The 56,553-nt window shown below is 37.0% G+C and carries 66 protein-coding genes (2 of these 66 running past the window's edge); 25 read left to right on the top strand and 41 right to left on the bottom strand.

Annotated features, from left to right (window positions below; all coding sequences use genetic code 11):
* The 19 genes from LC418_RS11475 to tpx (LC418_RS11385) all read right to left on the bottom strand — a co-directional run.
* Nucleotides 1-639: the beginning of a S9 family peptidase gene (locus LC418_RS11475; protein WP_111954993.1), read on the bottom strand. Its footprint begins 1,368 nt before the window's first position; only the first 639 of its 2,007 coding nucleotides appear in the window; the start codon lies at nt 637-639; its stop codon lies beyond the left edge, outside the window.
* Between the two features lie 144 nt (nt 640-783).
* Nucleotides 784-1,242, bottom strand: a complete 459-nt coding sequence (locus LC418_RS11470; protein WP_223559222.1) for a DoxX family protein — start codon at nt 1,240-1,242, stop codon at nt 784-786.
* 122 nt (nt 1,243-1,364) lie between these two features.
* Nucleotides 1,365-1,808, bottom strand: coding sequence for an SRPBCC family protein (locus tag LC418_RS11465; protein WP_223559221.1), 444 nt, complete (start codon nt 1,806-1,808; stop codon nt 1,365-1,367).
* A gap of 23 nt (nt 1,809-1,831) precedes the next feature.
* Nucleotides 1,832-2,260 (bottom strand): SRPBCC family protein, encoded by a 429-nt coding sequence (locus tag LC418_RS11460; protein WP_223559220.1) that lies wholly within the window; start codon nt 2,258-2,260, stop codon nt 1,832-1,834.
* A gap of 123 nt (nt 2,261-2,383) precedes the next feature.
* Nucleotides 2,384-3,217, bottom strand: a complete 834-nt coding sequence (locus LC418_RS11455) for an SDR family oxidoreductase (RefSeq protein WP_223559219.1) — start codon at nt 3,215-3,217, stop codon at nt 2,384-2,386.
* 85 nt (nt 3,218-3,302) lie between these two features.
* Complete coding sequence (locus tag LC418_RS11450) at nt 3,303-4,169, bottom strand: VOC family protein (protein ID WP_223559218.1); 867 nt, start codon at nt 4,167-4,169, stop codon at nt 3,303-3,305.
* Between the two features lie 84 nt (nt 4,170-4,253).
* The gene (locus LC418_RS11445) at nt 4,254-4,493 is read right to left on the bottom strand and encodes a helix-hairpin-helix domain-containing protein (protein WP_223559217.1); all 240 of its coding nucleotides are present in this window, start codon (nt 4,491-4,493) and stop codon (nt 4,254-4,256) included.
* Between the two features lie 35 nt (nt 4,494-4,528).
* Entirely contained in the window at nt 4,529-4,942 is a 414-nt protein-coding gene (locus LC418_RS11440) for an SRPBCC family protein (protein WP_223559216.1), read from the bottom strand.
* Nucleotides 4,943-5,018: 76 nt separating this feature from the next.
* The gene (locus LC418_RS11435) at nt 5,019-5,450 is read right to left on the bottom strand and encodes a VOC family protein (protein WP_111954979.1); all 432 of its coding nucleotides are present in this window, start codon (nt 5,448-5,450) and stop codon (nt 5,019-5,021) included.
* A gap of 104 nt (nt 5,451-5,554) precedes the next feature.
* On the bottom strand, nt 5,555-6,331 hold the full coding sequence (locus tag LC418_RS11430; protein WP_223559215.1) for an alpha/beta fold hydrolase: 777 nt from the start codon (nt 6,329-6,331) through the stop codon (nt 5,555-5,557).
* A 3-nt stretch (nt 6,332-6,334) separates the two neighbouring features.
* Nucleotides 6,335-6,859 (bottom strand): DinB family protein, encoded by a 525-nt coding sequence (locus LC418_RS11425; RefSeq protein WP_223559214.1) that lies wholly within the window; start codon nt 6,857-6,859, stop codon nt 6,335-6,337.
* Nucleotides 6,860-6,937: 78 nt separating this feature from the next.
* On the bottom strand, nt 6,938-7,399 hold the full coding sequence (locus LC418_RS11420; RefSeq protein ID WP_111954973.1) for a DinB family protein: 462 nt from the start codon (nt 7,397-7,399) through the stop codon (nt 6,938-6,940).
* Between the two features lie 35 nt (nt 7,400-7,434).
* Nucleotides 7,435-7,845 carry a VOC family protein gene (locus LC418_RS11415; RefSeq protein WP_111954971.1) on the bottom strand — a complete coding sequence of 137 codons (411 nt, stop codon included), beginning with the start codon at nt 7,843-7,845 and terminating at the stop codon, nt 7,435-7,437.
* Between the two features lie 77 nt (nt 7,846-7,922).
* Nucleotides 7,923-8,513 (bottom strand): Crp/Fnr family transcriptional regulator, encoded by a 591-nt coding sequence (locus LC418_RS11410; protein ID WP_111954969.1) that lies wholly within the window; start codon nt 8,511-8,513, stop codon nt 7,923-7,925.
* Between the two features lie 180 nt (nt 8,514-8,693).
* Entirely contained in the window at nt 8,694-9,905 is a 1,212-nt protein-coding gene (locus LC418_RS11405) for a DUF763 domain-containing protein (protein ID WP_223559213.1), read from the bottom strand.
* Nucleotides 9,906-10,036: 131 nt separating this feature from the next.
* A complete protein-coding gene (locus LC418_RS11400; protein ID WP_223559212.1) occupies nt 10,037-10,441 on the bottom strand; it encodes a glyoxalase superfamily protein in 405 nt (134 codons plus the stop codon).
* A gap of 46 nt (nt 10,442-10,487) precedes the next feature.
* Nucleotides 10,488-10,835: a VOC family protein gene (locus LC418_RS11395; protein WP_223559211.1), complete on the bottom strand. Its 348-nt coding sequence runs from the start codon at nt 10,833-10,835 to the stop codon at nt 10,488-10,490.
* Nucleotides 10,836-10,871: 36 nt separating this feature from the next.
* Entirely contained in the window at nt 10,872-11,579 is a 708-nt protein-coding gene (locus LC418_RS11390; RefSeq protein ID WP_223559210.1) for a hypothetical protein, read from the bottom strand.
* Between the two features lie 156 nt (nt 11,580-11,735).
* Nucleotides 11,736-12,233: a thiol peroxidase gene (tpx, locus tag LC418_RS11385; protein ID WP_111954959.1), complete on the bottom strand. Its 498-nt coding sequence runs from the start codon at nt 12,231-12,233 to the stop codon at nt 11,736-11,738.
* A 161-nt stretch (nt 12,234-12,394) separates the two neighbouring features.
* Here tpx (LC418_RS11385) and LC418_RS11380 point away from each other — a divergent pair, with 161 nt between their 5' ends.
* The 3 genes from LC418_RS11380 to LC418_RS11370 all read left to right on the top strand — a co-directional run bounded on the left by LC418_RS11380 (nt 12,395) and on the right by LC418_RS11370 (nt 16,376).
* Nucleotides 12,395-12,847: a T9SS type A sorting domain-containing protein gene (locus LC418_RS11380; RefSeq protein ID WP_223559209.1), complete on the top strand. Its 453-nt coding sequence runs from the start codon at nt 12,395-12,397 to the stop codon at nt 12,845-12,847.
* Between the two features lie 12 nt (nt 12,848-12,859).
* Nucleotides 12,860-13,951 (top strand): hypothetical protein, encoded by a 1,092-nt coding sequence (locus LC418_RS11375; protein ID WP_223559208.1) that lies wholly within the window; start codon nt 12,860-12,862, stop codon nt 13,949-13,951.
* A 205-nt stretch (nt 13,952-14,156) separates the two neighbouring features.
* Nucleotides 14,157-16,376, top strand: coding sequence for an NADP-dependent isocitrate dehydrogenase (locus LC418_RS11370; RefSeq protein WP_223559207.1), 2,220 nt, complete (start codon nt 14,157-14,159; stop codon nt 16,374-16,376).
* Between the two features lie 107 nt (nt 16,377-16,483).
* On the opposite strand, the gene LC418_RS11365 is transcribed toward LC418_RS11370, so the two are convergent.
* Complete coding sequence (locus tag LC418_RS11365; RefSeq protein WP_040994435.1) at nt 16,484-16,822, bottom strand: winged helix-turn-helix transcriptional regulator; 339 nt, start codon at nt 16,820-16,822, stop codon at nt 16,484-16,486.
* Between the two features lie 102 nt (nt 16,823-16,924).
* Here LC418_RS11365 and LC418_RS11360 point away from each other — a divergent pair, with 102 nt between their 5' ends.
* The 7 genes from LC418_RS11360 to LC418_RS11330 all read left to right on the top strand — a co-directional run bounded on the left by LC418_RS11360 (nt 16,925) and on the right by LC418_RS11330 (nt 22,570).
* Nucleotides 16,925-17,671: an SDR family oxidoreductase gene (locus tag LC418_RS11360; RefSeq protein ID WP_223559206.1), complete on the top strand. Its 747-nt coding sequence runs from the start codon at nt 16,925-16,927 to the stop codon at nt 17,669-17,671.
* Nucleotides 17,672-17,843: 172 nt separating this feature from the next.
* Nucleotides 17,844-18,824, top strand: coding sequence for a heme-binding domain-containing protein (locus LC418_RS11355; protein ID WP_223559205.1), 981 nt, complete (start codon nt 17,844-17,846; stop codon nt 18,822-18,824).
* A complete protein-coding gene (locus tag LC418_RS11350) occupies nt 18,824-19,270 on the top strand; it encodes a hypothetical protein (RefSeq protein ID WP_223559204.1) in 447 nt (148 codons plus the stop codon). Before LC418_RS11355 ends, LC418_RS11350 begins: the two co-directional genes overlap by 1 nt.
* A gap of 204 nt (nt 19,271-19,474) precedes the next feature.
* Nucleotides 19,475-20,491, top strand: coding sequence for a sensor histidine kinase (locus LC418_RS11345; protein WP_223559203.1), 1,017 nt, complete (start codon nt 19,475-19,477; stop codon nt 20,489-20,491).
* Nucleotides 20,472-21,233, top strand: coding sequence for a LytR/AlgR family response regulator transcription factor (locus LC418_RS11340; protein ID WP_223559202.1), 762 nt, complete (start codon nt 20,472-20,474; stop codon nt 21,231-21,233). Before LC418_RS11345 ends, LC418_RS11340 begins: the two co-directional genes overlap by 20 nt.
* A 116-nt stretch (nt 21,234-21,349) precedes the next feature.
* Nucleotides 21,350-22,123: a DUF1223 domain-containing protein gene (locus tag LC418_RS11335; protein WP_223559201.1), complete on the top strand. Its 774-nt coding sequence runs from the start codon at nt 21,350-21,352 to the stop codon at nt 22,121-22,123.
* Between the two features lie 54 nt (nt 22,124-22,177).
* On the top strand, nt 22,178-22,570 hold the full coding sequence (locus LC418_RS11330; protein WP_223559200.1) for a DoxX family protein: 393 nt from the start codon (nt 22,178-22,180) through the stop codon (nt 22,568-22,570).
* Between the two features lie 302 nt (nt 22,571-22,872).
* Here the strand turns inward: LC418_RS11330 and LC418_RS11325 are convergent, their stop codons facing one another.
* The 4 genes from LC418_RS11325 to LC418_RS11310 all read right to left on the bottom strand — a co-directional run bounded on the left by LC418_RS11325 (nt 22,873) and on the right by LC418_RS11310 (nt 26,465).
* Entirely contained in the window at nt 22,873-23,865 is a 993-nt protein-coding gene (locus LC418_RS11325; protein WP_223559199.1) for an MBL fold metallo-hydrolase, read from the bottom strand.
* A gap of 64 nt (nt 23,866-23,929) precedes the next feature.
* Complete coding sequence (locus LC418_RS11320; RefSeq protein WP_223559198.1) at nt 23,930-24,931, bottom strand: aldo/keto reductase; 1,002 nt, start codon at nt 24,929-24,931, stop codon at nt 23,930-23,932.
* 87 nt (nt 24,932-25,018) lie between these two features.
* Nucleotides 25,019-25,924, bottom strand: a complete 906-nt coding sequence (locus tag LC418_RS11315) for a helix-turn-helix domain-containing protein (protein ID WP_223559197.1) — start codon at nt 25,922-25,924, stop codon at nt 25,019-25,021.
* A 112-nt stretch (nt 25,925-26,036) separates the two neighbouring features.
* Complete coding sequence (locus tag LC418_RS11310) at nt 26,037-26,465, bottom strand: hypothetical protein (RefSeq protein ID WP_223559196.1); 429 nt, start codon at nt 26,463-26,465, stop codon at nt 26,037-26,039.
* Nucleotides 26,466-26,888: 423 nt separating this feature from the next.
* On the opposite strand from LC418_RS11310, the gene LC418_RS11305 reads away from it, so the two are divergent.
* Nucleotides 26,889-27,176 carry a GNAT family N-acetyltransferase gene (locus LC418_RS11305; protein WP_111955085.1) on the top strand — a complete coding sequence of 96 codons (288 nt, stop codon included), beginning with the start codon at nt 26,889-26,891 and terminating at the stop codon, nt 27,174-27,176.
* Here LC418_RS11305 and LC418_RS11300 read toward each other — a convergent pair whose 3' ends face one another.
* Nucleotides 27,177-28,271 carry an MBL fold metallo-hydrolase gene (locus tag LC418_RS11300; RefSeq protein WP_111954935.1) on the bottom strand — a complete coding sequence of 365 codons (1,095 nt, stop codon included), beginning with the start codon at nt 28,269-28,271 and terminating at the stop codon, nt 27,177-27,179.
* A 167-nt stretch (nt 28,272-28,438) separates the two neighbouring features.
* On the opposite strand from LC418_RS11300, the gene LC418_RS11295 reads away from it, so the two are divergent.
* Entirely contained in the window at nt 28,439-29,971 is a 1,533-nt protein-coding gene (locus LC418_RS11295) for a S41 family peptidase (RefSeq protein ID WP_223559195.1), read from the top strand.
* A gap of 36 nt (nt 29,972-30,007) precedes the next feature.
* On the opposite strand, the gene LC418_RS11290 is transcribed toward LC418_RS11295, so the two are convergent.
* The 3 genes from LC418_RS11290 to LC418_RS11280 form a co-directional block, all read right to left on the bottom strand.
* Nucleotides 30,008-30,604 (bottom strand): hypothetical protein, encoded by a 597-nt coding sequence (locus LC418_RS11290; RefSeq protein ID WP_111954931.1) that lies wholly within the window; start codon nt 30,602-30,604, stop codon nt 30,008-30,010.
* 17 nt (nt 30,605-30,621) lie between these two features.
* The gene (locus LC418_RS11285; RefSeq protein WP_111954929.1) at nt 30,622-31,122 is read right to left on the bottom strand and encodes an RNA polymerase sigma factor; all 501 of its coding nucleotides are present in this window, start codon (nt 31,120-31,122) and stop codon (nt 30,622-30,624) included.
* A gap of 174 nt (nt 31,123-31,296) precedes the next feature.
* Nucleotides 31,297-32,925 (bottom strand): NADP-dependent glyceraldehyde-3-phosphate dehydrogenase, encoded by a 1,629-nt coding sequence (locus LC418_RS11280; protein WP_223559194.1) that lies wholly within the window; start codon nt 32,923-32,925, stop codon nt 31,297-31,299.
* A 176-nt stretch (nt 32,926-33,101) separates the two neighbouring features.
* On the opposite strand from LC418_RS11280, the gene tpx (LC418_RS11275) reads away from it, so the two are divergent.
* Nucleotides 33,102-33,659 carry a thiol peroxidase gene (tpx, locus tag LC418_RS11275; RefSeq protein WP_223559193.1) on the top strand — a complete coding sequence of 186 codons (558 nt, stop codon included), beginning with the start codon at nt 33,102-33,104 and terminating at the stop codon, nt 33,657-33,659.
* A 111-nt stretch (nt 33,660-33,770) separates the two neighbouring features.
* Here tpx (LC418_RS11275) and LC418_RS11270 read toward each other — a convergent pair whose 3' ends face one another.
* Complete coding sequence (locus tag LC418_RS11270; protein WP_223559192.1) at nt 33,771-34,337, bottom strand: HMG-box domain-containing protein; 567 nt, start codon at nt 34,335-34,337, stop codon at nt 33,771-33,773.
* A 128-nt stretch (nt 34,338-34,465) separates the two neighbouring features.
* On the opposite strand from LC418_RS11270, the gene LC418_RS11265 reads away from it, so the two are divergent.
* The 4 genes from LC418_RS11265 (at nt 34,466) to LC418_RS11250 (ending at nt 37,312) form a co-directional block, all read left to right on the top strand.
* Nucleotides 34,466-34,990 (top strand): hypothetical protein, encoded by a 525-nt coding sequence (locus tag LC418_RS11265; protein ID WP_223559191.1) that lies wholly within the window; start codon nt 34,466-34,468, stop codon nt 34,988-34,990.
* 272 nt (nt 34,991-35,262) lie between these two features.
* Entirely contained in the window at nt 35,263-35,439 is a 177-nt protein-coding gene (locus LC418_RS11260; RefSeq protein ID WP_223559190.1) for a bacteriocin-like protein, read from the top strand.
* Between the two features lie 485 nt (nt 35,440-35,924).
* On the top strand, nt 35,925-36,497 hold the full coding sequence (locus LC418_RS11255) for a hypothetical protein (RefSeq protein ID WP_223559189.1): 573 nt from the start codon (nt 35,925-35,927) through the stop codon (nt 36,495-36,497).
* The gene (locus LC418_RS11250) at nt 36,497-37,312 is read left to right on the top strand and encodes a hypothetical protein (protein WP_223559188.1); all 816 of its coding nucleotides are present in this window, start codon (nt 36,497-36,499) and stop codon (nt 37,310-37,312) included. The genes LC418_RS11255 and LC418_RS11250 overlap by 1 nt, the downstream gene beginning before the upstream one ends.
* A 91-nt stretch (nt 37,313-37,403) precedes the next feature.
* Here the strand turns inward: LC418_RS11250 and LC418_RS11245 are convergent, their stop codons facing one another.
* From LC418_RS11245 to LC418_RS11225, 5 genes are all read right to left on the bottom strand, one after another.
* Complete coding sequence (locus tag LC418_RS11245; protein ID WP_223559187.1) at nt 37,404-39,389, bottom strand: urocanate hydratase; 1,986 nt, start codon at nt 39,387-39,389, stop codon at nt 37,404-37,406.
* Nucleotides 39,390-39,687: 298 nt separating this feature from the next.
* On the bottom strand, nt 39,688-39,978 hold the full coding sequence (locus tag LC418_RS11240; protein WP_111954827.1) for a hypothetical protein: 291 nt from the start codon (nt 39,976-39,978) through the stop codon (nt 39,688-39,690).
* A 52-nt stretch (nt 39,979-40,030) separates the two neighbouring features.
* Nucleotides 40,031-41,014 (bottom strand): 2-hydroxyacid dehydrogenase, encoded by a 984-nt coding sequence (locus LC418_RS11235; protein WP_223559186.1) that lies wholly within the window; start codon nt 41,012-41,014, stop codon nt 40,031-40,033.
* 91 nt (nt 41,015-41,105) lie between these two features.
* On the bottom strand, nt 41,106-41,369 hold the full coding sequence (locus LC418_RS11230) for a prevent-host-death protein (protein WP_111954823.1): 264 nt from the start codon (nt 41,367-41,369) through the stop codon (nt 41,106-41,108).
* Nucleotides 41,370-41,667: 298 nt separating this feature from the next.
* The gene (locus LC418_RS11225) at nt 41,668-42,318 is read right to left on the bottom strand and encodes a protein-L-isoaspartate(D-aspartate) O-methyltransferase (protein WP_111954821.1); all 651 of its coding nucleotides are present in this window, start codon (nt 42,316-42,318) and stop codon (nt 41,668-41,670) included.
* 140 nt (nt 42,319-42,458) lie between these two features.
* Here LC418_RS11225 and LC418_RS11220 point away from each other — a divergent pair, with 140 nt between their 5' ends.
* The 7 genes from LC418_RS11220 to LC418_RS11190 all read left to right on the top strand — a co-directional run bounded on the left by LC418_RS11220 (nt 42,459) and on the right by LC418_RS11190 (nt 49,298).
* Complete coding sequence (locus LC418_RS11220) at nt 42,459-43,424, top strand: Gfo/Idh/MocA family protein (protein WP_223559185.1); 966 nt, start codon at nt 42,459-42,461, stop codon at nt 43,422-43,424.
* 214 nt (nt 43,425-43,638) lie between these two features.
* Nucleotides 43,639-45,369 (top strand): cellulase family glycosylhydrolase, encoded by a 1,731-nt coding sequence (locus LC418_RS11215; RefSeq protein WP_223559184.1) that lies wholly within the window; start codon nt 43,639-43,641, stop codon nt 45,367-45,369.
* Between the two features lie 65 nt (nt 45,370-45,434).
* The gene (gene bla-A, locus LC418_RS11210; protein ID WP_223559183.1) at nt 45,435-46,316 is read left to right on the top strand and encodes a CGA/CIA family class A beta-lactamase; all 882 of its coding nucleotides are present in this window, start codon (nt 45,435-45,437) and stop codon (nt 46,314-46,316) included.
* Nucleotides 46,317-46,387: 71 nt separating this feature from the next.
* A complete protein-coding gene (locus LC418_RS11205) occupies nt 46,388-46,798 on the top strand; it encodes a hypothetical protein (protein WP_223559182.1) in 411 nt (136 codons plus the stop codon).
* A 12-nt stretch (nt 46,799-46,810) separates the two neighbouring features.
* Nucleotides 46,811-47,701: a 3-hydroxybutyryl-CoA dehydrogenase gene (locus LC418_RS11200; RefSeq protein WP_223559409.1), complete on the top strand. Its 891-nt coding sequence runs from the start codon at nt 46,811-46,813 to the stop codon at nt 47,699-47,701.
* 4 nt (nt 47,702-47,705) lie between these two features.
* A complete protein-coding gene (locus tag LC418_RS11195; protein WP_223559181.1) occupies nt 47,706-49,022 on the top strand; it encodes a hypothetical protein in 1,317 nt (438 codons plus the stop codon).
* A 36-nt stretch (nt 49,023-49,058) separates the two neighbouring features.
* Nucleotides 49,059-49,298 (top strand): hypothetical protein, encoded by a 240-nt coding sequence (locus LC418_RS11190; RefSeq protein WP_007845674.1) that lies wholly within the window; start codon nt 49,059-49,061, stop codon nt 49,296-49,298.
* A 49-nt stretch (nt 49,299-49,347) separates the two neighbouring features.
* Here the strand turns inward: LC418_RS11190 and LC418_RS11185 are convergent, their stop codons facing one another.
* The 3 genes from LC418_RS11185 to dnaN all read right to left on the bottom strand — a co-directional run bounded on the left by LC418_RS11185 (nt 49,348) and on the right by dnaN (nt 53,837).
* Nucleotides 49,348-49,758, bottom strand: a complete 411-nt coding sequence (locus tag LC418_RS11185) for an META domain-containing protein (protein ID WP_073335269.1) — start codon at nt 49,756-49,758, stop codon at nt 49,348-49,350.
* 240 nt (nt 49,759-49,998) lie between these two features.
* Nucleotides 49,999-52,401 (bottom strand): phenylalanine--tRNA ligase subunit beta, encoded by a 2,403-nt coding sequence (pheT, locus tag LC418_RS11180; RefSeq protein ID WP_223559180.1) that lies wholly within the window; start codon nt 52,399-52,401, stop codon nt 49,999-50,001.
* A gap of 305 nt (nt 52,402-52,706) precedes the next feature.
* Nucleotides 52,707-53,837 carry a DNA polymerase III subunit beta gene (gene dnaN / locus LC418_RS11175; RefSeq protein ID WP_111954807.1) on the bottom strand — a complete coding sequence of 377 codons (1,131 nt, stop codon included), beginning with the start codon at nt 53,835-53,837 and terminating at the stop codon, nt 52,707-52,709.
* 254 nt (nt 53,838-54,091) lie between these two features.
* Between dnaN and LC418_RS11170 the strand changes: the two genes are divergently transcribed.
* A complete protein-coding gene (locus tag LC418_RS11170; RefSeq protein WP_223559179.1) occupies nt 54,092-54,448 on the top strand; it encodes a diacylglycerol kinase family protein in 357 nt (118 codons plus the stop codon).
* Nucleotides 54,449-54,481: 33 nt separating this feature from the next.
* On the opposite strand, the gene LC418_RS11165 is transcribed toward LC418_RS11170, so the two are convergent.
* The 4 genes from LC418_RS11165 to LC418_RS11150 all read right to left on the bottom strand — a co-directional run.
* The gene (locus LC418_RS11165; protein WP_111954803.1) at nt 54,482-54,664 is read right to left on the bottom strand and encodes a bacteriocin-like protein; all 183 of its coding nucleotides are present in this window, start codon (nt 54,662-54,664) and stop codon (nt 54,482-54,484) included.
* Between the two features lie 68 nt (nt 54,665-54,732).
* Nucleotides 54,733-55,359, bottom strand: a complete 627-nt coding sequence (locus LC418_RS11160) for an SGNH/GDSL hydrolase family protein (RefSeq protein ID WP_223559178.1) — start codon at nt 55,357-55,359, stop codon at nt 54,733-54,735.
* Between the two features lie 95 nt (nt 55,360-55,454).
* Nucleotides 55,455-55,856: a ribonuclease inhibitor gene (locus LC418_RS11155; protein ID WP_223559177.1), complete on the bottom strand. Its 402-nt coding sequence runs from the start codon at nt 55,854-55,856 to the stop codon at nt 55,455-55,457.
* 76 nt (nt 55,857-55,932) lie between these two features.
* Nucleotides 55,933-56,553, bottom strand: partial view of a phosphoribosylformylglycinamidine synthase gene (locus tag LC418_RS11150; RefSeq protein WP_223559176.1) — the end only. Its footprint extends 3,075 nt past the window's final position; only the last 621 of its 3,696 coding nucleotides appear in the window; its start codon lies off the right edge, out of view; its stop codon occupies nt 55,933-55,935.

Raw genomic sequence — 56,553 nt, 5'->3', positions numbered from 1 at the left:
GTCAAAAATATAATCATCGATAGGACTGTTTACATCTTTATTTTCATACAGCTGGGTCATTTCTCCCGTGTTGAAATTGATCTTATAGGGTTCAAAGATCTGTTTGTTGTTTTTATTCATAGTCACTACAACAAATTCCGTATCCTTTATCAGCTTAACAGTTCCCAGCGTAATCCCATCGAAAGGAGTCAGGTCTTTAAGGTTTTTTCCGTCAATATCTGCTGCGTAAAGATGGATATTTTCATTCCCTCCTTTATCCTGGGTAAAGAAAAGGCGTTTTTTATCCAGCCAGCCATAGCTCTTGATAAGGTCATCTTTTTCAACAATCGCTTTAGTGATTTTGCCTGTTTTCAATTCTTTTACATAGACATGGTTCTTCTTGTCTTTATCTTTTTCTTTATAAGAGAGATACTGTCCATCCGGAGATATTTTAAACTGTGAAGCACTGGGTCTTGCAAAGTAATCTTCTACTTTATATTTGAAGTTTCCCTTATCATAAGAAATCAGTTTCTCAAGATTTGCTTTAGTGGATGGAAGCGTAGGATCGCCCGGCAGTTTTGCCGTTGAGGTCTGTGCATTAATCATAATTGCTGACAGTACGACTTGAGCCGCACCAAAAATTTTAGTATTAATATTCATAATTCATATTTTGGATGTTAAATTGCCTAGCCAGATCTTAAATTAATAAAAATCTTATATATAATATGACAGTATTACCCGCAAAATGTTACATACATTACGAAATTTTATGAAAAAAGATTTAAAAACAATAATAGTTCGCTTCTAATGTAGGTAAATTCCAAAATACCAGGTCCAAGCAATCAGGATAAGCTGCATTGGGATTCTTTGGGTGTAAAGGTATTTCATGCCCGGCCCGGTATAGTCCGCTTTGAAAATATTGATTTTTTTTCTTGAAGAATTGATATTAGCGATAAAAACCAAAATATAAAAGATAATCAGCAGTATAGCCGTTATTTCTCTTATTGAAGGAATCATCAGACCAATTCCCGCAGCAATTTCAAGGACTCCTGTAAAATACACCCAAAACATTTTACCGGGAACAAAATCGGGAATCATCATAGCCATTCCTTTCTGGAATTTAAAATGCGAAAATCCTGTGAAGAGAATAAATACAGCCATACCCAGATTCCCGGAGAATAAAAAATCCGGCTTTCCCTGAAATATATAAGTTCCTACCAAAGCAAGAATAAATGTTGCGAAAAGGATCGTTAATAATTTCATGTTTTTTTATTTTATTTACTGTACTAAAAGATAGAAGAAATTTTACAATACTGTACCGTCATGCATGAATAAAACCACATAGATGAAAACTATGTGGTTTTTCTTTTTATACCAGGAACAAATTATTTGTTTTCAGCAAGATTTTTTACAACTTCCAGCCCCTGCGTGAATCCTTTGTCCATATCGTCTTTCCATTCTTTTTCAACCTGTACTTCAACATGAAGCTTTGTTTTCCCTTCCAGATCAATAAGAATGTATTTTTCAAAACAGCCGCTCCACTCCATTACTTCTTTGCTTTGGGTGTCTTCATTTCCTTCTTTATCTACCATTCCCAGATGTTTAAAAACAATCTGGTTAGGCTCATCCAGGCTATCAATGGTTGATACCATTCCTGCACCTTCTGCATTCACGAAGTAGGTTTTTCCGCCTACTTTCCAGTCAGATTTCATTTTGGATCCGGAACCGAAAAATTTTGTCCATTCGGTATAAGTATCCGGATTCCAAAGAACGTCCCAGACTTTCTGTGATGGAGCGTCGATTATAATTTCGTAGGATAAGGTTTCCATATTTTATATTTTTGTGGTTGATATTACAATTGATTTTCTGAAAGATTTTTCACAATTCCCAAAGCATTTGGAAATTTTTCTTCAAAAAAACTTTTAAATTCCCCGGGTGTCTGAATTTCAATTTTCAGTATTGTCCCTGTTGGGGTTTCTTCTAAAATATAGCCTTCTGTGGCTTCACCCCAATCCTGTTCAGTTTCCACACCGCCATAAATTTCTCCAAGGTGCAGAAATTTCATTTCTTTATTGGGTATATTTTTTTCAACCCGGCTGAACATTCCGTTATTATCCGGATCAAAAAATTTAATAATACTTCCTTCTTCAAAGGTTCCCATATAGAAAGAACCTTCTGTAAATGCTGTTGTCCATTGCCTGTATGTCATATCACTCCAAAGCACGTCCCAAACTTTTTCAGGGGGCGCATCGATTTGAATCTCAAAAAATAATTTCTGCATTGTTTTTTTATTAGATGTTAGATGGTTAGAAATTAGAAGTTAGTTTTTTAAACATTAGATTTTAGATCGTAGATGTCGCGTTTTTCTAACTTCTAACTTCTAACTTCTTGTTTCTATTTTCAATCAGCCTCCCACAAAATCACCGCCATTGATATGGATGACTTCTCCTGTAATATAATCTGCATCTTTGGAGGCAAGAAAAACGTAAGCCGGAGCTACTTCTGATGGCTGTCCTGCCCGTTTCAGAGGTGTATCTTTTCCAAATGTTGACAGATCATCAAAGGTTTCTTTTACAAGAGGTGTCCATATTGGCCCGGGAGCAATTCCGTTGACTAAGATTTTTTTTTCAGCAAGATTGGTTGAAAGGGAACGTATAAAAGATAAAATAGCTCCTTTTGTAGCCGCATAATCAATCAGATGATCACTACCCCTGTATGCTGTAACCGACGTAGTACAAATAATACGACCTCCTTCACCAATTAACGGTAGAAAATCTCTTGTAAAAGAAATCATGGAGATGATATTGGTATTAAAAGTTTCCTGGATCTGCTCATCGGAGATTTTTTCAAGACTGTTTTTTGAGGTATGAATTCCTGCATTATTAACGAGGATATCCAGATCCTTCCAGTCCTTTTTTATCTTTTCCACGCATTTTGTTCTGAAAGCTTTTTTGGTAAGATCTCCCTTGATAAGGATGCATTGCTGTCCTTCTTTTTCAACAAGCTTTCTTGTTTCTTTGGCATCGTCATCGCTTTCTTTATAAATAATTGCGACGTCTGCTCCCTCTCTTGCAAAATGAACGGCTACAGCCTGTCCTATCCCACTATCTCCGCCTGAAATAACAGCTTTTTTTCCTTGAAGTTTACGGCTTCCCCGGTAATCATTCCGGATGATCTCCGGAAAGATTCCTTCTTTGGGAACTTTTGATTTAGATTGTGATCTGTTCTGTGTTTTCATAAGCAAATCTTTTTGTAAAACCACATCAAACGGCAAGCCGAAAGCTGAAATTCAAATGGAGAAACAGAGAAATCCGTCGTTTCTTTTACGAATTATAAGCCTCTTCCAGGTCTTTTATAACAATCTTCTGCATCTTCATCATGGCCTGTACTACTTTTTGTGATTTTGACTGATCGGAGTCGTTCATCAGCTGAATGAGCTTTTTCGGAACAATCTGCCAGCTGAGGCCATATCTGTCTTTCAACCACCCGCACATGCTTTCTCTTCCGCCATCTGAAATAAGGGTATTCCATAGATAGTCTGTCTGTTCCTGATCATCCGTCATGATTACAATAGAAATTCCTTCATTAAAATCAAACTGATGGTCATAAGAATTATCCATACAGAAGAAGCTGTAACCGTCAATAATAAAATGGGCATGCTGTACATTTTCTGCCGGTTCGGATATAGGATGTCCTTCTCCACCATCACCATATTTCAGGATATTTCCAATGCTCGAATTGGGGAATGTTTTGGTGTAAAACTCCATTGCTTCTCTTGCCTTTCCGTTATTTTGATGGATAAACATCAGCGTAGGGATAATTTTCTGATCTTCTGGCTTATCTCCTAAAAACAGCTGCCAGGTAACGCCGTATTTGTCCTGCACCCAGCCGTATTTCTTACTCCAGGAATAGGAATCGAGTGCCATGAGAGCAATTCCTTCTTCTACAAGTTTGTCCCAATATTGCTGTACTTCGTTTTCTGTTTTACAAATTACCATGAAGGAAACTGAAGGATTCTTTTTAAAATGAGGCCCACCGTTCAGCAGCATCAATTTCTGCCCAAAGAGATCAATGTTCATGACTACGGGAGTATCAGCGGTGATTTTTCCGTTAAATACTTCACAATAAAATTCTGCTGCTTCCTTTGATTCTGCGTCGAACCAGAGACATGGAAAAATATCGTTATTCATACTATTAAATTTAGGAGTGAAAATATAGTTTATTGATCATCGCTGGCAAAGGCTGCAATGAAAGATCCGGTATTTTTTTAATAATCAGTTCCTGAAAGAAATCTGATGTTCTTCCATATGGTTTTTCAGTCTTTCCATAGCATTTCTTCCGAAACCATGAAGGTTCATGATCTCTTCTTCAGAATAGCCCGAAAGTTTTTCGAGAGAATCGATTTTTTCTCTTTCCAAAGCTCTTCTTGCCGGTACTGCAATAATGCCAGACAGGAAATTATTATTTTTAACAACATGATTAACAGCACAAATGGAGCTTAAACATTTTGCCATTATGACCAGATTTATCATGACTGAAATTAAGTGTTTTAGTGATTTTCAACATACTTGTGAAAATTATTGAGAATAGCATACCAGCCATTCCGCTGCATTTCCACAGAATTCTGTTTTTCGGGGTCAAAAATTTCGGTAACTTTTGTAGTATTTTCGTCTATCTTATCAAAAATAATCTCAACTTTCCGGCCGTCTTCCAAATGATATTTAATCGTGGAATTCGTAACCACTTCATCATAGATTCCTTCAAACTCAAAACCGAAACTTTTGTCTTTTGCTTCCATTCTGGTTTTAAATTTCCCTCCTACTCTTAAGTCGTTTTCGGAACTGGGACACTGCCAGGATTCATCGGCAAAATTCCATTTCGTAATATGTTGTGGGGCATTAAAATAATTCCAGACTTTTTCTACCGGGGCTAAAATTGTGATATCTATCTTAATAGGATCCATTGTTTTATTTTTTTTAATTAAATAAAAAGGCAGTCCGGGTTTGAACTGCCCTCAATAAATTTAGTTAAATATAAGACTATTTTGCAGATTCTTCATTATAGTTCACCATCCAATGAACTCCATATTTATCCTGGAAACTACCGAAATAGTCTCCCCAAAACTGGTCTTCAATCGGCATTTCTATATTTCCACCTTCAGAAAGGCCTTTGAACAGTCTGTCAGCTTCTTCTTTGGATTCCGGGAAAATGGATACATAATTATTATTTCCTACGTTAAGGCTCTGCCCGAAGCTTGGAACAATATCCGAAGCCATAAGAAGGTCATCTCCGATAGGCAACGCAATATGCATCACCCTGTTTTTTTCTTCGTCTGATAAGTTTTCGGTTCCCGGGGCATTGCCCATTTTGAAAACCTCTCCACGGAATTCTCCTCCGAAAACAGATTTGTAAAAGTTGAAAGCTTCTTCTGCTTTCCCGTCAAAATTTAAGTACGGATTTAATTTAGCCATGATTTCTGATTTTTAAATGTTATTGTTAATTAAATTAAGTTTTAAGTTAAACCATTAAGTTTGATTAAGCTTTTAAGAATATTAAGAGCTATCATCATATAGCCTTAATGATTTAAAAATTTTGTTACTTCACTTACTGTAAAGTTTATAAGATTGGAATCTGTGTTTCCTTCGAAATCTGCCATCATGTAGGATCCGTGGCCTGCCGGAAGGATCATCAGTTCGGATTCGGGGACCAGACGCCACATTTCCACTACATGTTCAGGTTTCATCACATCTTTGTCTCCACTTATGAATAAGGCAGGAGCTTTTATAGATGTCAGGACTTTCTCATCCCAATCCTCAAAAGTCTGCATCCTTTTGCTGTCTTTCTCAAACAGGTTTTCTAGTTTTGAAAAATCAGGATTCAGGTTAAGGAAATTAATCTTAAGAGGTTCCGGCATAGATTCGAGAGTAGCTCCTGCCATGCTTTCGAAAAAACCGTCCATCATACCGCCTCTTTTGTAGAATGCAGATGCAATAATGATCTTTTCGGTTATTTCAGGATAAAGATGCGCAATCTGCATCACCGTGCTTCCACCGTTGCTGAACCCCCAGAATGAAGCTTTTCCGATATGAAGTTCCTTTAAAAGAGCTGCTACATCATGGGCATCCTGTTCAAAGGTTTCGGGAATGTCGCGATGATCGGTCATTCCGTGATTCTGCAGATCAATACCTATGAGCTGAAACTGGGTTTCAAGCCTGGAAATTATTTCTTTAAAATCAAACAGAATGGAAGATCCTCCGCCATGAATGAGTACCAAAGGTTTTCCGGAACCATAAATCTCGTAGTACATACGGATTCCGTTGACCTGTTTATAGCCTTTTTCTTTAGGTTCCATTGATTAATACTTTAGATTTTCATCTACCTCGTATTTCATGCCCGGATAATCCAGAATTTTTCTCATAAGACCTATCTGCCCACATAAATAGTCTTCACGGCCGATACACATTCCTACGAAATTGAGTTTGGTTTCACGGATAAAAGGAATATTCATCCCGATCTCAAAGATTTCATCCAGCTCTTCATCCGTAACTTCCCAAAGCTTCTGGTATACTTTTGGCGAAATATCGTGAAAATTTTTCTCCAGTTCATCCAAGCTCGGATAGTTGTAATGTTCATCCAGAGCCTTTCCCTGAAAGAAAAGATCGCTGTGAGGATCTTCGTCTCTGAGTCCTAAAACCCAACCCAGGCCATAGCGCATATTGACAAAGTTTCCTGCCATCCAGCCGATATGGTTGGTTTTTCCTTCAATTCTTTTCAAAGCATCTTCTTCCGAAATGCCTTCCAAAACATTGAGAAAGTTTTGAGAGTGCATTCTGTAAGCCGGAATAACGAGCTCCATTTTTTTTGATTTTGGTGCGTCCATTCTTTAATTTTTAGTGATTGGTGTCTTTTGTAAGGAATATAGAGTTCTTCTACAGTTTTTTTAAAATTCTAAGCGTGGCTATTTTACAGCACCGGGTTTTCCTAAGATTCTTCTGAGATATCCCAACTGTCCACTATGATAAATTTCGTGAAGACAAAAGATAGCAATATCATTAATTGTTTCAGGATTAAACTTTTCAATACTGATGAGTTTTGCTTCAAGCTTGTCCTGGGATTTTTGCAGATAGGATTTTAATTCTTCAAAACCTACTAGCTCATCTTTTCTTTCGAGCGGTATCTCTCCCCTGTTATAGCAGGAAAATTTATTGTTGTCCCAGACAGATTCTTCTCCAAGGGTATTCAGAAATGCATTCCTTATGTAAATTAAATGCCCCAGAACCCAGTTCAGGCAGTTGGCTTCACCATTTGGGAAGATCATAGCTTCTTCATGGGTAATGCCTTCGGTATTCATTGAAATGACTTTGTAATTGCTGAATACCTGGACTTTCACTATTTCAATGTCGTTTGATTTTGTTTCCATAGCAGCAAGATTTTATTGTGAATAATCTTTGATCTTTATTCAGTTGGCATCTGGGAAACATCGGCAAACGTTATGTTCCAGCCATGACCATTTAAGTCCCAAAAAGAGTTTTGATACATCCATCCGTAATCCTGGGGTTCTTCGTGCTGCGAAGCTCCATTTTCCAGGGCTGTATTCACTACCTGATCAACTTCTTCACGGCTGTCCAGAGCAATAGCAACAAGAACCTGTGTTGTATCGCCTTTCGGAACCGGTCTTTCGGAAAAAGTCTGGAAGTATTCCTCTGTCAGGAACATGACGTAAATGTTATCTTCCTTCATCACTACGCAGACTGCTTTGTCATCTGAAAATTGCTCATTAATCGCAAATCCGAGCCTGGTCCAGAATTCTTTTGTTTTCTGTACATCTTTTACCGGAAGGTTGACATAAATTTGATTGGCTTTCATAATAGTAATTTTTTGTGTTAATCTTTTAACCAAAATTACCAAGCCTTGATGAAAATCAACTTGCCATAAGACAAGATTTAATTTTTCTTCGAATGGGATACAATTTCTTTGCGGATACGGCTTAAGGAAGTGTCTGTTACGCCCAGATAGGATGCAATTTGTTTGAGAGGAGCAAACTGTACCACCTGGGGTTTCTGCTCCAAAAGATTAAGATAACGCCTGGTAGCGGAAAGAGTAAACATTTCTACAGAGCGCTGTTTATAGACAAAAAGCTCTTTTGACATCCATGCTCTTCCCCATTCTCTGAGATTGGGGATTTTATGGAAAAGCTCCTGAAATGTCTCATAATCAAATTTCCAGCATTCACAGTCTGTAATACAAATGATATTTTCCTGGGTTGGAATTCTCTGAAAAATCGACAATACCTCAATAATGATCTCGTTATCAGCAAAAAAATGTGTGGTTACTTCATTCCCGCTAAAGTCGTTCACATAGGAACGAGCTAAGCCTTTTTCCAGGATATAATATTCATTAGCCGTCTTTCCTTCTTCAAGAATACTATCTCCTTTCTGGAACGAAACTTTTTCATGAGCCTGGAATATTTCGTCAAGCTCTTCCTGAAGAAAAAACGGGAAATCGTAACAGATCTCTAAGGCTTTGCTGATCATAGAGTTATTGCTTTTTTAAAGCTTTAAAAATATAATTTTTAATTGAATCCTGAATATAAAAAATTAAACAAATTGATGGAATGCACAAAAAGAACCCCATTTTACTGTATTGTTATCAATTGTTTTTATTCTTTCTAAATAATTAAACAGTTTTTTAATTACCTCTACTAACCTTTAATATTAGAACAAAGAAAGCTGGATCGGTTTTGGGTTTTTAGGTGGTTGTGCGTCCCCGAATACTGTTTTCCCTCCAAAGCGCCATGAATTCTGTCTTTCTTCCTCTATCACCTGCTGGATATCAAAATCGGGAGTAAAATCTTTTTCAGTGGCTGCAACAATCTGATGCAGTTTGTTTAAAGTATTCAGCTTGTCGGAATTTCCAAGTTTTGATTTTTCAATTCCTTTTCTGAGAATACTGATGCTTTCGTCATAAGTTTTGGTAGGAACCGGGAAAGGATGTCCGTCTTTTCCGCCATGAGCAAAAGAAAACCTCGCCGGATCGGCAAATCTTGAAGGTGCACCGTGAATAACTTCACTCACTAATGCTAAAGACTGCATAGTTCTGGGTCCTACTCCTTCCAGCATTAAAAGGTCTTCAAAATTCTGAGGCTGCTGCTCACGGGTCACATACAAAAGAGCTCCAAGGCGTTTTAAATCAACATCTGAAGCCTGCACATCATGATGAGCCGGAAGAATTAATCTTGAAAAATCTTTCATTACATCAATAGAATCAGTCTGGGAAATATCCAGAATTCCCTGGCGGTTTTCTGAGGCATGAGCATCTGTAAGATTGAGGATTCTTCCTCGTGAGATACCATTGATTCCTGTGTGCGGCTCTTCTATAAATGATTTGATATTTCCTGAATGCCAGTGGTACCGCCTTGCAGTACCATCAGTTTCATGCATTCCCTGCTGCACTACACTCCAGCTTCCGTTGTCTGCCAAAATAAAATTATGGAGATAAAGCTGGTAACCATCCTGAATGGCCGTATTGTCTACTTTTGCAGAAAGTTTACTGGCTCTTACAAGCTCATGGCCATTCAGGCCTGTTTTATCAGCAATCTGAAGGAGCTCTGACGGAGTTTCTCGTGAGAATTTACCCTTTCCACCGCAGATATAAAGTCCCAGTGATTTTGAATTGGGATTAATGGACCGTTTCAAAGCGCCCATGACAGAAGTTGTAATCCCTGAGGAATGCCAGTCCATGCCCATCACAGCCCCAAAACTCTGGAACCAGAACGGATCTGCAAGCCTACGGAGAACCTCATCTTTTCCGTAATCCATCAGGATCACTTCAATCATGGAAAGCCCGAGCACAGACATACGCTCATACAGCCACGGCGGTACTTTTCCGTAGTGTAAGGGCAGATCTGCTGTTCCTGAACGTTTCATTCTACAAAGGTAGTTATCGTATTATTATCTTTTGATGATTAGGATCATCTGTTTGATTAAGTTTTTGGCTAAAGCCACAGGAAGATTATTTTTTTAGAACGGGCTGAAGCCCGTCCCTATTGATAAATTTATTAGTGTATTGAAAAGAATTCCAGATTCTGATGCTTCTTTTCGTCAAATTCTTCATTGAAGATTATTTTATTTCCAAAAGGGTCGTCTACAGTAAATGAAACTGCTCCATAAAATGTTTTCTCCAATCCGGGACGATTGTATTTATACTTCTTATCCAGGAGCTCTTTATGGTATTCCGCAACTTCCTGCCCCCAAATAAATACCCGGCTTCCGGGTGTTCCGTCTCCGTGATGTTCACTTAAGTGAAAAACTATATCTCCTTTTTCCACTTCCATGTAAACAGGGGCATTTTCTTCAAAATAATGTTCCCATACTATTTTAAACCCCAACCAGTCTACATAAAACTCTACGGCTTTTTGATAGTCGAAGATTCTGAGAATAGGAATAATCCGTGTTGCTTTCATAATAAAAATTCTATAGTGAAAATGATAATTTCTGCTGACAAACAAGCTATTGATGCGAGAGTATATTGATTAAATTTCCAAACGGATCTTTTACAAAAAACCTTCGTACTCCCCAATCTTCATTGGTGATCCCGTAAGTGATTTCAAAACCGGCCTGCTGCATTTTTTCGTAGAGTTCATCTACATGATCAACTTCCATCGAAAGTAGCGGAACCTCCGTATCATTTCCGCCCTGGGTGGCAAAACTTACCTGAACCTGCGCTTCTTCATGGTTTCCGAAAGTCTTGATCCAGCCATGATCCATCAGGATTTCGAGACCCAAAATATCTTTATAAAAGCGATCTGTATCAGCTAAATGATCTGTTTTTATATTGGCTACAATTCTCTTTACCATTTTATACAAATTAAGAGTTTACAATATAGATTACTGTTAATAATAAGTGATTGTTCTTACAATTTTCTGTATAATTTCTTTATCATCTGGAGTTTCAGAATCATAAAACTCTTCAGATAAGATACGCTCTACCCAGTTGCCTTTTTCATCATATTTATATGCAAATTTAAAATATCTCGGGGCTTCATCTTTTCCGGCAGTAATGATATAGTCCTGCAAGTCACCATATTTATTATAGTAATATTTAATATATTTATTTTCAGCAATAAGCTTATTGGTCCCGGGATCTACCTTTGATGAATAAGCCAGATAGTCAATACTTATGTCCTCAATAGATGAAGATGTTAAAAGGATTACGGGTTCTTTCTCATATACTATATTTTCTATTTTATTATCACGGGGCTGCTGATAGGCTTTTATAGATTTACTTACAAGTTTCACCAAAAAGGGTTCTCCTTCTTTATTGAAATTTAAATCAATCTGGTCAGTATATCCCTTATAATAATATGTATTCGTATTTCCTGAAGTATCATAGTTGAAAATTTCCCATTGGGTCGTTTTAACATTACCAATCAGATCATAATTTTCATATTTCTTGTTTTGAAATTTTTTGGGTGTACTGGTTTCTGAACGGAATTCTGTCTTCTTTTTCTCCTGCCCGCTGCAGGCAATAAAGAAAAGTAAAAGCAGAAGCGTTGAAAAGCGTAAGTAATAAACTCTCCTGTTAAATTTAATTATTTTCATGGTATTAATTTTTTAATGCGGTTAATAAGATAACTCGAAGCTCAATTATTCAACCATGGGTTAGAGTTGTTGTAACTCGTTTATTTATTCTCCAGAGTCAAAAAAAGCCTTGTGAACGGGTTTTCCACAAGGCTTTATACAATCTTACTATTATAATTACTTCAATGCATCAATTGCTGCGCTGTAATTAGGTTCGGTCGTAATTTCCGGAACCTGCTCTGTATAGACAACCTTGTTGTTTTCGTCTGTAACAATTACGGCGCGGCTCAGCAGTCCTTTCATAGGTGAATCTGTAATAGTTACTTCATAATCATCTCCAAAACTGCTTCTGAAATCTGAAAGTGTTTCTACATTGTTTAAGCCTTCAGCTGCACAGAATCTTCCCAATGCAAAAGGAAGATCTTTGGAAACATTAATCACTACCGTATTATCAAGTTTTGAAGCTTCTTCATTGAATTTTCTTGCAGATGCGGCACAAATCCCTGTATCAATACTCGGGAAGATATTGAATACTTTCTTTTTTCCATCAAAATCTGAAAGAAGTTTCACGTTCAGACCGGAATCCACCAACGCAAAATCTCTTACGGTGGTTCCTACTGATGGAAGGGTTCCTATTGTATTTACTTCGTTTCCTTTAAGGGTAATCGTTGACATAATTTTATTTTTTTAGTTTTTCAAATTTACTTAAAATAGAAAGTCTTCTGAGTCAAATAAAGGTTAAATAATTCTTAAAGTGAAAATAAAAAAACTTATTTGTTGCAGATAATTTACTTGAAACAAATTTTAATTATATTCACAATCCAAAAAAAATAACTATGCGAAAAAAAATTACTTTCCTGCTCTTCGGAGTGCCGGTTTTTGGCTTCGCTCAGTCTGTGATCGGCAACATCAATTCCGGGGCAGTTTCTGACACCAATTTCACGCATTCCGTAGGGGAAATCTATGTAATTCCTACTGATCCTAACCAGGCTAATTCAGGAACTATGGGAATGTTCTATCAATCTGTATTACAGGTTTTGGGCGTTAAAGAACTTGAAAAAGACAATGTTAAGATCTATCCCAACCCAACCGCTGACTTTGTTTATGTGACTTTAAAATCAAATTCAAAAATTGAAGATGCAGAAATCTATGACGCTTCGGGAAGACTTGTTTTAAAAACGAAAATTGACAGCGGGAAACTGGATCTTCGAAGCCTTAATTCCGGAATTTACATGATCTCTTTTAAAAATCCAGATCTTAAACCTATTAAAATCATTAAAAAACCTTAAAAACTATCAAACATGAAAAAACTTTACGCTGCACTTGGATTATTTGCTGCTACACTTTTAAGTGCACAGGTTCCGCAGGCTTTCAGCTATCAGACTATTGCTTTTAATGCAACCGGAGCTCCAATTGCGAATGGAAACGTTGCTTTGAAAATCAGTATTTTAGAAAATAGCGCAACTGGAAATGTTTTATATACGGAAACCCATAACAAAACAACCAATGCGAAAGGTTTGGTTAATTTAAATATCGGTCAGGGAACTGCTACAACAGGAACTTTTGCAGGGATCAACTGGGGAACAAATTCGAAATTTGTAAAGGTAGAAATGGATCCTGCAGGAGGAAGTAATTATACCAATGTTGGAGTGAATCAGCTGATGAGTGTTCCTTATGCTTTGGTTGCGGGCAGTGTTCAAACACAGCAAAATGTAAATAATACAGTTATATCTTCAAATAGAAATAATAACGGAAAAGGAATTGTCGTAGTATATTCTGACAATGAAGCAAAAGGATATTATGTAAGTCCAACAGGAGGTACTGGAAATTGGAACGGTATAGCTACCTTTTCTTCTCCAATCATAGGATCAACAGCCTCTAATTATACTGTTGTAGTGTATTCTGACAATGAAGCAAAAGGCTATTATGTAAGCCCAAATGGAGGAACAGGGATTTGGAATGGAACAGCTACTTTTTCTTCTCCAATCATAGGCGCCATTTCATCAAATTATTTTAATATTATTTATTCGGAAAACGAGGCCAAAAGTTTTTACGTAAGTCCAGCGGGAGGTACTGGAAACTGGAATGGTACAGCTAGTTTCTCTTCTCCGATCAAAGGAGCAATTTCATCAAATTTCATAACTGTAGTCTATTCTGATAATGAAGCAAAAGGATACTATGTGAGTCCAAATGGAGGAACAGGGACTTGGAATGGTATAGCAAATTTTTCCTCTCCAATCAAAGGAGCTTTTACATCTGGAGAGGTGATTGTCGTTTATTCAGATACCGAAGCTAAGGGATATTATATTAGTCCAACAGGAGGTACTGGAAATTGGAATGGCACAGTAAATTTTTCTTCACCAATTAAAGGTGGAATTTCTACTGCAAAATAGCATTAAAATATCAAGAAAAATAAATTTACGTGAAAATATTTTTCTTGATTAGCAAGTAAATATAAATTTGCCAGAATTTATAAAATTACACAAATATAAATTTAAGAGGCGTAAGCCTCTTTTTTTATTTAAAATACCTTCATAAAACAATCATATTTAGTAAATTTGTGATTCTTAAAAATCAAATAATAAATACACAAGTATAATGTCAGACAAATCAAAAATCTATTACACTCTTACGGATGAGGCTCCAATGTTGGCAACCCACTCGTTTTTACCTATTGTAAAAGCTTTTACAAAATCGGCAAACATTGAAATTGCAGTTCCGGATATTTCTTTGGCTGGAAGAATTTTGGCCAACTTCCCTGAGTTTTTGAAAGATGACCAGAAAATCGGTGATGCATTGGCTGAATTAGGTCAATTGGCAACTCAACCGGATGCAAACATTATCAAATTACCTAATATTTCAGCTTCAGCTCCTCAGCTTGATGAGGCTATTGCTGAATTACAGTCTAAAGGTTTCGCAGTTCCCAATTATCCTGCAGAGCCTAAAAATGACGAAGAAAAAGCCATTAAAGCCAAATATGCCAAAGTTTTAGGAAGTGCCGTAAACCCTGTGCTAAGAGAAGGAAATTCTGACAGACGTGCTCCAAAAGCTGTTAAAAACTATGCAAAAGCCAACCCTCACAGAATGGGTGACTGGGCTTCTGACAGCAAAACTGATGTTGCTCACATGGAGGGAGGAGATTTCTACGGAACTGAAACTTCAACCACTGTAGAAAACGCTACAAAATTCAAAATTACGTTCAAAGGTAATGATGGTGCTGAAACTTTATTAAAAGATTTCGCAGGTCTTCAGGCCGGAGAAGTAATTGATTCTTCTGTAATGAATTTAAACTCTTTGAAAGCATTTGTTCAAAAAGCGATTGATGAGGCTAAAAACAAAAACGTACTTCTTTCTGCTCACCTGAAAGCGACGATGATGAAGATCTCTGATCCTATTATTTTCGGGGCTATCGTAGAAACTTATTTCAAAGATGTTTTCACTAAATATGCAGAGACATTCAAGTCTTTAGATGTTAACCCAAATAACGGTCTTGCCGATCTTTTCGAAAAAATTAAAGGCAATGCTCAGGAAGCTGAAATCAAAGCTGATATTGAAGCTGCTTTAGCTAACGGACCAAGAGTCGCTATGGTAAATTCCGATAAAGGTATTACCAACTTCCATGTTCCTTCTGACATCATTGTTGACGCATCTATGGCTGCTTTGGTAAGAGGAGGCGGTAAAATGTGGAACAAGGACGGAAACGAAGAAGATACAGTTTGTATTATTCCGGACCGTTCTTACGCAGGTTTCTATCAGTCTGTTATTGATGATATGAAAGCTCACGGAAAACTGGATCCTACGACTATGGGTTCTGTTCCAAACGTAGGTTTAATGGCTCAGAAAGCTGAAGAATATGGTTCTCACGACAAAACTTTCCAGGCAACAGCAGACGGAACTATCGAGGTTCAGGATGAAGCCGGAAACGTTCTTCTTTCTCAGAAAGTGGAAAAAGGAGATATCTTCAGAATGTGTCAGACTAAAGATTCTCCCATCCAGGACTGGGTAAAACTGGCAGTAAACAGATCAAGATTATCCGATACACCTGCTATTTTCTGGTTAGACAAAGGAAGAGCACATGACAGAGAGATTATCAAAAAAGTAGAAAAATACCTTAAAGATCACGATACGGCAGGTCTTGACATCAGAATTCTTGATGTAAAAGATGCCATGACTGAAACGCTGAAAAGAGCAAGAGAAGGAAAAGATACCATCTCTGTTTCAGGAAACGTATTGAGAGATTATTTAACGGATCTTTTCCCTATCCTTGAATTAGGAACTTCTGCTAAAATGCTTTCTATCGTTCCATTGATGAACGGAGGAGGTTTATTTGAAACAGGTGCCGGAGGTTCAGCTCCAAAACACATCGAGCAGTTCCTGGAAGAAGGTTATCTGAGATGGGATTCTCTAGGGGAATTCCTTGCACTTCAGGCTTCTTTAGAACATTTGGCTCAGACACAGGGAAATACAAAATCTCAGGTTTTAGCTGATGCACTGGATGAAGCTAATGCTAAATTCTTAGCTACCGATAAATCTCCTGCAAGAAAAGTAGGCCAGATCGACAACAGAGGCTCTCACTTCTATTTAGCAATGTACTGGGCAGAAGCTTTAGCTAACCAGACAGCAGACGCTGAATTGGCAGCTCATTTCGCTCCGGTTGCAGCAGCATTGCAGGAAAGTGAAGCTGTTATTAACGAAGAATTAATCAGCGCTCAGGGTAAACCTCAGAATATTGACGGTTACTACAAAACGGATACCTACAAAACGTATGCAGCCATGAGACCAAGCACTGTTTTAAATGAAATTATTGACGGAATTTAATTTCTGAATTGATATAAATAAAAGCTCCTTTCTATAAGGAGCTTTTTTTATTTTAAACACTTTTCAATACAGATAGTATTAATTTTTTTAGACTGAATATCAATTTTTTAAATTTTATCCTCCACAATCACCCTCCTGTGCTCTCTTCCCCAATTGATCATTTCTGCAATGATTTTTCCAAATGTTCTGCAGTATTCTGTAGGTTCATATTCTATTAAAACCGGAGTATCAGGGTAAACATTTCGTTTGACCAATTTATTCAGCTCCATGTCTTTTAACTCTTTTGAAAGCATTCTTGTGGTAATTCCCGGTATACTACGTTCGATCTCGCGAAAACGTCTGTGTCCGTTACAGATTGAGTTGATCACAGGAATTCTCCATTTTCCTCCAATAAAATAGAGGGTATCCTGCAGGGCTCTTAGTTCTTCGGTTTGGTCTCTTTCCATAAATGCAAAGTTAAATGATATCATTAATGATACTGATATACTCTGTGATACTGATTACAAAAGTATATCAATTTGAAATAACTTTGTCAAAAAATTTTAGAAATGAATACATTTAAGAACAAACTAGCTATTGTGACCGGAGGAAACAGTGGAATTGGCTATGCAACTGCAAAGGAATTAATAGCAGAAGGTGCAACAGTGATTATTACCGGAAGAAGAAAAGAGGCTATTGAAAAAGCAGCTGAAGAATTGGGAGCCATCCCGTTTGTAGCAGATCAGGGAAAATTAGAAGATATTGAATCTTTAAAATCAAAAATCGACAGTCAGTTTGAAAAAGTTGACATCTTGTTTATTAATGCAGGAATTACAGGAACATTAGGCTCAATTGAAAATATGAGCTCAGAGAATTTCGACCAGGTAATGGATATCAATTTTCGGGGAGCTTATTTCACATTAAGCAAATTCATTCCTTTATTAAATACCGGTGCTTCGGTTGTTTTTTTATCATCGGTTGTCGCATCCACTTACAAACCCAACAGTTCGGTTTACCAGGCAAGTAAAGCAGCTTTAAATTCAATTGCAAAAACAGCTGCTGCAGAACTAGCACCAAGAAAGATTCGTGTCAATATGGTAAGCCCGGGACCTACGAAAACAAACATCATGACCAAAGCAGGTCTGGATAAAAAGACATTGGAAGGACTAGATGAATGGCTGATTGATCAAATTCCTTTGAAAAAAATGGGAGCTGTGGAAGATATTGCAAAAGCCGTACTGTATTTATCAGACAATAATTTGGCAAGCTTTATAACAGGTACGGAAATTATTATTGACGGAGGAATGGTGCTGTAGTTGGAAGTAAGGAGGCTGGGAGTTAGTATCATAAACTTTCAGCTTCCATCATCCAGCTTTCTTTTTACCCTTAAAAATTCCATTTTCACCTTTTGATTTGTCCGGTTCACCCAGCTTTATATTTCGATTCTTTTTTTAAGCGTATACTTTTGAGCCATAAAAATAAATCATTATGGACTCAGTACATAAAAAAAGGAATGTAAAACCTATTGCCATCATATTTCTAGCAGTTTTAGGAATCTTTGCAGGATTGCAGTTTTCCAATCAGCCTTTAGAAGGACAGCCCGTTTCTAAAAAGATTGAGGCTCCGCGCGAAGTTCTTGCCATTTTAGAAAACTCTTGTTTTAATTGCCATTCCAATCAGCAGAATTTAAGCTGGTACGACAAAATTGCTCCGATTTCCTGGGCGGTAAACAAAGATATAGAAAGAGCCAGAGAAGTTTTAAACTTTTCAGAGTGGAATTATTCGCCGGCTGAACATCAGGGAAAGATGTATGCTATTTTGAATATGATGCAAAGTGGAAAAATGCCCCTTCATGAATATACACTGCTCCATCCAACAGCCAAAATCACGAAAAAAGATATTGAAACGGTTAAGAAATACACCCTTTCCTTATCCGGACTGTCTCCTGTAAAACAAGAAAAAGATCTTCATCAAAACATTCAGACTAATCACAGCCCTGATCCGGCAAAATTTCCGGTTTCCCTCAATGGGATCCGATATACAGACGAGTTTAAAAACTGGAAAGTGATCAGCATGAGTACTCTTTTTGACAAATCCATTCGGGTCATTTACGGAAATGATATTGCAGTAAAAGCCATTGAAACAGAGAATTTTCATCCGTGGCCGGATGGAAGCATCGTTGTAAAGTCAGTTTGGAAGCAGGAAAATTTTGCAGACGGAGAAGTGAGAGCCGGAGAGTTTATCAATGCTCAGTTTATGGTCAAAGATTCTAAAAAATATACAGATACAGAAGGTTGGGGATTTGCCAAATTTTCAGGAAACGATCTTCATCCCACAGGAAAAACAGCCTCTTTCGCGAAAGAATCCTGTATCGCCTGCCACCGTCAGTTAGCCGAAAAAACCGGCTATTTATTTGATGTCCCAATGAAAGTCAACACAGAAAGATTAATTAAAAACCTTGAGAAATAATGAAAAAAATACTGTTTATGATCCTGTCAGTCTGTGCCTTATTCACTGCCTGTAAAATTGATGAACCGGACAAAGATCTAAAACGTCTTGTTTTCGATCCGGGAGATTTAAAATTTATTTCCACATCACTCAATACAAAAAAAGAAACTTCATCTGCTTTGTATGGAAACCGGGAAGCCTTAATCTCTCTGTCAGGTGAAAATAATCAACTTCAGAATGGCACTGTTATAAAATTAGTCACGTGGAAATATCATGATAATCCACAATACATAGGGGGAACCATTACAGGTGAACTACTAAGTATAGAAACCATTCAGACTGATCATAACGGAAATGTTTCCTATCAGATAAAAAACTCTTCAGAAAATCAAAACATTAACATCAATAAAAATAAAGAAGAAAGAATACAGTATATCATGAGCTATAAACCTGTAAAAAGACCTTAAAAAACACTCAGAACTGATTTTCAGTTTCTGAGTGTTTTTTGTGAATGATCCATTTTGCTACGCAGAGTCAATAGTCAATTTACAGGAAAAATTCACCGGCAAAGCAAATTTACAATTGACGATTCACCTTTTCACTATTCATCACCAATACCATTCTTTTTACAAATAAAAAACCTAATTTCACTTCTCAAAACCACTGTTCCCATGCAACAGCAAAAAATAAAAATTTCACAGGCCATCATCTGGATAAGCTCTCTTTTTCTGGGTATTTTATCTTCTGTACCTCAACTGGCCTCCCATGAATTCAACTGGAAAGAGGCCACTGTAAATTCAGCAATAACAGCCGCATTTTCCGTGATCATGTGGTACCTCAACATTTATTTGCTTAACCGCAGTGCAGGAAAGCGGAAACAGGATATCTCATATTCAAGATTATTAACTGCTCTGGCATTCGGAATGGTGATTATGTTCGGGCTGGCCTGGATCCAGCAGCTCATTTTATCTCACATCAATTTCGGTCCGGTTATGCTGATGATAGAAGTCCGGGGAATCCTGATCAACCTCGTTTGTTATATGTTCCTGACATTACTTCAGAATAATTATGCAGGACAGCAGGTACAGCTGGAACTGGAAAAGGTAAAAAGTGATAATCTGGGGGCCCAATACGAATTATTAAAACAACAGGTGAATCCCCATTTTCTTTTCAACAGCCTGAATACTTTAAAATCGATGGCGGAAACCAACGATTCTGAAACGGCTGATTTCATTATCAAACTTTCTGACTTTTACAGATTTACACTTGAAAGCAGAAAACTAGACCTCATTTCAGTTCAGGAAGAAATGAAGATTATTGATGCTTATCTTTTTCTTCAAAAAGCCCGTTTCGGCGAAGGAATTACATTTACCAACGAACTCAAAAGTGAAGATCTTAAAACACTTATTCCACCTTTTACCATTCAGCTTCTGGTAGAAAACTGTATCAAGCACAATATTGTATCCCGCAGTAAGCCCCTGCATATCAGAATTTACAGTTCTGAAGACAGGATCATTATAGAAAACCCTGTCCAGCGAAAAATTGCCACGGAAGAATCCCTTGGCGTAGGCCTTGACAATATTAAAATGCGGTTCAGGCATCTGTTGGAACAGGAAATAGAAATGTATTCAGACGAAAAAATTTTTCAAATAAAACTACCTTTAATCCATGAATATCATCATCATTGAAGACGAATTCAGAGCAGCAAAGTCTCTTCAAAACCTTATTTTAGATTTAAGACCCGAGTCCAAAATCATGGGCGTTTATGACAGTATTGAAACCAGTGTTGAAGCTTTATCAAAAGAAATAATGCCGGATCTTATTTTTATGGATATCCAGCTTTCGGACGGGCTGTCGTTCGAGATTTTCAAAGCAATAGATATCACTTGCCCTATCATTTTCTGTACAGCTTTTGATCAGTATATGCTGGATGCATTCAAAAGCAAGGGAATCGATTATATTCTGAAGCCTTTTTCGCGAGATGATATTTCCGAAGCGCTGAAAAAAGTGGATGAACTAAGAAAATTCTTCCGTAAAAATGAGCTTCCTGATATCGAATCTCTTTTGCAAAAGATCAGCCAGCCTGACGGAAAAACCAGTTTTTTAGTCTTTAAAAATCAGAAATATACCACGATCCCTACAGAAAGTATCGCTTATTTTTATATCCACAATGAAATCACGCATCTGGTTACTTTTGATAAGGAGCAATTTCAGCTTTCACAGCCACTTGGCCAGGTTGCAGAACAGGTTTCCGGGAAACAGTTTTTCAGGATCAACAGACAGTACCTGGTGAGTTTTAAGGCTGTCAAGGAGATGGAACATTATTTCCAGCGGAAAATTCTGGTTAAGCTTGTTATTGAAACTCCTGAAAAACTGTTGATCAACAAAGATAAAACGCACAGTTTCTTCTCCTGGCTGGAAGACCGTTAATATATAAATTTTCAACCTTTATATTTTCCGGGTTCACCTTTCAATTTGTCCGGCTAACCCTTTTTTATATTCTTTTGCGCTTACGAGGTTCCTACTTTTGAATCAAAATTAAAGACATGATTCTAAAAAATCTAACCATCATAAGTGCCTTCACGGCTTTAATATTTGCAGCATCTGCATTTATGCAGAAAGACAGGATAAACACAAGAAAAACTGCTGTTTCTCCTGACAATGGTTTTGCTGTTCTGGAACTGTTCACTTCAGAAGGTTGCTCAAGCTGCCCACCCGCAGATGAACTGATGGGACAGATTGAAAAAGAGTACAAAGACCAACCGGTTTACATCCTCTCCTACCATGTAGATTACTGGAACCGGCTCGGGTGGAAAGACAGATTCAGCAGTGCTGAAAACTCCCGGCGGCAGCAGATGTACAGCAGTCTGCTCAGATCACAAACCTATACTCCACAATTGGTGATCAATGGGAAAACAGAATTGGTAGGTTCTGACAGAAATGCCATAGAAAATGCCATTCAGAATGTTATTCTCAGTTCTAAAACCGATCCTGTAAGCCTTTCAGCTGTAGCTTCACAAAAAACAATCACCATCAGTTATAAAACGGCTGAAACTGATCCTCAAAATCAGCTGTTTATCAGCTTAGTGGAAAAGAAATCATCTACTCAGGTAGCAGGAGGTGAAAATGAGGGTCACCATTTGCAGCACTGGCAGATTGTGCATAAGCAGAAACAAATCTCATTGAAAGATCATCCGGAAGGAACTGAAGATTTTAAACTCCCGGACAATTTCACCAAGGACAATTGGGAGGTCATTGGATTTATTCAGAACTCAAAGACAGGAAAAATGTACGGAGCCTCTAAAACTGTCATTCAATAACATTTAGAGGAATAGCATATAAAAAATTCAACAAAACTTTAAATAATAAAAACAATGAAAACAAAAACAACAAAAATAATCTATTGGTCAGGAATCATTTTTATGTCATTATGGTTCGGAGCGAGTGGCTTCTTTGAACTTACTAAAAATCCAGTGGTATGGGACATTACCCAACAGCTTGGTTATCCTCCTCACTTTATTTACATTTTAGGTGTTTTTAAATTATCCGGAATTCTGGTACTTCTTCTTCCCAACCGTTTATTACGATTAAAAGAATGGGTGTTTGCAGGAATGTTTTTTGATATCATCTTCGCCTTCTTCTCAAAAATTGCAGTACTGGGCTTCGCTGCCACTATAGATGCAGTGATCGCATTTACGATTCTTTCTGTAACGTATATCATGTTCAGGAAGCTGTATTCTTCTGAACTTATTTTTGGAAAAGCGTAGCAGCAGCCGGGCTTGAAGTGTTTAATTGGAGGTTCGAAATTCTGAATCCCTTACATGTTCTGTTTCTAATTCAGTAAAAATATAATCACCTTTGCAAAAAAAATTCAGACGATCAATTTTTATGATCTGATCCTATTTAAAAATTCTATTTATGTTTCCCCCAATCAGGTAATATTATTTTTCATTTTCTACGATTGTATTCCTTTGATTGGGGATTTTAATAATAAATCCTCCCGGAAATGAGAGGATTTATTATTGAAACTATGTCGTAGAAAATTTAAGGTGTATCCGTTAGCAAACCGTTAATTCATAAAACTTTCCGGAATCCATTCATAGGCAGCATCTTTTTTCCTTGTAAAGCCAAGGCCCGGCCATGGAAGATGATAAGCAAAAGCTTTAGCCTTGGTTTCTGCCAGCTGATTAAGTAATTTCTTACGGGATTCTGTAGCAATATCCAGGTCTGTATCCCCTGAAAATCCCCATTCGGGGTGTGGAAAGAGAATAACATCGGAATGGATCAGATCTGCAATATACATGAGTTTCTCGTTGCCCGATGAAATTGTCGTGACGGTAAGGCCTGGCGTATGTCCCGGAGCCAGCTGAAAACTGAAATGATCAAACAGAGGTTTTTTAAAATCATAAAATTTCAGTTTCGGGCGGATTGTTTTCAGAATATTCTGGATAGGCGGAATAATCTGGTTAAGAAATTCCGGTTGGTTCTTCAGAAAGCTGTTTTTAAAATCTTTGATGGAAGCCTGCAGCCAGAAGTCATGCTCGATCTTTGAAATATAAATATCCGCATTGGGGAAAACCAGGTTATTCTGTTTGTCGACTACCCCACCAATATGATCCGGATGGGCATGAGAAATCAAAACATCTGTGATATCTTTTGGAGAGAATCCGGCTTTCTGTAAGCTTTTCAGAATAAATCCCGTTCTTTCATCTGCAAAAATCCCCATTCCGGCATCCAGTAAAACAAGCCTGCTTTTGGTCTTGACAAGCATCAGGTTCATTGCCATATCAACATAATCATCCGGACGGAAATTGTCTCTGAGAAGAGCCTTTAATTGAGTGATGTCCGCTCTCGGAGCAAATGTATCGATGTTTTTCTCATGAATATATCCGTCCGTAAGAATGAACAGCTCCAGTTCTCCAAGTTTTACCTTTTTGAACCCTGCAAGGTCTTCTTCAGAACGCAGTGAAAATGTTTTGGCACCGGCAAAAACATCAGTAAACGGAACGAAGCTTAATGCTCCGGCCATGAGTCCGCTTTTTAAAAGCTCTCTTCTGTTCATAATCAATATGTGTTTTTTATACTCCGGATTCCTACTGACTATTCGGGATCCGGAATATAATTTTTTAATTGTTTACTAATTTCATAGAACCTTCAGTATACCTTTCGCCTACGTTGGGGTACTTTTTAAGAAGCGAATCTATTGTTTCCAGATCAGAAGGAGAAAGATCAATATTCACGGCAGCAATATTCTCTTCCAGATACTTAATACGTTTAGTGCCCGGAATAGGAATGATATCGTCCCCCTGGTTCAATACCCAGGCTAATGCTAGCTGAGTTCCTTTTACGCCTTTAGACTGTGCAAATTCATTAATTTCTCTCGCCAGGTTTTTGTTATTTTCCAGATATTCTGCCTGGTAACGCGGCAATGTTTTTCTAAAATCTTCATCCCCAAAATTCTGCACTTCATTGATATTGGCAAAAAGTCCTCTTGCCAGTGGAGAATAAGGCACCAGGGTAATCCCCAGCTCTCTGATGGTTGGAAGTATTTCTTTCTCTACATCTTTAGTTAAAATAGAATATTCTGACTGCAATGCTGTAATGGGATGAATTTTATTCGCTTTTCTGATGGACTCAGCAGAGGCTTCTGATAATCCAAGGTATTTTACTTTTCCTTCTTTTACCAGTTCTGCCATTGCGCCAACTGTTTCTTCTATGGGAATATTTGGATCTACCCTGTGGGCATAATAGAGATCAATTGTATCGATCTTAAGTCTCTGAAGACTCAGATCGACAGCCTGTCTGATCCACTCCGGTGAACCGTCAAAATAAGTTCCGGGAGCCCCGCTGTGACTTGGTTTTCCATCTTTAAACCTGAAACCGAATTTGGTGGCAATAAAGATTTTGTCCCTGTTTGGAACCAGAACTTTAGAGATCAGCTTTTCATTTTCTCCGGCAGCATACATATCTGCGGTATCCCAGAAGTTAACTCCCAAGTCCAATGCTCTATGTAAAGTATTGATGCTTTCCTGTTCGTCGGCCGGACCGTATGCAAAGCTCATTCCCATACATCCTAAACCTACTGCAGATAACTGCTCTCCTGTGTTTCCTAATTGTCTGAATTTCATAATTGCTGTGATTTTTAATTGATAGAACAAAATTAGAACAAGAATTGGCCGGATACTCTATAGAATTCAAACTAAGAATTATAAAATTCAAACAATTTCTGTTCTGACTGCATTGGGAGCTAAACCGGTCTGTTTTTTAAAGAAATTGGTAAAATAAGCAGGTTCTTCAAATCCTAATCCATAGGCAATCTCAGAAATATTCCAGTCCGTATGTTTCAGTAAAGCATTGGCTTCCTGAATGATCCTGGAAGTGATCTGCTGACTTGTTGTTTTTCCGGTCATTTCTTTCACTGCACGGTTTAAAGAATTTACATGGATAGAAAGATTCTGTGCATAGTCATTAGGTGTTTTTAATTTCAGGAATGCTTCGGGGCTGTCGATGGGAAACTGCCTTTCCAATAGCTCCATAAACAGCGATGCTACCCTCTGAGAGGCGTTCTGATAAGGCTCAAAGCTTTCTGCAGGCTGCATTTTCATCGTTTCATGAATCAGAAGATGGAGACATGCCCGAAGCATATCATATTTATGCATATATTCCGTTTCAATCTCTGTCATCATCTTGGTAAAGAGGTCCGAAATGGTTTTTTGCTGTTCTTCGTCCACAAAGAAAACAGGGGTTCCACCAATTTTAAAAAGCTGGGAATCCTGAAGGTTTCCAAGGCGTATCCCGTTTTGAAGGAACTGGTCTGTAAAAAGGCAGAACCAGCCTTTTTGGTCTTCATCATCCGTTTCCCAGGAATAAGGAACAACAGGATTGGAGAATAACAGTGCAGGACGGTCTACATAAATCCATTTGTCTGCATAATGAAGCTTTCCTTTTCCTATAATGAGTGAAATTTTATAATAGTCTCTTCTGCTGTAAGGTGATATCAGTGCACAATTTTCGCGTGAAAAAACATTGAAATGTCCCACGCCGGGAGCTGTCACAACATCCTGTCTTTCCATAGATGCATTCCGCAGATAAAATCCGTTTATTGTTTCTTTAGATTCCATATAGCTAAGTTATAAAATTCAAACAAATAAAAATAATCTGATTATTGATAAAATAAAAATGGCCGGCAAATGCCGGCCATTTAAAATTGAATATATAGTTGATATTTGAGACTTAGTGATGTCCCTTTTTGTGTTCTTTTTTATATTCCTTTCTATACTCTTTGTATTGTTTGGACTTGTATTTCTTGTAATTATTTTTGTTACGGTTATAAACTGCTACAGGGTTCTGACCTTTATAGTATTTAGTTTTAAACTTAGTATACTTTTCACGTCCAAGTATTCTTTCTATTTCATAATATCTGTCTTCTCTCCATCGGTCGGGATTACCTACGTATACCCTGTTCCAGGAATCATAATCACGGTATCTGTCATTTAAAGCATTCAGCTGGTTGGTCTGTGCCACAGAAAGCAAAAGATCTGCAGCTACTGTTTGCCAGTTGACATCTGTTATACTTCTTCTGTAATCGTTATAATAATCTGATTGTGCATATGTGAGGCCAAATGTGCCTGCAAGCATTAATGCGATTAATATTTTTTTCATCTTTTAATTTGTTAAGTTAAACTGTTCTAGTATAGCCAATTAAAATGCCAAGCTTTCTACAGCTATTCACAATTTTTGTTAAATAAAACATAACTAGTTGATAATCTGCACCAAAAAATTACATTCATCTACCTGTTTTTACAAAAAATATTTATTTTGAAATGTTTTTGAATAATGGATTATTAATTATCTGTTATAAAATAATACGATTTAAATCTATTTCACCGCCATTTTCCACTTTTAAACTTCAAAATAGCTTAAAATTCGTTAAGTTTCGGAAAACTCATGTTTCGTATTATTTTAATTTGTAATTTTAAGAGTGGGAAGTATACATCCGGAAGGATTTTATGTCGCCAGATTGTTAAATGCTTTATGGATTGAATGAAGCAGGTCATTAATATAACTCATCAAATCTTAATTATTATGGAAAATATAAAGTTTGAAATCTCGCCATATCAGGACGAACTACAGCTATTAATTGACGGGGAAAAAGCAGGATATATGTCTATAAAAATTGACGGCAGGTTGCTGATTGTATATTACACTAAAATTATTGAGGAACGTGAAGGCCACGGATATGCAAAAATGCTTCTTGACGAACTAGTCCGCTATTCCGAAGAAAAAGACCTTCTGGTAGATCCCGAATGTGATTTTGTACGCCAGCAATTTGAAAACCATCCTGCAAGATATAAGGATATCTGGCACGCCTGATTATTCTTTCCACCATTCTCCGAACTGATGCTGAGAACGGTTCATATCTACCACTTCTCCAATCATCGGAGTGAGTATACTGAGTCCTTTTTCTTTTCCCAAAGTTGTTATTTTCTGAAGCGGTTCATCCCAGGGATGGAGAGCCAGGGCAAATTTTGAGGAGTGAACAGGAATAATATGTTCAGCTCTAAGATCAACAGCCGCCTGAATGACGTCTTCCGGCAGAGTGTGGATGTACCGCCAGGCTTCGCCATATTGCCCATTCTCAAGAACAGCATAATCAAAGGGGCCAAACTGTTCGCCAATTGTTTTAAAATGGGAATCGTAGCCGCTGTCACCGCCCAGGAATATTTTTTTTGTGGGAGTTTCCAGAACATAGGAAGTCCACAGCGTATTATTCTGTTTTATTTTTCTTCCCGAAAAATGCCTTGCCGGGGTAAAGGTAATTTTCAGACTGTTTTTTAAAAGGACCTCTGTTCCCCATTCCTCTTCAATTAAATTTTCTTCACGATAGCCCCATCTTTCTAAATGTGCCCCCACTCCTAATGGAAGAATAGCCATTGCTGTCCGGTCTCTGATTGATTTCACTGTTGGATAATCCAGATGGTCAAAATGATCGTGTGTAATCACCAGGTAATCCAGATCGGGAATATCTTCCGGTTTGAATATATCCGAGCCTTTAAAAGCTTTATTGAAATATTTAAACGGGGAACCATATAAGCTCAGGACAGGATCTACGAGAAAAGAAACACCATCCGTCTGCAGATAATAGGATGAATGTCCCAGCCAGATGAAAATATCCTGATCTTTCCGAATCTTTTTTAAATCTGTATGAATGGACGGAATATTTTTCAAAGGTTTCAGCAATGGGTGTTTTTTACCTAAAATAAAATCGCAGGTAACTTTTATTGTACTGTAGCCTTCGGCAATAGGCGGGGTATGGCTGATGTTCTGGAATTTCCTGTTTTTATATAATTCAGACTTTCTGATACGTTCCAGTCTTCTGCCTTTTGGGTCTGCACCAAAAGCAGGCATATTCATTACCATCAGGTAAACTGCCACCAAAAGTCCAGCCAATAAAATCAAATATATCATCTTCAGTAAAATAGGCAGCAAAGGTATTGACTTTTAATCTGGCATAGAAAATTCAGTATTTTTTTTAACTTAATTTATAAAGCTTTCTGAATATTTTATTATTTATTTAAATCAGAATAATTTGAAACTTTTTAACTTAGCCGATTGAAAAAAAAATTCAAAGTACGTTGAAAAATTATTCGATCATACTGCTGGCTGCAGCACTCTCTTCATGTACATCTATCAGAAGGCATAATGAGCAGAACACAGCATGCATAAGCCCTGAAGAGCTTAAGGAAGACATAGACTATGCCTACTTAAAGCTCCAAAAGATGCATCCCCAGCTTTACTGGTATATTTCCAAAAAGGATCTTGACCATAAATTTGACAGTCTTAAACAAACGATCAACCAGCCTCTAACTTCGCTTCAGTTTTATTTTAAACTCCAGCCTGTAATTGCAGATATTCGTGAAGGCCATCTGGCATTGAGAATTCCCAGAAAAAAGTTTTCTAAAAAGGAAATTAAATCTCTTGAACATAAAAAGGGAATGTTCAGCCGTTTCGAATATTATATAAAAGACAATCGTCTGTTTATTGTTCAAAATAAAGATTCTATAGCCCATATAAAGCCGGGAACTGAAATTTTATCAATCAACCATATTCCTGTATCCGAATATATAAAGAAATACCGTTCCCTGATTAGCAGTGACGGATATAATGACACTTTTCAGCCTTATTTTTTAAAGGATGTTTTTTTCAATTTTTATACGGCAGAAAACGGTTTTGCAGATAAAGCCTATTTAGAAACCCTTTACAACGGCAAAAAACAAGTATATATCCTCTACCGGGAATCTAAATCCAAAATTGATCTGGAAAAAGATAAGGAACAGGAAAAGCGAAGTCCGGAAAAGAAAGTCAATGATTATGTAGCCTTCACTGATTCTTATAACCGGAATTTTAAATTTCTGGATAAAGACAGCACAACAGCTTACATAAAGATAAAAAGTTTTTCAAGTGATTATTCAGATAAGTTTTACAGGGAAACATTTGCAAAAATAAAAAATGCAGGATCTAAATATTTAATCATAGATGTCCGCAATAATTACGGTGGATCCCTTCACGAGATCAATAACCTGTATTCATACCTCGCACCGGAACCGTATGTCCTGATCAAGCCATCACAGCTTACCTCAAGGATTACCCCGCTTAAAACCAACTATTTCAGGAAAAGCTCTCCTTTCCAGTATGCTTTTAAAAGTCTTGCCTATCCCACTTATGTTTTTGCACAGACTTTCAGCACTTATAAAAAGGATGGAAAAGTGTATTACAAAATGAAAGCAGCTAAGCCTACAAAACCTAATAAGGATGCTTTTCAGGGAAAAGTTTTTGTCCTGATTAACGGCGGAAGCTTTTCTGCGTCGTCGATTATTACAGCAAAGCTGAAATATGATAAACGGGCGGTCCTGGTTGGCGAAGAAACAGGTGGTGCCAATGACGGAACTGTAGCCGGATTTTATTCTTATCAGAAGCTTCCTAATTCGAAAATCAACCTTCCTATCGGGCTCCTGCTGGTACAGCCCAACATCGATTTTTTAAATACAAAAAGAGGAGTTGTTCCAGATGTTACTGTCACGGAAAGTATGCAGGATATTATGAACAAAAAAGATCCGCAGCTGGACTGGGTGAAAAATAAGATTGCAGAAGACAGAAAAAATAAATAATTTATAAGGTTTCGGCGGGCTTTCAGCCCGCCGAAACTATTTTGATTCTTTTAATTCCTTTAAAAGATCTTCTATATGTACGATGTATCTTCCATAATAACGGTAAAACCAGAATTTCCCACTGATAAAGAGTACGAACAGCCCTACTGTAACAGAGCTTATCAGGATCACGGCGATTTTCATCTCACTCATTGGTTTAGGCCACGGTATAAATTCTATAACAATGATCATTTCGCAGACAATAAAAGGAACAAAGCTCAGATAATAGGACAAATAGTACTGCTTATTGAGATTGAACTGCATAACCATATCTTTTAAAGAATCATAGGTTTTGAGCATCGGATCGCTGATATCCTTATAAAGCCTGAAAAATTTACTGAAAAAGAAGATGGTGACAAGAAGCATTGAGGCTATAAGAACTGTAATGTAAAACTGGAGTTTAAACGGCCTGCAGAAAGCACATACTATAAATGAAAAAATAAAGACCCCGATCATAAACCAAAATTCCATACGCATATTTTTGCGGACTTTTTCCAGCGGCAGATTAATCTTATTTCTTTGTTCAATACTTATTTTCGGGGTGTCTTCCGAAGTATCTTCATTCCATATATTTTTTAATTCATCTATATTCATTGGTATTGATTTAAAAATTATGATTTATTTGAGTTTAAAACATCCTTCAGCTTATTTTTAGCGCGGTTCATTCTTACTCTTGCATTGCCTTCAGAAATACCCATCTGTTCTGCAATTTCTTTTCCCGAAAAATCTTCCAGATAATAAAAAATGAATGCCTTATCGATGGAGTTTAGCTTTCGGATTGCTTCATACATCTGGATTAATTTCTCTTCCTTTTCATCGTCATAATCATCCTGAATGATTTTATATCCGGAGAAATCTTCATTAGAAATAAAACTTCTTTTTTTCTCTGTTTTCAGAAAAATAATAGCTGTATTAAGTGCAATTCTGTACAGCCACGTAGAAAATTCACTTTGCCCTCTGAAATGCGGATATCCCTTCCAGATTTGGTAGGTTATTTCCTGGAAAAGATCGTCGCGGTCATCTTTTTCGGACATATACATTTTGGAAATCTTAAAAATGATTCCTTTATGTTTTTCAATTTTATTTAAAAATTCCTGCTCTAATGAGTTCATGATTCCGGGCTCTATAGAGTTAGTTTGAAATGCAAAGAAATGTTACAGATTTTTAATACAATTATATTTCTGACTCAAAGTTTACTCAATCAACTTTACTACTCATATAAAATCCTCAAAAAATAAAGAATTTCTTGAGGATTATTATTTTATTTAAATAGAATTAAAAACTGTCTAAAAAATGTAATCAGTGCTTAAAAAGTTAGAATCATGTTCTCTTACAATTGTATTTAATAATTTTTTATTGGAATCTGTCAGTTTTGCAGCTACCAGAGACCTGATTGAAAATGAGCGGAGCGCATCAAAAACAGAAAGCGTTCCCTCTGCACTGTCTTTTCTTCCTGTGAATGGGAAAACATCCGGCCCACGCTGTGCCTGGCAATTGATGTTGACACGGCTTACGAGATTCACAAAAGGATCAATTAATCTGGAAACTTCCTGCGGATCTTCACTGAAAATGCTCACCTGCATTCCATGAGAGGCATTTACCTGATAATCTATAGGCTCCTCAATATCTTCAAATGGCACCACAGGAATCACCGGCCCGAACTGTTCTTCATGATACAACTTCATATCGCTGCTGACAGGATAAACCACTGCAGGAAAAACAAAAGATTCCTCAGTAAAGCCGCCGTTTTCATTTAAAACTTTCGCACCTTTTGCCAACGCATCTTCTATACATTCTTTAAGGTAAGGCGGCTTATTAACTTCCGGCAGCGGAGTCACTTTTACGTCTTTTTCCCACGGAAGGCCTGGCTTCAGTGCAGAAACAGCGGCACTTAATTTCCGGGTAAATTCTTCGGCTATTTCTTTTTGCACAAATATAAGCTTCAGTGCCGTGCACCGTTGCCCGTTGAATGACAATGCTCCCAGGATACATTCGCTTACTGCGACATTCAGATCGGCATTTTTAGTAACAATAGCTGCATTTTTAGCATCAAGGCTGAGAATGGCGCGGAGGCGATTTACTTTAGGGTGCAGCTTCTTTAGTCCGTTAGCTACTTTACTGGACCCGATAAAGGCCAGAACGTTTACTTTTCCGCTTTCCATGATCGGGGTAATGATTTCCGAACCTTTTCCGTAAAGGGTATTGACCGTTCCTTTCGGGAAAGCTTCTTTAAATGCATTCAATAATGGATAATGAGCAAGAACCCCATGCTTAGGGAGCTTAAAGAGAATGGTATTTCCCATAATGAGAGCCGGAATCAGCGTAGTGAAAATCTCATTTAAAGGATAATTGAAAGGTCCCATGCTCAGAACCACCCCTAGCGGAGCTCTTCTTATCTGTGCTATGGTTCCTTCCGCCTCCTGGAAACGGGAAGATTCTCTATCCAGGTCTTTCAGCGCATCAATGGTTTGATTGATGTAGTCTACAGTACGGTCAAATTCTTTGGTTGAATCCGCTAAGGTTTTCCCGATCTCCCACATGAGTAATTTAATCACCAGATCCCGCTGTTCGATCATCAGGTATACAAATTTCTGCATACATTTAATTCTTCCTTCCACAGACATGGTAGGCCATTCTCCCAGACCATTATCATAGGCTTTAACAGAAGCTTCAAGGACATCCATCGCTTCTTTTGGGCCAATATTAGGAACACTCCCCAGAAGTTTTCTTTCCAACCCATTTTCTGTAGGAATACAGACGGGCGAATAGATATTCTGAACTTCACCCTTCCACTCTACCAGTTCTCCGTTCAGAAGGTAAACCTTCTGGTGGATCTCGGGAACTTTATATTCTTCAGGAATTTCATTTTCACTTTTAAAGATATCCTGCAATGACAGCTTGTTTACTGAATCCATAAATTTTATTTTTTTGATAATTTGAATGTAAAATTGCCTTTTACAGAATAAAGGTAGATGTTACAATTGGTAAAAAAAATAGGCTGCCGATAGATTTGCTCTATTTGACGGGTATTTGAATTAAAATTAATGAACGAGTACTAAAAAAAGAATAATTTTGTTTAAAAATAAAATTCATGGTATCAAGATTAATTTTCAGCGCATTATTCCTTTTCTCAGTATTCAGTTTCGCCCAGAATACTGTTCTGATGGGAGGAAAGCCTGTGCACACGTACTCCAAATTACCTGCAGTGAATAAAGCTGCACCCAAGTTTACGCTTACGGATGTGACGATGAAAGATCAGACTCTGGATTCGTATAAAGGAAAATATGTTATTCTTAATATTTTCCCAAGTGTTGATACAGGGGTTTGCTCGGCTTCTGTACATCATTTCAATGAAGATGCAGGGAATATTCCGAATACGGTGGTTCTTTGTATTTCCAAAGATCTTCCTTTTGCCCAGAAAAGATTCTGCGGTGCGGAAGGGATCAAGAATGTGGTGATGCTTTCAGATTTCCGTTCTGATTTTGGAAAAACCTATGGAGTGGAAATCACAGATTCTGTAATGAAAGGCCTTTTAAGCAGAGCTGTAGTGGTTATTGATCCTTCGGGAAAAATCATTTATGAAGAGCAGGTGGATGATATTTCACATGAACCTAATTATGAAGCCGCTATTGCAGCGGTGAAAAAATAAGACTTTCTTTTTAGATTCATATAATAGCTGCGGCAATCTTCGATTGCCGCAGCTATTATTTATCACTCACCCTGTAAGAGTTTTAAGGAAATATTTTAAAATGAATACTTCTCAATTTTTACCTTCAATAACAATGACTCCGTTTTCGCCTTCCTTTCCATAAAGCTTTACGGCTCCTTCTCCTGAGAGAATATTAATCCTTTTAATTTTATCTGGGTTTAGCTTCTGCATTTCAGCCTGGGAAATCCTCTTCTTATTAAACAGGATAATAGGCTTTGCTGCCGGTTTTGAAAGCGGCGCTCCCAAACGGATGGTTTTATTCCTGTATATGGAATCATCTGTCTGCTGATTTATATTAAGCCCTCTCAGCTTATCAACGCTTTTCATGTTTTCATTTTTAACCTCCTGGGCATTTGCTGTTGCCAAAATTCCACTGACGCCCAATAGGCCTAATGCAATTTTACCGGTAATTGAAAAATTCAGGTTCCGCCCCAGCTGATCATCTCTGAATCTTCCACAAATCTTATCACCAGAAGTAAGGCCGCCGATAAGCTCTTCATCTGAGGAATTGGTAAAATCGTGGACTGTCTTGGAACAAACGGAGCAAAATCTTCCTTTTTCGTCAGGAGTCATGGTTTCCCAGTTTTCATGACATGGCTTTGGTATGGTAATTTTCATAGGGATCTTTTATAGTAAAGATGCTTTGTTTTGGAAAAAGGTTGGAAACTCTTTGATTATGGTCTCCGCCGTTTATAATTATCTTCCTTTTTTATATATATTTGGTCAGTAATTTTATAAAACAAACCATGAAAATTTTCAGATTTCTTTTACTATTAGCAGCAACAATTGCTTTAACAGCTTGCGGAACATCCCACAATTACACGAATAACAGTTTGAACAAAAATTTCTATGCAGAAAAACCTATCTATTTCAAACTGAATCCTAAAAGCCAGACCCTGATCAACTTTACGGGAATGCATGGAACTGTACTGGGCGGTGTGGTTCAGCCCAACGTAAAAGAAACCTTCCAGTTATCTTTGAATGAGCTTGCCAATGAGACCAATGTAAAACTAAAATTCATTGAAAATTCCGAAGAAATCACGGATAAAGACGCTCTGGTATTCGATACTGATATTTCAGAAATAAACTGGCATTTCGGTTTTTCTGTAGCGACCCTGAAAACAGTGGTGAACTATAAAAACATCAGCAACAACAAAGAAATACAAACCACGGGAATCCGTAAAAGCGGTGGCGGAGACGAAAAGAACAATCTAAAAAAATCTTTAAAAGATGCCACGTATAATTTTCTGAAAGAATACCAGAAATTATAGAAATAAAAGCTTTAAACTCTGCTATTTTGAATCAGTAAGAAGGTTTAAGGTGTTAAGAATCGTAAGCAGTAGGCTTCACAAAACATCAAAGAGGTTTTCTTAACCAGCCTTAATTACTTAAATTCTCTTAATGATTCAAAAAATAAACTCAGCAGTGTGCTGAGTTTTTTTGATCAGGCGCAAAAGTTAAGATTTACTTAAAAAGTAAAAAAATAAATCTTCACATAGGGAATATTGTTATATTTGAAATTCAAACAAATTAAACAATTACTATGAAAAATTTAAAAAAGGTTTCGAGAGAACAGTTAAAGCAGGTAAATGGAGGTAGTGGTACCCCAAGATGTAAAATTGGATTCATTTACAGATGTGACGCAATAGGGGTATGTGATGAGTTGTCCGGCCTTGAAGACTGCTTATGTGGATGCAAACCCGTAATTCCTAATCCTTAATGATATAAACCCTCTTTTTGGAGGGTTTTTTATTATATATATTCTCTGCCAATCCAGGACTATTCAGGTAATAATAGGATATTTTTCGGTTTGGGAATTGGCAATAATTCTCTGAGCTAAAGTCGCAAGGTCTTTGGTACTCAGTTTCGTGAGTGCAATTTTCATTTGTTTGTGTTTTGGTTAATTAAAAACAAATATATAAAAAGTTGTTTACTTACAAACAACCTCGAAATAAATCTTCGGAGCTCTGCATAAGTTTCCCACAACTTGCAGTGGACTTCCGGAGATCTCCGGAACCGACAAACAATATTGTTTGGAACCAGCGGAGAAGTCGGGAGGTTTGTTTTGCTAGTGTTTTAGAGTTTCGGAGGTGTTGGGGAGGCCCTATTATGGGAAACGGTAATTGAGCATTGATAATTTTTTTTTATATTTGATAATTAGCTGTTACATTACATTAACCCAAATGTTATGTATAATTTAAGACTATGGCAAATAAAACGATTTTTGAAATAAGAGATAATTTTATAAAATTCAAAGAGCTATTTGAATATCGAAAAACCATAATTAAAGATCAAATTATTCTTGTAGAGAAAGAAACGAAAAAAGATTGGACAATTGGTGATTCGCAAACCGAAATAGAATTGGAATTTGATGATTTGGAATTTATTGTAGAGAAGAAAAAGTTGGATAAAAAATATGGCATAAAATTTAGGAGCCAAAAATTTTGTAAAACACCATTTTTTCGCTTCGATTCAGATGGTCCTGCACATAGAAATTATGATGAAAACATCCCTTTGAATGATCAAAAGGTTACAACCCCTCATTTTAATACTTTTAATGCAGAAGGCATCTCCATTGCTTATAAAAATGATGTGCTAAATAATGAAGAAACTGCTAAAATTATAGTTGATGATATAAATTTTGGAGTTTCTTTATTTTGTCAAGAAACCAATTCTAAGTCAAATAGTAAAGATTTTCCAGAAGTTATTTTAAAAGAAACAACTTTGAATTATGATTACGAAGGAATGATTAATTTTGATGATCTAAATTTTGAATAATGGAAAAAACTGAAATAATTAATCTAATAAAATCTTCTTTTTGCAATTTGACAAGTGCAAAAATTAGAAATAATTTCATAGAAATTATTACAGGTTACTCTACCATAAATTTTAAATTTATTTCTGTATTTATATATAAAAGTAAAAGCGGTAAATATATTGTTTCAGACTACGGCTGGCTAGATCAAAACTATTACGAAATATCTTTCAGTGAGGAACAGGAAGAAATTGCTGAAAGAATAAAACAATCATACATATATACTTACGACGTAAAACAAACAGAAGATGCAAAAAAAAACATTTTCTATTATAAGTCTACGGATAATATTTCTAATATACCTTCTCTTGTTTTTGATATGTCAAATTTTTTAGTAGGTGTAATTAATGCTTACTGTCTTAAATATAAAGATGAAAAAGATGAGCGAGAAAAAGAAAGCTTCAGAATTGCAGCAAACAGTTTTTTAAAAGAACATTATAATCAAAATGTAAGATTAGATAGATATTTAACAGATTTTAAAAACATAAAATTTAACGCAATTATATTTAAAGGAAGTAAACTAAATTTGTTAACATATGTAACTGGTTCTACACCTCAATATTTTGAAAGTGGATTAAGGAAATCAATTGTGAATTTCGAAATATCGGAAAAATCAGTTGAAAGCAAAGATGTTACAGAGAAAATTTCCATAATTAATGATTCTTGTGATGGATATATAAAGTCACGTTCAGAAAGTTTATTAGAACTACTACGTGAGAAATCTTCACGTGAACCAATTTTGTGGAGTGAAAAAGAGAAAGTTTTAGAAATAATATAAAATTTATTATCAAGTAAAACCTAACAATACAAATTGAGATATTTATAGAAAAACCTGCCTCACGGCAGGTTTTTCCATATCTAAAAAGTTTTTAAAACAAACTCTCATCCACAAAATTCGGCAGCGTTACTTTCAGATTAGGTTCTGCTTCCATAGCTCTTTTAATAGCGAAAACAGCGCCTTCGTTTCTGGCCCAGCTTCTTCTGGAAATTCCGTTGTTCACGTCCCAGAACAGCATAGATTTCAGTCTTCTGTCGGCTTCTGCACTTCCGTCCAACAGCATTCCGAAACCACCGTTAATGACTTCGCCCCAGCCTACTCCGCCGCCGTTATGGATAGACACCCAAGTCGCGCCACGGAAACTGTCACCAATCACATTGTGGATGGCCATATCTGCGGTAAACCTTGAACCGTCATAGATGTTGGAAGTCTCCCTGTAAGGCGAATCTGTACCGGAAACATCATGATGATCTCTTCCCAGAACCACAGGTCCGATTTCCCCGTTCTTAATAGCATTGTTGAAAGCTTCGGCGATCTTCATTCTTCCCTCTGCATCTGCATACAGGATTCTCGCCTGGGAACCGACTACCAGCTTGTTTTCCTGCGCCCCTTTGATCCACTGGATATTGTCTTTCATCTGCTGCTGGATTTCTTCGGGAGAATTTTTTACCATTTCTTCCAAAACAGCACATGCAATATCATCTGTTTTCTGCAGATCTTCTGCCTTTCCGCTGGTACATACCCAACGGAACGGCCCGAAACCGTAGTCAAAGCACATAGGTCCCATAATATCCTGAACGTAGCTCGGATATTTGAATTCTCTTCCAAGACTAGGATTTTCTGCCATTACATCCGCTCCTGCTCTTGAAGCTTCCAGTAAAAAGGCATTTCCATAATCAAAGAAATACGTTCCTTTCTGGGTATGCTTATTAATAGCTGTGGCATGTCTTCTTAAAGTTTCCTGAACTTTTTCTTTAAACAGTTCAGGTTCTTCAGCCATCATCCTGTTTGATTCCTCAAAGCTCTGTCCAGCCGGATAATATCCGCCTGCCCAAGGATTATGAAGCGATGTCTGGTCTGATCCTATGTCGATTTTCAAATTTTTCTCATCAAATTTCTCCCAAACCTCAACAATATTTCCAAGGTAGGCCAGTGAAACTGTTTCCTTATTTTCCTGAGCTTTCTGTACCCTTTCTACCAAAGCATCCAGATTTTCATGGATTTCGTTTACCCATTTCTGATCGTGGCGGATCCTGGTGATTTTCGGATTTACTTCGGCGCATACTGTGATACAACCGGCAATATTTCCTGCTTTAGGCTGTGCTCCACTCATTCCTCCCAATCCTGAGGTTACAAAAAGTCCTCCTTTCGGTTCTTTTTTAATCTTTCTGAAAGCATTCAGAACGGTGATGGTTGTTCCGTGAACAATTCCCTGCGGACCAATATACATATAGCTTCCTGCCGTCATCTGCCCGTACTGCGTAACGCCCAGAGCATTGAATTTCTCCCAGTCATCCGGCTTGGAATAGTTTGGGATCATCATTCCGTTGGTGACTACCACTCTCGGTGCATCTTTATGCGAAGGGAAAAGTCCCATCGGATGCCCTGAGTACATAGTTAAAGTCTGCTCATCCGTCATTTCCGACAGATATTTCATCGTTAAAAGATACTGAGCCCAGTTGGAAAATACAGCTCCGTTTCCTCCGTAAGTAATCAGCTCATGAGGATGCTGAGCCACCGCATAATCAAGGTTATTCTGGATCATCAGCATAATGGCTTTTGCCTGCTCAGATTTTCCGGGATATTCCTCAATTGCCCTTGCCTTCATCTCATAATCAGGACGGAAACGGTACATATAAATCCTGCCGTATTTTTCCAGTTCTTCTTTGAATTCAGGCAGCAATTCTGCATGAAACTTAGGCTCGAAATAACGCAGGGCATTTTTCAGAGCAAGCTTTTTCTCTTCTTCCCCTAAAATCACTTTACGCTTCGGTGCATGGTTGATATTGGTCTCGTATGGTTTAGGCTGAGGCAGCTGATCAGGAATCCCCTGTTGTATCTGTTCTTGAAATGTCATATTGCTATTTAAAGTTCAATGTTTAGAATCAATGTTTGAAGTTTTAAAGATATTCAAATTAGAAAATATAGGCAAATAAAAGGCGAAAAGGGCGAAATGATAAAATGGCTAATAAGGCAAAATGCTTACAGATGATTTGTAAAGACATAAAATATAAGCTGCGACCTTTGTTTATAATTTGGAGAAAGGTTTCCCCTCCAAAGGGAGGGGAATATATTCCCGGGAAAACAAGTGGCTTCCAAAAATAACAAAACCTCACTGAAAATCAGTAAGGTCAGTTTATTGTACAAAGCACAAACTAAGTTAACACATCATCATTTTCTTCCTCATGGTCATCTTCGTTATCGCTTCGGCTCCAGTAATTATTTTCTTCATCCTCAGATCCTATTTCTTCCATATCGTCATCATCTTCGATTCCCGGAATGTCAAGTCCTTTGTCTATTTTATCATCATCTTCTTCATTCAGGATTGGATTTCCGTCACCGTCGAGCGGGATATGCGGTTCCTGATTAAATATATCCTCATTCGGATTGTAATCCATTTCCTCTAACTTTCTGTTCTGTTCATTGGTATTGTTCTCTGGTATCATAATATTTTGTATTTAGGATTTATGTATACAAATCAAAAATAAGTCCAAGCTGTCAGGAATTCTTAGAATATACTTCAGGATTGGCACAATAAGGAATTTTTTCACCCTTGGAGAAGGCGACCATATTTTCAGCGGCCATCTTTGCCATTCCGGTTCTTGCTTCTATGGTTGCTGAACCTATGTGTGGCAGTACACAGACATTGGAAAGTTCCAAAAGCGGACTTTCCTTGGACATGGGTTCAGGATTGGTCACATCCAGACCTGCTCCCCAGATTTGTTTTGAAATCAATGCTTCATACAGATCTTTTTCATTTTGGAAACCACCTCTGGCTGTATTGATGAAAATGGCATTGGATTTCATTTTTTCAAATACAGGTCTGTTAAAGAAATCCTTCTGCTCAGGGGTAAAATTGGCGTGGACACTCAGTACATCCGACTGTTCAAGAAGTTCTTCGAAAGAAACATAAGTGGCATTCAGTTTTTTTTCTGCTTCTTCATTACGGTTCCGGTTGTGGTAAATGATCTTCATATCAAAAGCTTTATGCGACTTTTCAGCCATTTCAAAACCTATTCTTCCCAACCCCATAATTCCTAAAGTTTTCCCGTATAATTCCTGCCCCAAAGCATGCAACGGGTCAAAATCTCCCCAGTTGCCATCTTTCACTTTCTGAAAATTATAGCTCGCTCGTCTTGCCACAGACTGCATCAGCAGAAAAGCGATATCAGACGTGGCTTTACTGAGGACATCCGGTGTATTTCCTACAGGAATATTCCTGCGGTTTGCTTCTTTAATATCCACATGATCAAAACCTACGGAGTATAAAGCAATCATTTTTATGTTGGGACACTGATCAAAAAAATCTTTGTCGTATTTAAATTCCCCACCCACACTTAAAATGGCATCGTGGTTCTGGCAGTAGATCAACCATTCTTCATGGGAAAGGTTTTCATGTTCCGGAATAAAAACGTCCAGTCCGGCTTCTTTCAAGATATTGATCCCCACTTCTGGAATTCTTTTGTTTACAAATACTTTCATTTTTTATTTTGTATTTATTGTGCTTAGAATTTTCAAATAAAAAACCTCACTCCTGTTAAAAAGTGAGGTTCTTTAACTTTAATATTAAAAATTATTGGTCTTCATCTGATTGGTTCTGGCTTTTGTCCCAGGCCTGAGAAGCCATTTCCTGAATCTCTTCCCAAACATCCTTTGCCGATTTCTGTGCATGAGCTATAAATCCCTGCTTGGTTGCTTCCTGGTTCTTAATTTTCATATCATTCATATAATCCTTTACCTGCTGGGAATAGCTCTCTGCGTGATATCCGGGATTATTATGTAGGTTTTTCTGAATATTACTGAAATCGTGTGAAGATTTAAATCTATTCGTATCCATAATAATAAAAATTTAAGTGATTAGGTTACAAATTGAATCCAATTACTGTTCCGAAGCAGTCTTAAAGTTTATTAAAAAACCGAAGTTTCTTTTTAACCACAAAAGTCTTTTAAACACTTTAGTTATTTTAAAGTTAAATACTTTGCGCATATGAAGCACACTTAAGTTTTATGAAAACCTTTGATTTTCTAATGATATAGTCTTACTAATCAAGATGGTAAACTTTTAAAACTAAAGTGCTCTAAAGTGTTTAATTGAAATTAAAACCTTTGTGTCTTTTGTAGTTATAAAAATTCCGTTAATGATTCGTATCTCCCAACATCGGAACAAATTTATAAGCTCCGAATTCTTCTTTTTCGAATTGTGTAGGAGCAGTTTTTGTAAATCTGTACAGGATCTGTTCATCGGTAGGGCCTAACGGAATAACCATTTTTCCGCCTACATTCAGTTGTTTTAATAATTCTGTGGGCAAAACCGAAGCTCCACAGGTAACAATAATCTTATCAAAAGGTGCAAAAGTAGGAAGCCCGGCAAAACCATCCCCAAAACTCTGAAATTTTGGATTCAGATGAAGCTCACGGAATTTTTTCTTTGAGAAATCAAAAAGATCTTTCTGCCTTTCCACGGTATAGACCAAGGCTTTCATAGCGATCAGAACAGCAGTCTGATACCCGCATCCGGTTCCGATTTCCAGAACTTTTTCGCCCGGTTTTACCTGCAGCAGTTCGGATTGTTCCGCTACCGTTGAGGGATGGGAAATGGTCTGATGTGACAAAATCGGAAAAGCGCGGTCTTCATAAGCAAAATCCTCAAAAATACTTTCGATAAAAAGATGTCTCGGAACGTTACTCATAGCCGAAAGTACATTTTCATCCGAGATTCCTATCTTATGTCTTAAATATTCGACCAGAATCTTTCTTTTTCCTTTATGTACAAACGAATCATGCATCATTAGTAAGATAATAGTTATTAGGTTACAGGTAGTAGTTCCTGCAAAAGTAAAAAAACTATCCATACTTATCAACCTAAAAGCGACAGGGTATTTCTTAATACCTAAAATTCTTATCTTTACAAAAATTAAAAAAATCTATGTTAAAAGCAGGTTTGGTAGGTGCCGGACATCTGGGGAAGATCCATTTACGACTTCTTAACCAGTCAGATAAGTACGAGCTGGTAGGTTTCCATGATAAAGATCCTGAAAACGGAAAAAAAATAGAAGCTGAATTCGGGTATAAATATTTTGAAAATTTTGATGAACTTCTTGAACAGATCGATATGCTGGATATTGTGACTCCCACAGTCTATCATTATGATTATGCCCTAAAAGCAATTGAAAAAGGTCTTCATTTTTTCATTGAAAAACCGGTAACCCAAACGCTTGAGCAGGCGGAAGAAATTCTTCATAAGTGCCAGGAAAATGGTATTAAGGCACAGGTTGGACATGTTGAAAGATACAATCCCGCTTTTATTGCCACTAAAGAATACATTAAAAATCCAATGTTTATTGAGATCCACAGGCTGGCAGAATTCAATCCCAGAGGGACGGATGTTTCTGTAGTACTGGACCTTATGATCCATGATCTGGATATTTTACTGAGCATGGCCAAATCGAAGGTTAAAAATATTCATGCAAGCGGTGTTTGTGTGGTAAGCAAGACCCCGGATATTGCAAACGCCAGAATAGAATTTGAAAATGGCTGCGTAGCGAACCTTACAACTTCCAGAATCTCTATGAAAGCGATGAGAAAAAGCCGTTTTTTCCAGAAAGACGCATATATTTCTGTAGACTTCCTGGAAAAGAAAGCAGAGGTGATCCGAATGAAAGATGCTCCTGAAAACCCTACTCCTTTTGACATGATCATTGAAAATGCTGATGGAGAAAAGAATCAGATCTTATTTGAATATCCGGACATCCAGCCTAATAATGCAATTCTTGATGAATTAAATTCTTTTGCAGATGCCATCACTGACGGTAAAAATGTGGAAGTTTCCCTGGAAGACGGAACGGAAGCTTTAAAGGTTGCCCTTGAAATTGTAAAACTGATTTCAAAATAAGTTTTATCTCATAATATTTACAACAGGCTGTCATTAAAATGACAGCCTGTTGTATTTAAAAAGTCATCAACAAACCTTCCTATTTCCTTTTTTCTGAAATAATTTTTTCATGACACAATTTTAATTTTTATTCTGGATTTTTTAAATATATTTGTCTTTCTTAAAACTATTATTCTAAAATTCTCTCCTATAATTTAAAATAAATAAATCTAATATGAAAAGACTCATCCTATTATCCGTTTTATTATTGTCTCAATTTGGGACATCACAATTATTAAAAACTGACGGACAGAAAATAATTAATGACAAAGGAGAAAACATCCAGTTGCGAGGCTTGGGCCTTGGAGGGTGGATGCTTCAGGAAGGATATATGCTGAAAACAGCCGATTTTGCAGGTCCTCAGTACAAGATCAAAGAGAAGATCGCCGAATTAATTGGTGAAGACGGAATGAAAGATTTCTATAAAGCTTACCTTAAAAACGGCATCACCAGACAGGATATCGATTTTCTTGCTCAAGCGGGATTCAATTCCGTAAGGCTTCCGATGCATTATGATCTATACACTCTTCCCATTGAAAAAGAACCGGTAAAAGGACAGAATACATGGCTGGAAGAAGGCTTTAAAATGACAGATGATCTTCTGAAATGGTGTGCTGCCAATAAAATGTATCTGATCCTTGACCTTCATGCAGCACCTGGTGGGCAGGGAAATGACGTTAATATTTCAGATAATGATAAAACAAAACCCTCCCTCTGGGAAAGCATTGAAAACCAAGAGAAAACGATTGCTTTATGGAAAAAGCTTGCTGAACGGTATAAGGATGAACCGTGGATCGGAGGTTATGATCTGATCAATGAACCAAATATTAATTTCACCGGAAAAAACCCGAACGGTACCGACGAAATGTCGAATGCTCCACTCTGGAAGCTGCAGAAAGACATTACCACCGCTATTCGTGAAACCGATAAAAAGCATATCATATTTATTGAAGGAAACGGGTGGGGAAATAATTACAACGGACTGATCCCGATTTGGGACAGCAATATGGCATTCAGCTTTCATAAGTATTGGAATTATAACAATGATGAAACTATACAGTCTATCCTAGATCTCAGGAAGAAACATAATATTCCGATCTGGCTTGGGGAAACCGGAGAAAATTCCAATGTATGGTTTACAGAGCTGATTCAGCTTCTGGACAGACACAACATCGGATATGCATTCTGGCCGATGAAAAAGATCGATAATATTGCAGGAATTACGAATGTCAAAATCACTCCTGAATACGAAAAACTCCTGAATTACTGGAAAAACGGCAGCGAAAAACCTTCTAAAGACTATGCAACAAAAGCATTGATGCAGATTGCCGAGAATTATAAATTCAATAATGTCGAAATCAAAAATGATGTTATAGATGCCATGTTCAGACAGGTTAATGACAACTCTGTAAAACCCTTTAAAAACCATCAGGCTCCGGGAAGAATATTTGCTTCGGATTATGATTTGGGAAGAATGGGTTCAGCCTATCTGGATAAGGATTTTGTCAACCTTTGGGTAAGTGATCCGAAGAAAAGATCGGAATGGAATTCCGGACAGCAGATGAGAAATGACGGCGTGGATATTTATCTGTGCCATGACAAAGTGACCAATAAATATTATGTGGGAAAAACGGAAGCGGGAGAATGGCTTCAATATACCATTGATGTAAAATCTGATAAAAACTACACCTTCAGCATCAGGTATGCAGGTCAGAATAATGCTGGTATCAGACTGGAAGATGCTTCGGGAAAACTGCTGGCCAAAGTTTCACTGCCTTCCACCGGAGGAGATAAAAACTGGAAAACAGTTTCAGTTAAGAACGTCTCTCTGAAGAAAGGAACAAATAAAATCAGGCTGCATTTTGAAAGCGACGGTTCCAACCTGAATTATTTTGAAATAGAGTAATAATTTATCTTAAATTGCAAATCCCTTTTAGTATCTGAAAGGGATTTTCTTTTAATCATTATAATATGAAAAAAATAGGACTTTTCTTTCTTCTGATCTCGTCGCTGGCTGTAGCTCAAAAATCTGTTTTAGAGCAGAAAATAAACTCTATTATTAAAGATAAAAAAGCAACCGTTGGAGTTTCGGTTCTTGGCTTTGAAAATAATTTCAAATACAGCAAAAACGGGGATATGCCATTTCCAACTTTAAGTGTTTTCAAATTTCATATTGCCTGCGCAGTGTTAGATCTTGTGGATAAAGGAAAACTGTCTTTGGATCAGAAAATATTCATCAGTAAATCTGATCTGATGGAAAATACATGGTCTCCGTTTCGGGAAAAGCATCCCGATGGAAATATTGATGTTTCCTTAAATGAAATAATCGATTATACCGTTGCATTAAGTGACAATAATCTTTGTGATGTTCTGCTGAAACTCATTGATGGAACAAAAACGGTTCAAGAGTTTATGGACTCTAAAGGAGTAAAAGGCTTCCAGATTAAGTATAATGAAAATGAAATGCACAAAAACGACTGGAAAGCACTTTATGAGAATTACAGTACAACGAATTCTGCTGTACAGCTTCTTAAAAAGTTCTATGATGGAAAATTGCTTTCCAAAAAGTCCACAGATTATCTGATGCAGATTATGATCGGTACAAAAACAGGCACCAATAAAATTGTTGAACAGCTTCCTAAAAACACTCCTGTAGCTCATAAAACGGGAGCTTCCGGGAAAAATAACGAAGGACTTACCATTGCAGAAAACGATATGGGAATCATCACCCTTCCGAACGGAAAACATTACGCAATTGCCATATTTGTAAGCAATTCCATGGAAAGTAATGCCGTGAACTGCAGATTGGTTTCTGATATTTCTAAGGCAGTCTGGGACGATTTTAATAAGTAAAATATTAAGCTTATTTTTAAAGCTGAAAAAACCGGTAATTTTTTGTTCTTTAATCCGGAAAAACTATGAATATGAAAAAAATAATATTAACAACATTTCTTTTCTGTTCTGCATTCTTTTTTTCGCAAAAGAGTATGAGCTATGTACGCATAAGCTATGGCAGCATCTGCTGTGGAACACCCTCCACAAAACCTGTGATGGATTATCTGAAAAAGTTTGAGAAAAACAATCAACTGAAAGCTTTTGAGATCTTGAAACAAGGAGGCTTAGGAAGAGAAGGTGAATTTACTTTATACATCGGAACAGACAAACTGGGTAAAAAACAGAAAACTGCTTTCAGAAAAGGCCTTCAATCTGTTATTACTTCACAAAACAGAACCAGAAAACAGAACAGTGACGGTACAGTGGATTTCGATCCGGCAGTGACTGTTTATAATTCTGATTTAGCAGATATTAAAAATTTAACTATCTATAAAAAATAAAAGAAAAAAATGATCAAAAACATTGTAGTTATTGGAGCTGGAACCATGGGAAATGGAATTGCGCATACTTTTGCACAAAGCGGATTCAAAGTAAATCTGGTGGATGTATCTCAGGATGCTCTGGACAGAGGACTGAAAACAATTACAACTAACCTTGACAGAATAATCGCAAAGGGAAACCTTACGGAAGAGCAGAAAGCTGAAACACTAGGAAACATCAGCACTTTTACTGAACTTAAAGAAGCGGCAGGCAGCGCAGACCTTATCGTAGAAGCAGCCACTGAAAATCAGGATCTGAAACTGAAAATTTTCGGACAGATGGATGAATTTGCACCTGCGAACTGCATCCTGGCTACCAATACTTCTTCTATTTCCATCACAAAAATCGCTGCGGCTACCAAAAGAGCGGATAAAGTAATCGGAATGCATTTCATGAACCCAGTTCCTATTATGAAGCTGGTAGAAATCATCAAAGGATATTCTACTTCCAAGGAAACTTTTGATGCTATTTATGAAATGAGCAAAACACTGGGTAAAGTCCCTGTGGAAGTGAATGACTACCCTGGTTTCGTAGCCAACAGAATTCTGATGCCTATGATCAATGAATCTATTGAAACGCTTTACAACGGTGTGGCAGGTGTAGAAGAAATTGATACGGTAATGAAGCTTGGAATGGCACATCCGATGGGGCCTCTTCAGCTGGCAGATTTTATCGGTCTTGATATCTGTCTTGCTATTCTTAATGTAATGTACGACGGTTTCAAAAACCCTAAATATGCACCGAATCCGCTTCTTGTAAACATGGTAATGGCCGGAAAACTGGGTGTAAAGTCAGGAGAAGGTTTCTATGATTATACGGAAAGCAAAAAAGCTGAAAAAGTTTCAAAAATGTTTTTGAAATAACTGAATGAAATTAAAGGAAAGAAATATCCAAATAGCAATGGTCATCATCACTGTAATGATGACCATTCTTCGTTTTATATTAAATGAAAAAGGAAGAGTGAATCCCGATTCTATCCGCTTCATGAGATTTGCGCATGTTCTTCCTACTATTGACAATACTACCACTCCAGTAGGCTATCCTGTTGGCATCAGGTTGTTTACATTTCTAGGCTTCGATGAGTTCTGGGGAAGTAAGGCTCTTGGGATTGCTGCTTATCTTTTTATTATTTATTTCTGCTGGAAAAAAAAGTTCTATAAACGTGAAGCCATTGCAGTATGCGGATTATTCAGCTTTGTTTCATTGTTTGCTTATACGATGAGCGAAGCCCTTATTATTCCTTTTGTATTTTTATTTTTATATACTGCCTCGCAGATCATAACAGGAAAACTTGAAAAAGGAAAAGCTATTTTTTATCTTTCCCTTTCATTAATTGCTCTTTATAATATCAGATACAGTGCTTTATTCTTCATTGGAGGAACCGGCCTTTACGGCTTAATATTTTTGAGAAAAAAGTATTCACTGGTATTTATTATTTCCAGTATTATTGGAATCCTGTTTGTGGGAGCTTATAAACTTTTATTTATTGATTATTTTAATGAAAATTATATCAAGCAGGTTCTGATCATGGGAATTCACCCCACTTCCAAGCTATTGAAAGAACTGATACAGGGATTGACAACTTCATTCAATCCTTTCATCCATATTGCAGATCCCCGGGGAAGCTTCATCAATTATGGTATTTATGGTATTGGGGCTTTGAATATCTTTTTAATAATTTATCTTCTTGTAAAAAATAAGCTGTCCGAAACGGAATATTTCTTTAGCATTATCAGTATTTCCGGCATTGTATGCTCTTATTTTGTTCAGTATTTTTATTCGGTCATCCCTCTCGATTACAGGATTATAGGACCTTTTATAATTCCTGTATGGCTTATTTACTTTAACAGACTTTTCCGGATCTTCAATACTAAAACCTATGTAATCACCGGACTAAGCTTACTGTCCGGACTGGCTTTCACATGGCTGTCTAAAGGAAATTATCTTGAAAACAGAAAAGCGGCCTCAGATTTTTTAAAGAGTGAGAAGCTGGATAAAGTTCCTATACAGTTTTTTGTTTTAAATGAAGAAAGTCTGGAAAGAATACAGGTTGCTGAACTTTTAAGTACAGTAAATCCTGATATTACCCTTACTTTCAAACCTGAGGATACACTTCGGAGAACGACTCTTACAAGGTATAAAGTTTTGCAAAAAATTAAAATCAACAGGAACAAATATCAATAATTTTATTATCTTTGATTAAAGTTAAAATATAAAAAAATGAAATTACCAAAGTTTTTATTAGCAGACAATTCGGAATTTCCTGAAGATTTATTCGTAGTTCACACAGAATATCCAAGATTTATCTTAAACGTTGAGGAAGAGGAAGTTGAGTGGCTAGATGATTTGGAAGGTGACGATGAAGAAACTATGGCAGACGAAGCTACAAAAGTTGTAGAGGCTGCATTTAAATGGTGTGATGAAGAGTTGGCTAAGTACGACGAAGAAGAGGAAGAATAATAACTACCTAAACATAAAAAAAGGAACTCAAATTGAGTTCCTTTTTATTTTATTCCGCTTTATTGAATTTCAACAGCAGTAAATTGTCTTTGTAAAGCTCTAAGGTAGTCCCGGAAATCACATATTTATTAGCTTTCCCTACCATATCCATAAAATTCTGCTCAACGCTCATATTGTTGCACATCATTTTTGTAGATCCCATTTGTCCGGCAGAAAAATCACCTGTAGAAGGATCTATTTTAGCTGTCCCGAAATAGTTGTTGCATCCCCCATTTCCATTGATCTTTTCGCCTTCGATATTAAGGGTCGGAACCTTACCTTTTACGTTATCAGCCAATGTCCATTTCGTATTGGCCAGTGAAGGCTGTGCTTTTCCTACTTTAGATGCAGAAGCACTGGACATTGTACCGCACGATGCCAGAATAGCAGCCGCACCTATACTTAAAAAAAGATTTTTCATTTTTTTCTTTTTGATTTAGTCAAATTTAAGGAAATTATATTATTTAAACGGTTTGTGAAGGATTTTATTACTTTCGAATGTTCTATTTTAGAATTATTTTTTTCTCACAGATCTGGTTGATTGAGCAGATTTCTATACTTTAAAAACTTATACTATAAGATTATGTAGAATTTAATTTGCAATGATTACAAAACAAAAAACGGGCTAAAGCCCGTTTTTTTGATATATTTTTTATCTGAATTAAGATCTTAATTCTGCGTTGTATTCTTTTTGGAATGCTTTGATCAGAGAATCCATTACTTCAGAAATTTCCTTCTCTTCCAATGTCTTTTCCTCATTAAGAAGTTCAAAGCTCATGGCATAAGATTTTTTTCCTTCCGGAAGATTCTTTCCTTCATACACATCGAATAAATTAATCCCTTTAATGAAAGGAGATTTGTTCTTTTTCGCTGTCTGATAAAGATCCTCATAGCTGATATTCTTATCGATCAATAAGGCAAGGTCTCTTCTGATTTTATTGAACTTAGGAATATCCTTAAACTTAAGAACATTTTTAGAACGTAATTCCTGAGCCAACTCAAGTTCTATTTCTGCATAGAAACATTCCTGATCAATATCAAAATCTTTCAATAAAACGGGAGATACTTTTCCAATTCTTACTAAAGTTTTTCCTCCGGCTTCATAAGCTAATGAATCGGAAAATCTTTCGTCTGTTAAAGCAATTTCTTTATAATCAACACCCAGTTTTTCTAATAATACTTTTACGTAGGCTTTAAGATTGTAGAAACTTACTGCAGATTTAGGCTGAAGCCAGTTTTCAGCAACATCTCTTCCTGTAACAAGAAGGGCCAGCTGTTTTCTTTCTTCATATTTATCTTTTTTATGGTAAATTTTTCCGAATTCAAAGAATTTGATATCCTGATTCTTTCTGTTGATGTTGTACACTGCGTTCTGAAGAAGCCCTTCCAATAAAGATTTTCTCATGAACGCAAGGTCTCCACTCAATGGGTTCAGCAATTTTACGGCATCGGTTTCATCTTTTACAGAAGTCAGTGAGTTATTCATAGCTTCGTTAAAACCAAGTCCCTGCAGTGTTCTTGCCCAGTTATTTTCCAGCTCGTCCTGATCGTTAGCACTTAATTTTACCGGTGTAAAAGATATTTTCTGTGGGGCATCAATCTTATTGTATCCATAAATTCTCAGAATCTCTTCAATTACGTCAATTTCTCTCGTCACATCAGCTCTGTAAGCCGGTACAGAGATTTCAAGTCCGTTCTGGATCTCATTTAAAACCTGGATCTCGAGAGATTTTAAGATTTCCTTTACCTTCTCTCTGTGGATCTTTGTTCCTAAAATCTGTTCGATCTTTGAGAATCTGATGATCACATAATTATCTTCAATCTTCTTTGGATATTCCTCTAACAGATCCCCAACCAATTTTCCTCCGGCAATCTCCTGGATCATTTTGATCGCGTGAGTTATTGCTGTTCTGGTAATATTAGGATCTACTCCCCTTTCAAATCTGAAAGAAGCATCTGTATTTAAGCCATGAAATTTAGCCCCTTTTCTTACGGCTACCGGGTTGAAATAAGCACTTTCCAGGAAGATGGTTTTCGTTTCATCAGAAACTCCTGAATTCGCACCACCGAAAACCCCTGCAATACACATTGGGTTATCTTTCCCGTCTTTGATTATCACTTCAGAACCATTCAAAGTTCTTTCAACACCATCCAGAGTGGTGAATTTTGTTCCTTCTTTTACAGTTCCTACTTTCACTTTGCTGTCAGCAATCTTGTCTGCATCAAATGCATGAAGAGGCTGTCCGTAACCGTGAAGAATATAGTTCGTAATATCTACAATATTGTTGATCGGGTTTAACCCGATTGCTTTCAGCCTGTTTTTTAGCCAGGCAGGAGATTCTGCTATTTTCACATCTTCAATAACAGCCCCTATATATCTTGGACACAGCTCGGCGTTTTCCACTTCCAACGTGAAGTTATGTGAACCTTCGCCATTTAAAACCTCAGAATTCACTTTCTCAAATGTTGATTTCTGTTGGTTGGTTGAAAGAAAAGCATGAAGATCTCTTGCCACACCATAATGTGACATCGCATCTGTTCTGTTAGGCGTTAAACCAATTTCGATCACCTCATCAGTGGCCAATTCAAAATAGTCAGCAAAGTTCTTTCCTACTTCATATTGGGTTTCGTCCAAAACCATAATTCCACCATGATCATCGCTAAGGCCAAGTTCATCTTCTGCACAGATCATCCCCTGAGATACCTCACTTCTGATCTTAGCTTCCTTGATCTCAAAAAATTTTCCGGTTTTATCATAGATCTTAGTTCCGACAACAGCTACAGGAACCGTCTGTCCTGCTTCAACATTAGGAGCGCCACAAACGATATTTAATATTTTCCCATTCCCTACATCAACTGTTGTTTTCTTTAGTTTATCTGCATTCGGGTGCTTTTCGCAGGTCAATACTTTTCCTACTACAATACCTTCCAGACTGCCTCTTACACTCTCAAATTTTTCTATCCCCTCCACTTCAAGACCTATATCTGTAAGGAATTCTCCAATCCTTTCCGTTTTCAATTCCGTTTTGATAAAGTCTTTCAGCCAGTTGTTTGATATTTTCATTTGCTATATTTTGAAAAAAATTATTGAATTTTCGCACAATATGTACTGTACGATTTTCCCGTACAAATGTCGTGTTTTTTTAAGAAATAGAGAAATTTAGGAATCATTTTAAAACAAATAGTTTTTATTAATTTCTTCTTGTTGAATGAGCAAGTTTTCCTATAAAAAAAGATAAATTTGTTGATATTATCTTTAGAATTTGCAGTTATTCACTAAAATTAATCTTTTAAAAACCAGAACTCATTTAAAATAAAAAAAGAGACTGAAAAAAATTCAATCTCTTATATTTTTATTGGTTTCAAATATTACAACCCGATTACCGGCATTGATAACATCAGAATATTTTCACTTTCTTCAAGACCGTCAAGAGGTTCTATGATTCCTGGTCTGTTTGGCTGAGACATTTTCATAGTGATATCGTCAGAACCTAAAATGGTAAGCATTTCCGTTAAAAACTTGGAACTGAAACCAATATTGATGTCTTCCCCGTTATAATCGCAAGGAATCTGCATATCTGCTTTGTTTGCATATTCTGTATCTTCTGCATGAAGGTGAAGAATATTGGCAGACAGCTTAAATCTTACCTGGTTGGTAGATTTATTGGACATGATTGATGCTCTTTTGATCGCTCCCAGAAGAAGATTTCTGTTGATCGTCAGTACATTTGGATTTTCTTTCGGAATTACCGCTGTATAATTAGGGTATTTACCATCTATCAATCTACAGATCCAGATATGTTTTCCAAAAGTAAATTTAGCCATATTCTCATTGAAGTCGATGGTAACGTCTTCGTTGGAGCTGGCCAGAATATTTTTGAAAATGTTCAAAGGTTTTTTAGGCATAATGAATTCCATTGGCTCGGCATTCATCAGATCTGTTCTTTTATAAACTACCAGTCTGTGGGAATCTGTAGAAACAAAATTGGTTTCATTCTCTCCAAACTGGAACAATACTCCGGTCATTACGGGACGAAGAGAGTCATTGCTTGTTGCAAAAAGAGTGTTTGTCAATGCTTCAGATAAAACGCCTGCCGGCATAGCTACACTTTGAGCCGCATCAAATTCAGGAAGTTCCGGATAATCGTCGGCGTTATCCAGTGCTACAGCGAAATTGTCTTTCTCATCTAAAATCTCAAGCTGGCTTCCGGTTCCTTCTGCATTATCCTTTACAACGAACGTTAAAGGCTGTTCTCCATACGTCTTGATAAAATCTTGAAAAATTTTAGCAGGAACGGCAAATTTACCCGAATCATCAGACTTTACGTCCAGAGAGGTAACAAGAGTAGTCTCGCCATCAGATGCTGTAATGGTAACGTTATTTCCGTCTAATTCAAAAAGATAGTTTTCTAAAATCGGTCTCGATTGAGAGCTTGATATTACGCCACTTACAGTTTGCAATGCTTTCTGCAGTTCACCACTTGAAATAATAAATTTCATAGATTTAAAAATAAGTTTCTACAAATATAATAAATAGAAACTATAATGAAAAAAATAATCTTAAGGAGTTTTGAACAAATATCATTAAGCGGTTTTAAGACATGATTTTAATGTCCGTATTTACTTCTAATCATTAATTCTGATCAAAATCTGATCTTTATTTTCTCATTGGTGAGTGAATATAAGTATGAAAATGGATCCTGAATATTTCACTTGTATCAAATTACAAATCCTATCTTTGTTAAAAATAAGCTATGCAAAAACCGCCTGTTCACAGAAGTTTTTTAAATGCTTTCCGGGGTATTTTCCTGATGATAAAAACGGAAAGAAATTTCCGGATTGAACTTGCTGCTTTCTTGATAAATCTGATTCTGATATGCTATTTTAAGCTTTCATCAATTGATATCATGCTTATTCTTGTAGTGTCAATAGGTGTTTTAAGTGCTGAAATATTCAATACAGCCATAGAAAAGATATGTGATATGGTTCAGCCTGATTTTGATAAAAGAATCGGTTTTATTAAGGATATTTCTGCCGGAGCCACTCTTCTGATGACAATTGGGTCCGTTATTGTGGGAGTTATTGTTTATTGGAAGTATATATTTCAATAAAAAAGCATCCCGAAGAGGAATGCTTTGTAGTTTTTAAGAGCAGTGAAAGTCCCAGGATTCGGAGGTCATACAGCCGTTAAATTTTGGACAATACCAGCCATAAGGATAATTACAATATCCGTTTTCATCAACAGGGACAGTAATCAAAGGTGGGTTTACCCCTTTTCCATTTACATTTTTCAGTTCCTGTCTTTTAAGTTTTTTCAGATTTTTCATACTTTTTTATTTGTAATCCTAAAACTACAAATAAAATTAATATTTCACTACGTTAAGATAAATTAATCTTATAAATATTTTTCTATAATTGGTATGGCGGTTTCAGCCATTACGCCGTAGCCTTTTTCATTGGGATGAACACCGTCTCCGGAAAGTAAAATTTCCTTATCTCTTAAAAATGCAGTATAAAAATCAATATAATGCAAAGTATTTTCAACCGCGATATCTTTAAGAATCTGATTATAAACCAGAATTTCCTCACCTGTTCTTAATTTTCCAGTTGCAGCCTGCACTCCATCTATTTTCCGGGAAACAGGAAGAATGCTTACCAGATAAATATCATTCGTATACTGTTTTGCATGATGAATAGCTTCAATCATATTATTTCTAAACTGGACAGTACTTACCATAGGTACTCCGTCCTTTATGGCCAGATCATTGGCTCCGTACCCAATAAAAACTATATTTCCTTCTGCTGAATTTCTGGCTGCCAGCTCATAAGGCATCCGTTTTAACAAGCCCTCTGTTGTTTCGCCTCCTATTCCCAGATTAAAAAGAATCAATTCGTTGCTTCCTTCATGAAACTGCTGCAGGGCATATCTTTTAAGAATATCAACCCAACCTCCGAATACTCCGTCATATTCTCCATACGTAATGCTGTCTCCGAAGAACAGCCCATAAATCATTTTCTTCATATTAAAGATGTTAGATATTAGAAATTAGATGTTAGTACTGTTGGAATATAAGCAATACTGTTGAACACAATTCATTATTTATCATTCGTCTAATATCACTCCAAAATTAGTGTAATATTTTTGTGTGATTCTATAATTTCAACTAAAATTTCAAACAGGGTCTGGCCTTTTCCTGACAGCAAATCCTCCAGTTTTTGCTGCATTAATTGTATGTTAAATGGTTTTCCCTGTCTGATCTTGTTCTGGTAAAAATTCCGGGTGGATTCGAGACCTAGATCTTCTTTTGATTTTTGGGATTCTTTCCATATGATCTCAATTTCTTCTCCGCCTTCAAATACACCGAAACCACCATACAGAATGTCGTCAAAGCCGTCCAGTGTTCCTGCTTTCCAGTCCGTATCTTTCATCAACACTGAAGAAACCTCATGGTAGAACCCAGGCAGATCTGAAAAGTGTCTGCCATCGATTGTGATTATTTTATTTTTATCTGACTCCAACCCTGTTTAATTTTTATAAACTTAATCCTTGTAAATATAAAAAAATGACCGCCATTCAGTGGCGGTCATTTCTATTTTATTTGAAGTATTCTACTCCGTTTTTGAATATATTGTGGTAATTCGCGGTCGGTATGTTTTTCATGAGGCCTTCTGCAAAACGCTCAGGGTGTCCCATTCTTCCGTAAATCTTTCCGCAAGGGCTGGTAACTCCTTCAATTCCGAATAATGAGTTATTGGGGTTGAAAGGCATTCCGTGGGCAATATTTCCATCAAGATCAATGTATTGGGTAGCGATTTGTCCGTTTTCGTAAAGCTTTTTGATTTCTTCTTCGGAAGCCATGAAACGTCCTTCCCCGTGAGAGATCGGAATGGTGAATACCTGATCTTTCATTCCTTTTAACCAAGGGCTTTCGTCATTAATCACCTTTACATTCACCATCTGGGAAATATGTCTTCTAATGGCATTGTGGGCCAGCGTCGGAGAGTTTTCATCCAGATCTTTGATTCTACCGTAAGGCAACAGACCGGATTTAACCAATGCCTGGAAACCGTTACAGATACCGATGATCATCCCGTCTCTATCCAATAGTTCGTGAACAGCATTTTTCATCTTCTCGTTTTTCAGAACGTTTACAATGAACTTTGCAGAACCATCCGGCTCATCACCTGCTGAGAAACCACCTGAGAATGCAAGGAT

The sequence above is a fragment of the Chryseobacterium lathyri genome, assembly GCF_019970085.1.
GTDB classification, from domain to species: Bacteria; Bacteroidota; Bacteroidia; order Flavobacteriales; family Weeksellaceae; genus Chryseobacterium; species Chryseobacterium lathyri.
Note: the sequence above shows the minus strand (reverse complement) of the source record. Positions and strands in the feature narration are given on the sequence as shown.

Coding starts and splice junctions, on each gene's coding strand:
- LC418_RS11395 (WP_223559211.1), bottom strand. CDS start 10,835: ATGGTAAAGAGAATTGTAGCCAATATAAAAACAGATCATTTAGCTGAT.
- LC418_RS11215 (WP_223559184.1), top strand. CDS start 43,639: ATGAAAAGACTCATCCTATTATCCGTTTTATTATTGTCTCAATTTGGG.
- LC418_RS11420 (WP_111954973.1), bottom strand. CDS start 7,399: ATGGAAACAAAATCAAACGACATTGAAATAGTGAAAGTCCAGGTATTC.
- LC418_RS11330 (WP_223559200.1), top strand. CDS start 22,178: ATGAAAACAAAAACAACAAAAATAATCTATTGGTCAGGAATCATTTTT.
- LC418_RS11170 (WP_223559179.1), top strand. CDS start 54,092: ATGCAAAAACCGCCTGTTCACAGAAGTTTTTTAAATGCTTTCCGGGGT.
- LC418_RS11265 (WP_223559191.1), top strand. CDS start 34,466: ATGAAAATTTTCAGATTTCTTTTACTATTAGCAGCAACAATTGCTTTA.
- LC418_RS11205 (WP_223559182.1), top strand. CDS start 46,388: ATGAAAAAAATAATATTAACAACATTTCTTTTCTGTTCTGCATTCTTT.
- LC418_RS11290 (WP_111954931.1), bottom strand. CDS start 30,604: ATGAATATAGATGAATTAAAAAATATATGGAATGAAGATACTTCGGAA.
- LC418_RS11240 (WP_111954827.1), bottom strand. CDS start 39,978: ATGATACCAGAGAACAATACCAATGAACAGAACAGAAAGTTAGAGGAA.
- LC418_RS11335 (WP_223559201.1), top strand. CDS start 21,350: ATGATTCTAAAAAATCTAACCATCATAAGTGCCTTCACGGCTTTAATA.
- LC418_RS11415 (WP_111954971.1), bottom strand. CDS start 7,845: ATGAAAGCCAATCAAATTTATGTCAACCTTCCGGTAAAAGATGTACAG.
- LC418_RS11225 (WP_111954821.1), bottom strand. CDS start 42,318: ATGCATGATTCGTTTGTACATAAAGGAAAAAGAAAGATTCTGGTCGAA.
- LC418_RS11400 (WP_223559212.1), bottom strand. CDS start 10,441: ATGAAAGCAACACGGATTATTCCTATTCTCAGAATCTTCGACTATCAA.
- dnaN (WP_111954807.1), bottom strand. CDS start 53,837: ATGAAATTTATTATTTCAAGTGGTGAACTGCAGAAAGCATTGCAAACT.
- LC418_RS11245 (WP_223559187.1), bottom strand. CDS start 39,389: ATGACATTTCAAGAACAGATACAACAGGGGATTCCTGATCAGCTGCCT.
- LC418_RS11350 (WP_223559204.1), top strand. CDS start 18,824: ATGAAAAAAATACTGTTTATGATCCTGTCAGTCTGTGCCTTATTCACT.
- LC418_RS11345 (WP_223559203.1), top strand. CDS start 19,475: ATGCAACAGCAAAAAATAAAAATTTCACAGGCCATCATCTGGATAAGC.
- LC418_RS11455 (WP_223559219.1), bottom strand. CDS start 3,217: ATGAAAACACAGAACAGATCACAATCTAAATCAAAAGTTCCCAAAGAA.
- LC418_RS11160 (WP_223559178.1), bottom strand. CDS start 55,359: ATGAAGAAAATGATTTATGGGCTGTTCTTCGGAGACAGCATTACGTAT.
- LC418_RS11390 (WP_223559210.1), bottom strand. CDS start 11,579: ATGAAAATAATTAAATTTAACAGGAGAGTTTATTACTTACGCTTTTCA.
- tpx (WP_223559193.1), top strand. CDS start 33,102: ATGGTATCAAGATTAATTTTCAGCGCATTATTCCTTTTCTCAGTATTC.
- LC418_RS11285 (WP_111954929.1), bottom strand. CDS start 31,122: ATGAACTCATTAGAGCAGGAATTTTTAAATAAAATTGAAAAACATAAA.
- LC418_RS11355 (WP_223559205.1), top strand. CDS start 17,844: ATGGACTCAGTACATAAAAAAAGGAATGTAAAACCTATTGCCATCATA.
- LC418_RS11280 (WP_223559194.1), bottom strand. CDS start 32,925: ATGGATTCAGTAAACAAGCTGTCATTGCAGGATATCTTTAAAAGTGAA.
- LC418_RS11230 (WP_111954823.1), bottom strand. CDS start 41,369: ATGGATACGAATAGATTTAAATCTTCACACGATTTCAGTAATATTCAG.
- LC418_RS11375 (WP_223559208.1), top strand. CDS start 12,860: ATGAAAAAACTTTACGCTGCACTTGGATTATTTGCTGCTACACTTTTA.
- LC418_RS11440 (WP_223559216.1), bottom strand. CDS start 4,942: ATGGATCCTATTAAGATAGATATCACAATTTTAGCCCCGGTAGAAAAA.
- LC418_RS11425 (WP_223559214.1), bottom strand. CDS start 6,859: ATGGACGCACCAAAATCAAAAAAAATGGAGCTCGTTATTCCGGCTTAC.
- LC418_RS11185 (WP_073335269.1), bottom strand. CDS start 49,758: ATGAAAAATCTTTTTTTAAGTATAGGTGCGGCTGCTATTCTGGCATCG.
- LC418_RS11470 (WP_223559222.1), bottom strand. CDS start 1,242: ATGAAATTATTAACGATCCTTTTCGCAACATTTATTCTTGCTTTGGTA.
- LC418_RS11260 (WP_223559190.1), top strand. CDS start 35,263: ATGAAAAATTTAAAAAAGGTTTCGAGAGAACAGTTAAAGCAGGTAAAT.
- LC418_RS11235 (WP_223559186.1), bottom strand. CDS start 41,014: ATGAAAGTATTTGTAAACAAAAGAATTCCAGAAGTGGGGATCAATATC.
- LC418_RS11310 (WP_223559196.1), bottom strand. CDS start 26,465: ATGAAAAAAATATTAATCGCATTAATGCTTGCAGGCACATTTGGCCTC.
- LC418_RS11320 (WP_223559198.1), bottom strand. CDS start 24,931: ATGAAATTCAGACAATTAGGAAACACAGGAGAGCAGTTATCTGCAGTA.
- tpx (WP_111954959.1), bottom strand. CDS start 12,233: ATGTCAACGATTACCCTTAAAGGAAACGAAGTAAATACAATAGGAACC.
- LC418_RS11410 (WP_111954969.1), bottom strand. CDS start 8,513: ATGATCAGCAAAGCCTTAGAGATCTGTTACGATTTCCCGTTTTTTCTT.
- bla-A (WP_223559183.1), top strand. CDS start 45,435: ATGAAAAAAATAGGACTTTTCTTTCTTCTGATCTCGTCGCTGGCTGTA.
- LC418_RS11195 (WP_223559181.1), top strand. CDS start 47,706: ATGAAATTAAAGGAAAGAAATATCCAAATAGCAATGGTCATCATCACT.
- pheT (WP_223559180.1), bottom strand. CDS start 52,401: ATGAAAATATCAAACAACTGGCTGAAAGACTTTATCAAAACGGAATTG.
- LC418_RS11360 (WP_223559206.1), top strand. CDS start 16,925: ATGAATACATTTAAGAACAAACTAGCTATTGTGACCGGAGGAAACAGT.
- LC418_RS11465 (WP_223559221.1), bottom strand. CDS start 1,808: ATGGAAACCTTATCCTACGAAATTATAATCGACGCTCCATCACAGAAA.
- LC418_RS11190 (WP_007845674.1), top strand. CDS start 49,059: ATGAAATTACCAAAGTTTTTATTAGCAGACAATTCGGAATTTCCTGAA.
- LC418_RS11365 (WP_040994435.1), bottom strand. CDS start 16,822: ATGGAAAGAGACCAAACCGAAGAACTAAGAGCCCTGCAGGATACCCTC.
- LC418_RS11305 (WP_111955085.1), top strand. CDS start 26,889: ATGGAAAATATAAAGTTTGAAATCTCGCCATATCAGGACGAACTACAG.
- LC418_RS11315 (WP_223559197.1), bottom strand. CDS start 25,924: ATGGAATCTAAAGAAACAATAAACGGATTTTATCTGCGGAATGCATCT.
- LC418_RS11250 (WP_223559188.1), top strand. CDS start 36,497: ATGGAAAAAACTGAAATAATTAATCTAATAAAATCTTCTTTTTGCAAT.
- LC418_RS11370 (WP_223559207.1), top strand. CDS start 14,157: ATGTCAGACAAATCAAAAATCTATTACACTCTTACGGATGAGGCTCCA.
- LC418_RS11460 (WP_223559220.1), bottom strand. CDS start 2,260: ATGCAGAAATTATTTTTTGAGATTCAAATCGATGCGCCCCCTGAAAAA.
- LC418_RS11220 (WP_223559185.1), top strand. CDS start 42,459: ATGTTAAAAGCAGGTTTGGTAGGTGCCGGACATCTGGGGAAGATCCAT.
- LC418_RS11380 (WP_223559209.1), top strand. CDS start 12,395: ATGCGAAAAAAAATTACTTTCCTGCTCTTCGGAGTGCCGGTTTTTGGC.
- LC418_RS11325 (WP_223559199.1), bottom strand. CDS start 23,865: ATGAACAGAAGAGAGCTTTTAAAAAGCGGACTCATGGCCGGAGCATTA.
- LC418_RS11300 (WP_111954935.1), bottom strand. CDS start 28,271: ATGATATATTTGATTTTATTGGCTGGACTTTTGGTGGCAGTTTACCTG.
- LC418_RS11445 (WP_223559217.1), bottom strand. CDS start 4,493: ATGGCAAAATGTTTAAGCTCCATTTGTGCTGTTAATCATGTTGTTAAA.
- LC418_RS11435 (WP_111954979.1), bottom strand. CDS start 5,450: ATGGCTAAATTAAATCCGTACTTAAATTTTGACGGGAAAGCAGAAGAA.
- LC418_RS11405 (WP_223559213.1), bottom strand. CDS start 9,905: ATGAAACGTTCAGGAACAGCAGATCTGCCCTTACACTACGGAAAAGTA.
- LC418_RS11340 (WP_223559202.1), top strand. CDS start 20,472: ATGAATATCATCATCATTGAAGACGAATTCAGAGCAGCAAAGTCTCTT.
- LC418_RS11450 (WP_223559218.1), bottom strand. CDS start 4,169: ATGAATAACGATATTTTTCCATGTCTCTGGTTCGACGCAGAATCAAAG.
- LC418_RS11255 (WP_223559189.1), top strand. CDS start 35,925: ATGGCAAATAAAACGATTTTTGAAATAAGAGATAATTTTATAAAATTC.
- LC418_RS11430 (WP_223559215.1), bottom strand. CDS start 6,331: ATGGAACCTAAAGAAAAAGGCTATAAACAGGTCAACGGAATCCGTATG.
- LC418_RS11270 (WP_223559192.1), bottom strand. CDS start 34,337: ATGAAAATTACCATACCAAAGCCATGTCATGAAAACTGGGAAACCATG.
- LC418_RS11165 (WP_111954803.1), bottom strand. CDS start 54,664: ATGAAAAATCTGAAAAAACTTAAAAGACAGGAACTGAAAAATGTAAAT.